The sequence below is a fragment of the Rhizobium sp. BK289 genome (genome assembly GCF_014193575.1).
Classification (GTDB): domain Bacteria; phylum Pseudomonadota; class Alphaproteobacteria; order Rhizobiales; family Rhizobiaceae; genus Rhizobium; species Rhizobium tropici_C.
The window spans coordinates 1-55826 of sequence record NZ_JACHZO010000021.1 but is presented as its reverse complement, the minus strand read 5'-3'; the positions used below and the strand labels follow the sequence as shown (position 1 = coordinate 55826).

Here is a 55826-nt window from a genome sequence, read left to right as displayed (position 1 = left end):
AGAACAATTTCGGCGCGATAAACTATGTTTATTTTTCCGATTATGACGTCGCCTTCGAGGCGTTTCGCAGCGGCGTCATCGATTACTGGCAGGACAATTCGACAAGCCATTGGGTGACCGGATACGATTTTCCGGCCGCCAAGGATGGGCGCATCAAGCGTGAGGAATTGCCCAACACACTGCGCTCGGTCGGCGTCATGCAGGCGCTCGTTCCCAATATGCGCCGCGAACAGTTCAAGGACGAACGTGTGCGCGAGGCGCTGAACTACGCTTACGATTTCGAGGAACTGAATCGGACCCTTTCCTTTGGCAAGTTGACGCGCGTCGACAGCTTCTTTTTCGGTACGAAATTCGCTTCCTCTGGCCTGCCGCAAGGGGAGGAGCTCAATGTCCTGAATAGTGTCAAGGACAAGGTACCTGCCGAGGTCTTTACCACGCCTTATGCCAATCCGGTCGCCGGCGATCCGCAGAAGGCGCGCGATAATTTCCGTAAGGCGATTGCCCTGTTCAAGGAGGCCGGCTGGGTCCTCAAGGGCAATAAGATGGTGAACGCGCAGACCGGTCAGCCGTTTTCGCTGGAGCTCCTCTTGAACAATCCTTCACTGGAAAGGTCGGTGCTGCCGTATATTCAGAATCTGAAGCGCATCGGCATCGATGCCAGCATCAGGACTGTCGATCCCTCGCAGTACGTCAACCGCGTTCGCAGCTTCGATTACGATATGATCTGGGTCGTCTGGGCGGAGACGTTGAATCCCGGCAACGAGCAGCTTGATTTCTGGGGTTCGGCCGCCGCCGGCCGCCAGGGATCCCGCAACTATGCGGGTATTTCCGATCCGGGCGTCGACGCGCTTATTCAGAAGGTGATCTTCGCAAAGGACGTGGCGGAAAAGGAAGCGACGGTCAAAGCGCTCGATCGTGTACTGCTTGCCCATCATTATGTCCTGCCGACCTTCTACGGGACGACGACACGAATCGCTTACTGGGACAAGTTCGAGCATCTGCCCGAATTGCCCTATTATTCGATCGGCTTCCCCGAAGTCTGGTGGTCGAAAGGCGTCGGAAAGTGAGCTTCTCTTGCCATAAGGGGCCCGCTGGCTCCAAATGCTCAGGGCTGATTCGGATAGTTTCAAGATGATATGACTGCGCCGGTCTCGATCCGGCGGAAGGGAATGTGATTTGATCGACAGTTGGATTGAGGCAAGGCGGAGCATACCCCTCTTTGAGGGAGCGGCGGGCTGATGGGCGCCTATATCCTGCGACGCCTCCTGCTGATGATCCCGACCATCGTCGGCATCATGGCCATTTCCTTCACCATCGTGCAGTTTGCGCCCGGCGGTCCGGTCGAACAGGTCATCGCGCAGCTGACCGGGCAGGGCGACAATGCCACCGGCCGCCTGTCCGGCGGCACCGATATGCTGGCTCAGCAATCCCTAGATGACAGCAACTCGAAATATCGCGGCGCGCAGGGTCTTGATCCGGAACTGATCGCCAAGCTCGACAAGCAGTTCGGCTTCGACAAGCCGCCGCTCGAGCGCTTCGGCCAGATGATGTGGAATTATATCCGCTTCGACTTCGGCGAGAGCTTCTTCCGCAACACCACGGTCATCGATCTTATCGGCCAGAAGCTGCCGGTATCGATCTCGCTCGGCATCTGGATCCTGATCTTCTCCTACGCCATCTCCATCCCGCTCGGCATTCGCAAGGCGGTGCAGGACGGCTCGACCTTCGATGTCTGGACGTCGGGCATCATCATCATCGGCTATGCGGTCCCGAGCTTCCTGTTCGGCATCATGCTGATCGTGCTGTTTGCCGGCGGATCCTTCTTCGACTGGTTCCCCCTGCGCGGCCTCGTTTCGGATAATTTCGCCGACCTCAGCTGGTGGCAGAAGATCCTCGACTATCTCTGGCATCTGGTGCTGCCGCTGATTTCGCTCTCGCTCGCCGCCTTTGCCACCACGACGCTGCTCACCAAGAATTCCTTCATTGAAGAGATCAAGAAGCAATATGTCATCACCGCCCGCGCCAAGGGTCTTTCCGAGCGGCGCGTGCTCTATGGCCATGTCTTCCGCAACGCCATGCTCATCGTCATTGCCGGCTTCCCCGGCGCTTTCATCTCCGCCTTCTTCACCGGCTCGCTTTTGATCGAGAATATCTTCTCGCTCGATGGCTTGGGGCGCCTGAGCTATCTCTCCGTTGTCCAGCGCGACTATCCGGTGGTGTTTGCCACGCTCTTCATCTTTTCGCTGCTTGGCCTCGTCGTCAGCCTTATCTCCGACCTGATCTACACCTGGATCGATCCGCGCATCGACTTCGAGCGGAGGGAGGTGTGATGGACGCGACCAATCAGCAGACGCTATCGACTACGGTGAAGCCGCCACGCAAGGGACTGTTCTCGCCGACCAACCTGCGCCGCTGGGAGAATTTCAAGGCCAACCGCCGCGGCTACTGGTCGCTCTGGATCTTCCTCGTTCTGTTCGTCCTCAGCCTTGGAGCCGAGTTCATCACGAATGACCGGCCGATCCTCGTCTCCTACAAGGGCGAGATCCTGACGCCGGTCTTTGTCGATTATCCGGAAGAAAAATTCGGCGGCTTCCTGGCGCAGACGGATTACCGCGCCCAGGATATCCAGGACGAGATCAATGCCAATGGCTGGATGATCTGGCCACCGATCCACTATTCCTATCAGACCGCCAATTCCAACCTGCCGAAGGGATTGTCGGCGCCGACGCCGCCATTCTGGGCGATGAGCAAGGAGACGCGCTGTTCGGGCTATCCCGGCGGTGTTGCCGACCCGAACTGCAACTGGAGCAATTTCAACTGGCTCGGCACCGATGACCAGGCGCGTGATGTGCTCGCCCGCCTGATCTACGGCTTCCGCATCTCGGTGCTGTTTGGACTCGCCCTCACCATCTGCTCGGCCGTCGTCGGCGTCTGCGCCGGCGCGATACAGGGCTATTTCGGCGGCTGGACCGATCTTCTGATGCAGCGTTTCATCGAAATCTGGTCGTCCATGCCAGTGCTCTATATCCTGCTGATCATCGCTTCGGTGCTGCCGCCGGGCTTCTTCATCCTGCTCGGGATTTTGCTCTTGTTTTCCTGGGTGGGGCTCGTCGGCGTCGTGCGCGCCGAATTCCTCAGAGCGCGCAATTTCGAATATGTGCGCGCCGCCCGCGCGCTCGGCGTCAACAACCGCACCATCATGTATCGCCACCTGCTGCCGAACGCGATGGTCGCGACCCTGACCTTCGTTCCCTTCATCCTGTCGGGCTCGATCACCACCCTGACCTCGCTGGATTTCTTAGGTTTCGGCATGCCGCCGGGCTCGCCGTCGCTCGGTGAGATGATCGCTCAGGGCAAATCCAATCTGCAGGCTCCCTGGCTGGGGCTCTCGGCCTTCTTCACCATGTCGATCATGCTGTCGCTGCTGATTTTCATCGGCGAGGCCGTGCGCGACGCCTTCGATCCGAGGAAAACGTTCCGATGAGCGAAAACTACACTCCGTTGCTGTCAGTCCGCAATCTCTCTGTCGCCTTTCATCAGGGCGGGCAGACATCGACCGCGGTCGATGGCGTTTCCTTCGATATCGCCAAGGGCGAAGTCTTGGCGCTGGTCGGCGAATCCGGCTCCGGCAAGTCGGTTTCGGCCAATTCGATCCTGAAGCTCTTGCCCTATCCGGCCGCAAGCCACCCTTCCGGCGAAATCCTGTTCAAGGGCAAGGACCTGCTGAAGGCATCCGACAACGAGCTGCGCGCCGTGCGCGGCAACGACATCACGATGATCTTCCAGGAGCCGATGACCTCGCTCAATCCGCTCCACTCGATCGAAAAGCAGATCAGCGAGATCCTGGCCTTACATCAGGGCATGACCGGCGAGGCTGCCCGCAACCGCACGCTGGAGCTTTTGAACCAGGTCGGCATCCGCGAACCGGAAAAGCGCCTAAAGGCCTATCCGCATGAACTATCGGGTGGTCAGCGTCAGCGCGTGATGATCGCCATGGCGCTTGCCAATCGTCCCGAACTGCTGATCGCCGACGAGCCGACGACGGCGCTCGACGTGACCGTGCAGGCGCAGATCCTCGAACTGCTGCGCGACCTCAAGGGCACGCACGGCATGTCGATGCTGTTCATCACCCACGATCTCGGCATCGTCCGCAAGTTCGCCGACCGTGTCTGCGTGATGACCAAGGGGCGTATCGTCGAGACCGGCACGGTGGAGGAGGTTTTCACCAATCCGCAGCATGACTATACCCGCCATCTGCTGGCCGCCGAGCCGCGCGGCGAGCCGCCGGCGAGCGATGCGAACAAGCCTGTCGTCATGGAAGGCAGCGATATCCGTGTGTGGTTCCCGATCAAGGCGGGCTTCATGCGCAAGGTCGTCGATCATGTGAAGGCGGTCGACGGCATCGATCTGAAGCTCAGGGCCGGCCAGACGCTCGGCGTCGTCGGCGAATCTGGCTCGGGCAAGACGACGCTCGGTCTGGCGCTCGCCCGGCTTATTTCCTCCAAAGGACGCATCGCCTTCGTCGGCAAGGATATAGCCGGCTATTCGTTCCGGGAAATGCGGCCGCTGCGCAACCAGCTGCAGGTGGTTTTTCAGGATCCTTATGGATCGTTGAGCCCGCGCATGTCGGTCGGCGAGATCATCGCCGAGGGGTTGAAGGTGCATGAGCGATCGCTTTCGGCCGATGAGCGCGACAAGCGCGTCTGCTGGGCGCTGGAGGAAGTAGGCCTCGACCCTTCCACCCGCTGGCGTTTCCCGCATGAATTTTCCGGCGGCCAGCGCCAGCGCATTGCAATCGCTCGCGCCATGGTGCTGAAGCCGCGTTTCGTCATGCTGGACGAGCCAACCTCGGCGCTCGATATGAGCGTGCAGGCACAGGTCGTGGATTTGCTGCGCGACCTGCAGAAGAAGCATGATCTTGCCTATCTCTTCATCAGCCACGACCTGAAGGTGGTGAAGGCGCTCGCCAACGAACTGATCGTCATGCGCTTCGGTAAGGTCGTCGAGCAGGGCGCATCCACCGATATTTTCCGGGCGCCGAAAGAGGACTACACCAGGGCGCTGCTTGCCGCTGCCTTCAATATCGAAGCGGTGCCGACCGCCGCCATCCAGCAATAGAGACCACCATCATGCCGGCCAAAAGCCCCGTTCTCGTCGACCTCAAATTCGATCCGGCAACCGTCGCCAGGGCACTCGAAACCGCTTTTGCCGATCGCGGCAGCATCAATCTCGCCGACCCCGCCAGCAAGGGGCTGGATCTGAGGCATGTCGACTATGCGCTGCTGTGGAAGCCGGATGCCGATCTTTTTGAGCGCGCGCCCAATCTCAAGGTGATCTTCTCGGGCGGCGCCGGCGTCGATTCGATGATGTCCATTGCCGGCCTGCCCGATATTCCGATCGTCCGCTTCGTCGATCGCAGCCTGACGGTGCGCATGAGCGAATGGGTCGTGATGCAGTGCCTGATGCATCTGCGCGATGTGCAGGGGCATATGCGCAATCAGCGACAGCATGTATGGGCGCCGCAGCATGGCCCCGAGGCGGCGGATGTTACCATCGGCGTCATGGGACTCGGCGTTCTCGGTTGCGATGCCGCCGCCAAGCTGAAGGTGATGGGTTTCAACGTCATCGGCTGGTCGCGTGGGAAGAAAGAAATCGACGGCATGGAAACCTTCGATGCCGGCGGGCTCGATACGTTTCTGGCGCGTACCGACATTCTTGTCGGCCTCCTGCCGCTGACACCGGAAACGACCGGGATTTACAACATCTCGCTTTTCTCCAGGCTGCACCGCAACGGCCCGCTCGGCAAGCCGGTCTTCATCAATGCCGGCCGTGGCAAGAGCCAGGTTGCGGCCGATATCGCCTCGGCCGTTCGCACTGGCATTCTCGGCGGCGCCTCGCTCGATGTTTTTGCCGTCGAACCGCTCTCGGCTGATGATCCGCTCTGGGACCTGGAAAATGTCATCATTACGCCGCATGATTCCGCCGTGTCTGACGAAAAGGCGTTGATGCGCCATGTCGAGGAGCAGATCGCCCGTTTTGAACGCGGCGAGCCGCTGCAGCATCTGGTGGATCGCGACCGGGGTTACTAAATCCGGTAGGATGCGGAAGTTACGGCGCTTCGCTTTCGCGGGTTGAATGCGGCGCGTTTGCCCTGACATCAATTTTCTTTCAGTGACTGGACTTTCGCTCCACATTTTTTGATAACAAGGCGCGACAATCGCATGCCCGCAGGATAGTTGGCGGCGAGCATGACGTCCGTAGGGCAGGAGACGGGGCAGGAACGACATGACCAAGACGGATATCGCCACCCGTGTCTATAACCACACCTGGAAGCTTGATCCGATCATCCGCAGCCTGATCGATACGGATTTCTATAAGCTTCTCATGCTGCAGATGATCTGGAAACTCTATCCGGAGGTCGACGCCACCTTCTCGCTCATCAACCGCACCAAAAGCGTTCGCCTTGCCGAGGTGATCGACGAAAAGGAATTGCGCGAGCAGCTCGATCACGCCCGCACGCTCCGCCTCTCCAAGAAGGAGATGATCTGGCTCGCGGGTAATACCTTCTATGGCCGCGCGCAGATCTTCGAGCCGGAATTCCTCGCCTGGCTGTCGAATTTCCAACTGCCCGAATATGAGCTTTCGAAGCGCGACGGCCAGTATATTCTCGATTTCCACGGCTCGTGGAAGGAAACGACGATGTGGGAGATCCCCGCACTCGCCATCATCAACGAGCTTCGTTCGCGCACGGCGCTGAAGGCGCTCGGTCCCTTCACGCTCGATGTGCTCTACGCCCGCGCCAAGGCCAAGATGTGGGAGAAGGTGGAGCGTCTGAGGGAACTGCCGGGCCTGCGCATTTCCGATTTCGGCACCCGCCGCCGCCACAGCTTCCTCTGGCAGCGCTGGTGCGTCGAGGCGCTGAAGGAAGGCGTGCCGCACGCTTTCACCGGCACGAGCAACGTGCTGCTCGCCATGGATTCCGATCTCGAAGCCGTTGGCACCAATGCGCATGAACTGCCGATGGTCGCCGCGGCACTTGCGAAAAACGACGAAGAACTCGGCAAGGCGCCTTACAAGGTGCTGCGCGACTGGAACCGCCTCTATGGCGGCAATCTGCTCGTCGTGCTGCCCGATGCCTTCGGAACGGCTTCCTTCCTGCGCAACGCGCCGGAATGGGTGGCCGACTGGACCGGCTTCCGCCCCGACAGCGCGCCTCCCATCGAAGGCGGCGAGAAGATCATCAACTGGTGGAAGAAGATGGGCCGCGATCCGCGCCAGAAGCTGCTGATCTTCTCTGACGGCCTCGATGTCGATGCCATCATCGACACCTACAAGCATTTCGACGGTCGCGTCCGCATGAGCTTCGGCTGGGGCACCAATCTGACCAATGATTTCGCCGGCTGCGCGCCCACCGAACTCAAGGGGCTCAGCCCGATTTCGATCGTCTGCAAGGTGATCGAGGCAAATGGCCGCCCGGCCGTCAAGCTTTCGGACAATCCGCAGAAGGCAACCGGCGAGCCGGCAGAGGTCGAGCGCTATCTGAAATTCTTCGGCGCGGAAGATCGCATCGATCAGGACGTACTTGTCTGATGCTGCTATAGACAAGCCCCGCATGGGGGTTAATGACGGATCGCCGCCTCCATCCGCGCGACGCGGCGAAATAGCGTCCAGCGGCCGTTTTCCCAGCGATATTGATCCGGCGAAATGACGTAGGGCACGTCGCTGAGATCGGCGCTGATCAGCTCCAGCAGCTGCAGGCCCTGGGTATCGTTTTCATGCGTGAAGAACACCTTGTCGCGCGACAGGAAGGCGGCGATCGGCGCGGCGCCGCCGGATTGCTCCTGCACCTGCGCCCAGAAATTCGGCAGGAAGGCGATGCTGGATTCGAACTGGCCGTCCACCTCGACATATTGGAACCGGCTGCGTTTGGCGATCTGAACGCCCGTCTTGGCGAGGAATTTTTGCAGGTTGGCCTGCGCCGTCTCGGCAAGCTCCCGGGCGTCGATGCCCCAATCGTCCAGCGCGGTGGACATGACGTAGCTGACGGTGGTCTCGCCATTGACGACGAAAAGCTTGATCAGGTTTTCCGCTTCGTCGAGATAGACGAATTGCGGCGGGCTGGGTTCATCCCTGACAGCCTGCATCATCTGCTGGCGGGCAACCTCGACGAAATCGCGCGTTTTCAGCACCGGCAGGACCTTGGAGAGCTCGCTATCGTCCTCCATGGCTTCTGTCATGTTGAGATAGTTGAGCAGCGCTTGGGCGCGCGCCGGCCCTTTCTTTTCGCGCAATGCCAGCAGGGCATTGCTGAGGAATTTCGTCATCCGATCGCCGTTGCGGCTATGCAGCGTCAGGCTTCCGGCCGCGGGATCGTAATCGACGCGGATCAGGTCGCCGAAGAATGGCAGGCGCTCCTGCAGATAGGCCGCAAAGGTTGCCTCGTTCCGCAAGGCGTCATCCGGAATGTTCAGATCGAGCGTCTTGACGGCCGTCGTGGCTTCGGGTTCGGGCAGTCTCGGCCCGCTGCGCGTGTCGGACCGACTGCCCTTACCGAAGAGCCTTTTCAGGAAATTGAACACGCGCGTCCCCGAATACCGACCGGCATGTGTCAGAACCTAGCGCGGCCACCGCTCCGGGGCAATGCCGGGCAGGCGATGGATTTGTCCCGTTAAGCGCCTGCTTGCCCGGACGAAAAACGCGTATAGTCTGCGGGAACGGACCGGATGGTCCGATTGCAGGAAGGGCATCGCATATGAGAAACTTCGGGGGTGGCAGGCTGTGGATCGGGACCCTGCTATTATGTCTTCTTGCTTTGGCCGCGCCTGTCACGTCGCTCGCGCAGAATGCAGCGGCACCCCAGCCGGCGGCACCGCCGCCCGACAAGGTCCGTGAACTGATCCAGTTGATGAATGAGCCCGACGTCAAGCAATGGCTTGCCGCGCAGCTCAACAATCAGCCTCAGCCCAGCTCCATTCCAACCTCCACTGCCGGCGATCCGGAAGCGTCGGGAAGTGACCAGATGTCGGTTTTGTCCGGCCTGCTTGGTCATACGCGGCGCCACCTAGAAGTCGTATCAGGCGCGGCGATGACGCTGCCCTCCGAAGTCATGACGGCATCGGAAAAGCTCGAGGGCGAGGGCAAGGCGGTAGGTCTGCTGCGCATCACCATCCAGATTGTGATCCTTTTCTTCCTTGGGCTCGTGGCCGAGCTCGCGGCCGCGCGCTTCATCAATACCAAGCATATGCAGCGCACCGAACGGGCAGCCGGCGTCGAGACCGAGCTGCAGGCGGCACGATTCCAGTTCCTGGGCGGCGTCATGCCCGCCATCATTCACGGTCTGGTGACGCTCGTTCCGCTTCTCGCTTTCGACTGGCCGCCGGCCATCGAAAATTTCGCCATTGCCTGCGTTATCGCGATCGTGTCCATCCGATTGGCCATTTCCATCGGCAGGCTTTTGACGGAACTGATCTCCATGCGCCGGACGGATGACGTTCTGGACGAGGATGGCGGTGCTGCCCGCATTGCGGAACGGCGGCTTGTCGCAAAATACTGGTATCGGCGATGCACGCTGTTCACTATCTATTTTGCTTGCGGCTGGGCCGTCATACAGGCTGTCGCGTCGCTCGGCTTTTCCGCCGGCGCGCGAGACCTGATCGGGTACGCGCTCGGCATCGGCCTGTTTGTGATCGCGGTGGAAGCTGTATGGTCGAGGCCCGCCGTGCCGGGAAAGCGTGGAAGGCGGGCAGTCTCCTGGCTGCTGACGATCTACTTCGCAGCGCTTTGGGGCCTGTGGGTGGCGGGCTTCAATGGCCTGCTTTGGGTGGGCATCTATGCGATATTGCTGCCGCGTGTCCTGTCGGTTTCCACCCGCGCAATCGAGGCGCTGCATGAGGCGGCCGAGGGCATTTTCGGTGCCGGAAAATTGGCGACCGTCCTTCTCGATCGCGGCGTCCGTGCGCTGATCATCACGTTCGCAGCCCTCTGGCTCGGCCGGATGCTGGGGGTCGAAGCGCACGCGATGATGAGCGGCAGTGAATCGAATATTGGCCGTATCGCGCGCGGCATTCTCGGCGGCATCGTCATCCTTCTGGTTGCGGATCTCGTCTGGCAGCTGGCGAAAACCTATATCGACGCCAAGCTGATGCAATCCCTGCCTGCGGTCAGCGATTCCGAGGAGATGAGAGCGAGCCGCGCCCGGCTGCAGACGCTGCTGCCGATCTTCCGCAATATCCTGGCCGTCATCATCGGCATCATCGCCGTGATGATGGTGCTGTCCGGCCTCGGCGTTCAGATCGGACCATTGATCGCCGGTGCCGGCGTTGTCGGCGTCGCCGTCGGCTTCGGTGCGCAGACGATCGTCAAGGATGTCATCAGCGGCATCTTCTATCTCTGGGACGATGCGTTCCGCATCGGCGAATATATCGAAAGCGGCAGCCACAAAGGCGTGGTGGAATCCTTCAGCCTGCGCTCAGTGAAGCTGCGACACCAGCGCGGTCCGCTGGCGACGATACCCTTCGGCTCCCTCGGCGCGGTCAACAACATGAACCGCGACTGGGCGATCGACAAGATCATTGTCAAGGTCACCTATGATACTGACCTCGTGAAGCTGAAGCGCATCGTCAAGGATATCGGCCAGCGCCTGCTTGAAGACGAGGAGCTGAAACCGAGCATCATCCAGACGCTGAAGATGAAGGGTGTCGAGCAGTTCGGCGATTTTGCGATCGAGATCAGGCTGGCAATCACCGCCAAGCCCGACGAGCTCTCTGTCATCCGCCGCAGTGCGCTGGCCCTGATCAAGCAGTCCTTCGACGAGAACGGCATCCAGTTCGCCTTCCCCACCGTACAGGTAGCGAGCGACAAGGATGCCGCTGCCGCCGCTGCCCGGCAGCTCATCGAGATGCGGGCTGCAAACGTGGATGGCGCACAGCAGGCGGGCTAGAGCAATTCCAGCAAAAGTGCGAAGCGGTTTTGCGTCCGGAATTGCGTGAAAACAAAGAGATAGAGCGGTTAAGAGACTCCGTTAAAAGCTAAGCCGCTCTAGATCCGATCATGATTTTGGAGCCGCTGTGCTGCCGCGCACGATCAGCGTGACGCCGATCATCTCGCGTTCAGCCGGTACGGCATCGTGGAGGACGGCCTGCACCGCGCGTTCCGCGATCTCGGCAAAGGGCTGGGCCATCGTCGTCAGGCCGGGCTCCACCATGCCGCCTTCCGGCACGCCATCGAAGCCGATGACGGAAACGTCTTGCGGCACTGAGAGACCTCGCGCCCGCAGCCAGTTGATCGCCAGAAGCGCGATATTGTCGGACATGGCAAGGATCGCTGTCGGCGGCTCGGGTGCGGAGAACAGGTAGTCGAGCCCGGCTTCGACACTTGGCTTGTCGTTGAGCGTCTCATAGATCGGCACGTCCTCGCGCCGAATGCCGAACGCTTCAAGGGCCCGCCAATAACCGAACGCACGATTGCGCGAGGTGGAATAGATCGCTCGTTCGATCTCTGCGATGCCGACCGGCCCGACATGGTCGTCCGAGAGTTCTGTCGCGAGCACGCCGAAACGCCTGTGGCCGAGTTCCGCCAGATGCCGGGCCGCAACGGCCGCACCTCCGACATTATCGACGCTGATCGAGGGGATGGCGGGATCCTCGTCATTCAAAGCGAGAGCGATGAAGGGCAATTGCCGCTCGCGCGTCAACTGCACCAGTTTCTCGCCGCCTTCCACGCAGAGCAGGATGAAGCCGTCCACCAATGCGCTCTTGATGTTCCAATCCACCGTCTGCCGGTCCTTGGCCGAAACCAGCGCGAGGCCCGTGCCGCTGGCATCGCAGACCCTGGAAACGGCGGCCAGCAGAGCCCTGGCCCACGGATCGTTGAAGAAATAGGCAATCGGCTCGACCGCGGCGACGCCGATGGCATTGACCTTTCCCGCCCGCAGCAGACGGCCCGTCAGGCTCGGCCCGGCATAGCCGAGCCGCTTGGCCGTCTCGAGCACATGCTCGCGCACCTCTTCACGCACCACTTCGGGTCGGCTGAAAACATTGGAGGCGGTTCCTTGTGATACGCCGGCCGCCTTGGCGACATCCGCGAGCCTGATGGTGCCCTTGGCCAATGAAATCCTCCTTATGTTTCTGGCGGATACTAGCAATGAAGTTGTATCGGTTCAATTCTTCTTGACAGCAGAATTTTGAGGCGTACGATTGAACCGATTCAAGAATGTGCTGCGTGTTCAAGTTGAATCGATTCAAAATGAAAGGCAAGCTAGTGCTGACCAATTATCTCTTCAAGGATCTTTATGATGAACGATGGGGTGATCCCTGCAATCCGAATGCCGTCGACCCGCGTTTAGAACATAAGGGTGAGGCTGATAAACAGAGCGTGCTGAGCCGGCTAGCGCAGTTTTTTCGCCGCCGGAAACGGCCGTCTGCATGGTCCTTCACCATTCCGAGCGAGATATCAGACGCGGAGAGTGATGCCGAGATCCGGCATCGCCCCTGTGATGAAGATCCGAAATTCCTCGCGATCGCCAAGGCCCTGTCGCGGAATTGCTAGTGCAATGCCGGCTGATACTCGATCACCCTTTCGATGGGCCTCAAAAGTTTTCCTTGTAGGGACGCAGATCGAGCTCCTGCGTCCAGGCCGAAGGATGCTGGCGATGAATGTGCCAGTAGCTCTCGGCAATGGCGTCGATATTCAACAGCCCATCGGCATCCACATCCGGCCGGCGCGAGCGCAGCCGCTCGCCGTCTATGCCGCCATCGATGATGGTGTGGGCGACATGCAGGCCAAGTGGTCCGAATTCCCGCGCCATGCTCTGGCTGATCATTCGAAGGCCCGCCTTGGCAGCGGCGAACTGCGCAAAGCGGGCCTTGCCGCGCAGGCTGGCGGAGGCCCCGGTGAAAATCACCGTACCGCGGCCGAGCGGCGCCAGATGCCGCGCGGCCTCGCGGCCAACGAGGAAGCCGCCAAAACAGCAGATGCGCCAGAACTCCTCGAACTGAGCGGCTGTTAGATTACGAAAGCCGATCTGGCGGTTGATGCCGGCGTTGAAGACGACGAAGTCAGGCGCGGCAATATCGTCTCGAGCGGTAAAGGCATGATCGAACAGCCGGACGACGGCGGCTTCATCCGTCGCGTCCGTTTCGATCGCCTCGGCACTGCCGCCAGACGCCTGGATGGTAGCGGCCACCTGATCGATCTTCGCCGCCGTCCGGCCAGCGATGATGACGTGGTAGCCCTTGTCTGCAAGAAGCCGGCAGAGTGCCGCACCCAAACCCTGCTCGGCACCTACGCCGACAATAATTGCGCTTGGCGTGCTCATTCGGCGGCCTCCCTGGCATCGAGCGTCGGATAGTCGGTATAGCCCTCAGCGCCGCCGCCGTAGAAGGTGGGGCGGTGATAGGGGTTGAGGGGTGCACCGCGCCGGATGCGCTCCGGCAGATCGGGATTGGCGATGAACAGCCGACCGAAGGCGATGGCATCGGCATGGCCGGCGGCGAGCATGGCTTCGGCCGTGTCGGGCCGAAAATTGCCCGCGGCGATCAGCGTGCCTGACCATGCCGGCCTGAACAATTCCGCGGCCGACGGTACGTTCTTGTGGTCGACCTCGGCCTGTCCCGCACCGCTGGCGCGCGGCTCGATCAGATGCAGATAGGCAAGGTTCAGCCGGTCCAGCTCACGAATGACATGGCCGTAGAGACGCAAGGGATCATCCTCGCCGCTGTCATTGGCAATGCCGAAGGGCGAGAGGCGGACCCCGACACGATCCGAACCCCAAACTTCGGAAACTGCCTCGACCACTTCGAGCAGCAGCCGCGTACGATTCTCGATCGAGCCGCCATATTGGTCAGAGCGCCGGTTCGTGCGGGCCTGCAGGAACTGTTCGATCAGATAGCCGTTGGCGCCATGGATTTCGACGCCGTCGAAGCCGGCCCGCTTGGCATTGGCGGCGGCCTCGGCATAGACGTCGATCAGGAGCGGCATCAGGTCGATATCGATCGCCTGTGGCGTCTCGAAGGGCACGCGCTGGAAGGAGGCCGTGAAGGCCTCGCCCTTGGCGGCGATGGCGGAAGGAGCAATCGGTGGAGCTCCATCAGGCTGGTGAGAAGAATGGGAGATGCGACCGACATGCCAGAGCTGCAGGAAGATCTTGCCGCCCTTGCCATGAACGGCGTCGGTCACCGCCTTCCAGCCGGAGACCTGCTCGGCCGTGTGGATGCCCGGGGTTGCTGGCATGCCCTGTGCGGCGCGGGAAATCTGCGAGCCCTCGGAAATGATGAGACCGCCCTCGCTGGCGCGCTGGGCATAATATTCTGCATTCAAAGCCGAGGGTACATTGCCCGGCTGGCTCGCTCGCATGCGGGTCAGCGGCGCCATGACGACCCGATGTGCAAATTCATAAGGGCCAATGGAAAGCGGCGAAAACAAAGTGGCTGTCATAAAATTCTCCTGCCTGGAGCCAAATTGCTCCCCGGGGCGGAAGGGCCTGTCAGCGGCGATTCGGTCTCGGGAGTTCAAATAAGATGATGATCATCATTTATTCGAACAATCGGACGTGCGCAACTGAATCTGCTGTCAGGCCGGAAGTTTGGAAAGAAAGCCGAGCAGGGCGGCATTGAACTGCGCCGGCCGCTGCACTGGCGCGAAATGGCTGACGCCGGGCAGAAGGATCAACTCTGCGCCGGGAATGTGCCGCACGAGATAATCGGCATGTTCGCGCTTGATGAACTCGTCATGCTCACTCTGGACGATGGCGACAGGCACATCGATCTCGGCGAGATCTTTGACCGTGTAGTTCGGCTCGGTCCGCTGCATCAGGCCGACCGCTTCGATGAAAGCATCGAACTTGTCCGGCGTGGCGGAAAGGGCTGCGTAATCCTTCGTGTGGCGTGAGAAGCAGCGCTCGATGATCGGCGTCGCCACGAATTCCTTGGTGCCGCTCGGATCCATATTGCAGGCAAAGAAGAAGACGCCGGACACACGTTCCGGATGGGTTTTTCCAAGCACCATGCCGATGCAGGCGCCGTCGCTCCAGCCGGCCATGGCCGCCTTGTCGATCTTCAGCCTGTCCATGACGGCGAGAACGTCGGAGGCCATGAGTTCGTAGGTGTATGGCCGCTCGTCGCGCGTGCTGCGGCCATGGCCGCGGCTGTCGATGACGATAACCTGATGGCCGGCGTCGATGAGCGCGGGCACTTGATAGCCCCAATTGCCGCTGTTTCCGAGCCCGCCATGGAGGAGGATTACCGGAGCTCCGCTGCCGTAAGAGGCATACCAGATATGCGCGCCATCATGATCGACATGCCCTTTCACCTCGGTATGCGGCAGGGGTGCGGCCCCTTCTGCTTCGAAGCGATAAAGCTCGTCGTCGCGAAATTCCATACCCATCTCCCATTGCGCCGTCTCTCCCCGACAGCCACGTGGCGAGACTAGTCGATCCCAATGCGTCTTTTCAACAGGCCACGGTCATATCGTTGCCAGATGCTCGAAAAGATCGCGGGCCGGCGACGGAAGCTCTTCGAGGGAGCGAGCGCAGATCGAAAGCCGGCGCGTCGCCCACCGGTCCGTGAGAAGGAGGGTTGCAATTTTCGCGGATCGGCTGCAGCGCCTTGCCGCCTTTTCGGGCACGATGCCGAGACCGATACCCTGGCCTGCCATATCGCAGATGGCCTCAAATGTCCGCATCCGCACGCGCATTTTCAACCGGGTGCCGAGCCGGGCGGCCTGTGCGTCGATATGATCCTGCAGCGCTCCGCCTGTGAGCCCGACGAAATGCGCGTGAAGGATTTCTGCAAAAGCGATCCGCTTTGTCGCCGCCAGCGCATGATCGCTAGATATCACCACCACCAGCCGGTCGATCGCGAAGGGCCGCATTATCAGGCCGGAGGTATCGGCCGCGTCCGACAGGATGCCGATCTCGGCCAGCCCTGCCGAAACAGCCCGCACGATCTCGATGCTCTGGCGCTCCTTGAGGTCGATATCCGTCCGTGGGTGTTTTGCCATCCATCCGGCAAGGCGCGGCGGCAGGTATTCGACAATCGCGGCAGTGTTGGCGAGAAGCCGGACTGTCGCGCGCAGGCCGCTTGCGTGCTCGCCAAGCTCGCCGCGCATCTGCATGAGCTGCCGCTGGATCAGCCGGGCATGATGCGCCAGTGCTTCGCCGGCAGGCGTCGGGCTCACGCCGCGCCGCCCACGCTCCAGAAGCTGTACGCCGCCACTTACCTCCATGTCGCGCAGCCGCTCGCTGGCGGCCGGCAGCGAAAGACCGACATCGGTGGCCCCATGCGTGATGCTGCCGGCATCGACGACGGCGAGGAAAAGGCGAAGGTCGGTCAGATCGAAGCGCATGGAGTGGAGATTACCGCATATCCAGCCTTCGGAATAGCCGAAGGCTGGCCTCGCATCATCCGTATTGTGCCCGGCCTCGCGTCTGTTAGTGAAAGGGTATGATGGATCATTCGATATGGCTCGTCGCGGCGATCTTCGCGACTTTCTTTATGGCCGGCATGGTCAAGGGCGTCACAGGCATGGGGCTGCCGACCGTGGCGATGGGCGTCTTGGGTACGTTGATCTCGCCGATGATGGCAGCGAGCCTGCTGATCGTGCCCTCTTTCGTCACCAATGTCTGGCAGCTGCTGGCAGGCCCGAGTTTTGGCGCGCTTGCCCGTCGTTTCCTTCTCTTGGTTCTTGCCATAATCATCGGAACCTTCGCCGGCTCATATCTGCTGGCCGCCGGCGATACCCGCAGGACCGCGGCAGCGCTAGGCATCGCCCTCATCCTCTATGCCGGCCATGCTTTGCTCGCCCGTCAACTGCATGTGCCCGCAAGGTTCGAGCCGTTGCTATCGCCGTTCGTCGGCGCCGTCACTGGCCTGCTCACTGGGGCAACTGGCGTCTTCGTCGTGCCGGCGGTGCCCTATCTGCAGGCGCTTGACCTGGAGAAGGAAGAGCTGGTTCAGGCGCTCGGCCTTTCCTTCACCGTCTCCACGGTGGCGCTTGCCGGCGCACTCGCCTGGCATGGCGCATTCCGCATCGACAATATCGCGCTATCTGCCCTTGCGATCATCCCGGCGCTCGCCGGCATGTGGCTCGGCCAGATCATCCGCAATCGCGTCAGCCCGGCCACGTTCCGCCGCTGGTTCCTGATCTGTCTCCTCGCGCTCGGCGCCGAGATGCTCGTCAAAGCCTCTTTCTGAGGCAGTCTTGCTCGCCTGCGGCTTTGGCCTCGCGGGCAACGGAATGGTCGCTCGGCGACGAGATCGGGATCTGCGCCTCTGCGCAGGAGGTTCGTTTCAAAGAGAGGGCTTGGCCGCGGCCCTGCCTCGTCTATTCCCCTTCCGGCACCTTCAAGATAATTGTTTCGTCCGGGCCGATGGATCTGCCGTCCTGCGCCCGGATATCGAGCTGCACCGGCTGTCCGGTGGCGCGATCCACCAGCAGCGAATGTTCCTCGGCCGGCGCAAAGAGATGGCGCTCGCCGAACTTCCGTAACGCCACCATGACCGGGAAGAGATCCTTTCCCATCGCTGTCAGGTGATATTCCATGCGTGTGCCGCCTTCGCTTGTTGGTACAAGCTCCAGTATGCCGCTTGCGACGAGCGTTCGCAGGCGTTCGGTTAAAATGTTCTTGGCGATGCCGAGACTCTTCTGAAATTCGCCGAAGCGCGTCAGTCCGTCGAAGGCGTCGCGTACGATCAGGAGCGACCACCAGTCGCCGATCACGTCGAGCGACCGCGCACTCGGGCAGTAATTGCCTTTAAAACTTTTTCGCGCGACCATCGGCTTAGCCTTCTCGGTTTTTTACTTGCAAGAATGGTTGCATTATTAAACCAAACAATGTTACTCGATATTTGGTTTCATTATTAAACCGAAGAATCGGGAGTTTTGCAATGACGATCGATCATGACGCGCCGCCGGCGGGCAGCACGAAGGACGTTGCGCGCCGTCGTTTCCCGCGAGATTATTTAACGGAGGGTACCGAATATTCCGGAAAAACCAATTCGCAGCTAACACGAGCGACAATTTTCCTCTTTGCTGTCGCGAGCGGCCTTGCTGTGGCTAACGCTTATTTCGCCCATCCGCTTCTCGATGTCATGGCCGATGATCTCAAGCTGTCGCGCACGGCTGCCGGCCTGATCGTCGGCGCCACGCAGCTCGGTTATGGCCTCGGCCTCATCCTGCTGGTGCCGCTCGGCGATCTCGTCGACCGGTGCAAGCTCATCATCGTGCAATCGCTGCTGAGCGTTGCGGCGCTCCTCTGCGTCGGCTTCTCCTCTAGTGCCGCAATGCTGCTCGCTTCCATGGCTGCGGTCGGCTTTCTGGCCGTGGTCACACAGGTGCTCGTTGCCTATGCGGCGAGCCTGGCGCATCCCGCCGAGCGCGGCCATATCGTCGGCATGGTCACGAGCGGCATCGTGCTCGGCATCCTGCTGGCGCGCAGCGTCGCGGGAACGCTGACTGATCTCTCCGGTTGGCGGACCGTCTACATCGTCTCGGCCGTGCTGACGACGGTGATAGCGCTTCTTCTTTGGCGCGCGCTGCCGCGACAGGACAAGCCGAGAAGCGGACTCTCCTATGTCGGCCTCATCCGCTCGCTGGGCGCTCTACTGATTGAAGAACCGGTCCTGCGTATCCGCGCCGTGATCGCCATGCTGATCTTCGCCAATATCACCACGTTGCTCGCTCCTCTGGTGCTGCCGCTGACCGCTCCGCCTTATTCGCTGTCCCACACCGAAGTCGGCCTGTTCGGTCTTGCCGGCGCGGCAGGCGCACTCGGCGCCATAAGGGCAGGGCGCTGGGCCGACCGTGGCCATGGCCAGCGCACGACGGGCATCGCACTGGTAGTCATGTTTCTTGCCTGGTTGCCGATTTCGATGCTGGACCGTTCGATCCTCTGGCTGATTCTCGGTGTCCTCGTCATCGATTTCGGCTTGCAGGCGGTGCACGTCACCAATCAGGGCATGATCTATCGCGTCAGGCCCGATGCCCAGAACAGGCTGACCGCCGCCTATATGATCTTCTACTCCATCGGCAGCGCTGCGGGATCATCAACATCGACGATCATCTACGCTCATGCCCGCTGGCCGGGCGTCTGCCTCTCCGGCGCAGCGATAAGCCTCGCAACGCTGCTCTTCTGGGCGCTGACCTTGCGGGCAACGCCAAAAGTGGCGACCCAGAGCGTCAGGTAGCTTTCCAACGCTCAGGCTTGCTTGATCAGAATCCTCGGCAACTGTTCTTCCAGCAGGGAGAGAACCGCTCGAATCCGCGGCGGAAAGGGCCTTGTCGCCGGATAGAGCGCGTTGAGATCGAAGCCCGGCACGATAAAGCCGGGCAGCAGACGGATCAGCCTGCCATCGGCGAGATCCTCTGCACAAACCGGCTCCTGCAGGACACCGATGCCGGCTCCATCCAGCAGCAGGCGGTGCAGCGGCCGCCAATGGCTGGTGCTCAAGGCGATATCGACGGTGGCAAGTTCGGTCTGTCCGTTCGGATAGATCAACGGAATCCGGCCGTTGTTGAACAGGCCGGAGACCCGCAGGAAGGGGTGGTCGGCAAGTTCGTCGGGTATCGCCGGTGTCCCATGCTCATTGAGATAGGCAGGCGATGCCACCAGGACGCGGCCGACATGGCCGAGCTTGCGGGCAATGAAGCTGCCCCCGCCGAGATCCCCCAGGCGCAGCGAAATGTCGACGCCTTCCGTCACCGGATCGACGATCCTGTCGTTGAGGATCAGCTCGATCTTGAGCAACGTATGGCGCTTGCGCATCTGCAGTAGGATCGACGGCAAAATGACCTCGCCGACTCCGTGCGGTGCTGCGATCCTCAGCATGCCGCGGAGCGACTGATCGCCATCCACGACGGTCAGCGCATCGTCGGCACTTTCGAGCACCTGCTTGCTGCGCTCATAAAAGGCGGCACCTACATCGGTGACGGAAAGCTTGCGGGTGTTTCTGAGCAATAGCCGCGCACCGAGATATTGCTCCAGCCGATCAATCCGCTCGCTGACGGCAGGCTGCCCCATGCCAAGATCGCGGGCAGCGGCCGACATGCTGCCCCTTTCCACGACTCTGACATAGACACGCATCGCCACCAACAGATCCATGAAGGTCAATATATCGGCACAGCCGATAAATGAAAGCGGATGATGCCGTCTACCCGACGTGCCTCTGATCGCCGAAAACTGCACGCAATCGAAAATCAGAGGTCAGGCTCATGGGCAATATCAGGCTTTACATGTTTCAATCGGGCACGCAGCGCTGCAAGGCCCACGACATCAGGATGAATCTGGGTGGCGACGCCGATTACGAAATTCCGGTTCCCTGGTTTCTGCTGATGCATCCGAAGGGTAATGTCGTCATCGATGGCGGACTGGCGGCGGAAGGTCTGGCCGATCCGCGCGGCTATTGGGGCGATGCGGTCGACAGCTATCAGCCCTTCATGACCGAGGAACAGGGATGCGTTGCGCAGCTGGCGAAGCTCGGTCTATACGGCGAGGACATCCGTTTCGTTGCGCTGTCCCACTTGCATTCCGATCACAGCGGCGCTATCGGCCGTTTCCCGAACGCGACCCATATCGTCCAGCGTCGCGAATATGACTACGCCTTTGCGCCGGACTGGTTCGCCGCCGGTGCCTATATCCGCCGTGATTTCGATCGCCCCGGCTTGAAGTGGCACTTCCTGGACGGCGATGCGATTGACGGTTACGATCTCTACGGCGACGGCGTGCTGCGGATGGTCTTCACGCCGGGCCACAGTATCGGCCACCAATCCTTCCTGGTGCGGCTGCCGACCTCGGGCGCGATACTATTGACCATCGATGCCGCCTATACGCTCGATCACTGGAACGAAGAGGCGCTCCCCGGCTTCATGGCGTCCGCCGTCGACACGGTGCGATCCGTCGGCAAGCTGCGCGCGCTTGCCGAACAGACCAAGGCCATGGTGGTCACCGGGCATGATCCCGAGGCATGGCCTCGGTTCAAGCAGGCTCCGAACTATTACGATTGAAGGCGCAGTCGGCTTCGCCGTGAAGGGCAGCGATGTTGGATGGCGTCAGGCATCCGTGGAATAACAAGCGTGCGCATGCTTGCAACAAACATCTTCGCGCTAGAGTTTGGGCAGCAGCGATCTGATCCGCTCGGCATCGTCAGGCGTTGCCGGATTGTAGACGATCATGCTGAGATCCGTCCGGCCGTCGACCGAAAAGGCCGAATACTCGAATGCCAGCGGGCCGAGGATGGGATGGCGTATATGTTTGACGGCTTCGGTATGGGTGCCAGGAACGTCATTTTCGCGCCACATGGCCCTGAATTCAGGGCTGATGCGGCAAAGTTCTGCCACGAAAGGCTCTATCTCACTCGATGCGCCCGCGCGCGCCGCATCGACACGGAATGCGCCCAGGGCGAAACGGGCGACGCTTTCCCAATCATATTGCACGGCGCGCGCACGCGGATCGAGAAAGATATAGCGCAGAATATTGCGTTCTTCCGGCGGCAGCGATCCGTAATCGATCAGCATCACTGGCGCTGCCCGGTTCCAGGCGATGACGTCCCAGGTGGCGGTCCGGATAATAGCGGGGCTCGGCTCCAGCGCATCGAGCACGCGCTGCAGCCGCGGCGTAACGCCATCATTTTTGCGGTAACGCGCTTCTGGCGGACGCCCAAGGCCAAGCAGGAATAGGTGCTCGCGCTCCACTTCCGTCAGCATCAGCGCGCGGGCGATCCGGTCGAGCACGTCGGCGGAAGGCGCACCGCCACGGCCCTGCTCTAGCCACGTGTACCAGGTCGGGCTGATATTGGCGCGCTGCGCCACTTCCTCGCGCCGAAGCCCGGGCGTGCGTCGCCGGTCGCCGGCAAATCCCAGGGCGGATGGGTCGAGTTTCGCGCGGCGGTCCCTCAGATAGGTCCCGAGCACATTTTCGGTTTCGATAAGATCGGTCATGCTGTTAGTGTCTTTACTATGATAAGGTCACTACTTTACCAGAATAAACGATGGGCACAGATTTGTCTCCGACGAAAAAAGGAGACAGTGCTTATGCGTGTATTCGTTACCGGCGCGACTGGAAATGTCGGCTCGAATGTCGTCAGGGAATTGATCGGTGCGGGCCATCAGGTGCTTGGCCTTTCACGTTCCCAGGAAAAGGCCGTAGCGCTTGCCGCCGCGGGCGCGGAAGTTCTTCACGGCACGATCGAGGATGCGGAAATCCTGAAACGCGGCGCCTCGCAATCGGATGGCGTCATCCATCTTGCCTTCAACCACGACTTCTCGAGATTCGCGCAGAATTGCGAAGATGACCGACGCGTCATCGCAACGCTTACCTCGGCGCTCACCGGCTCGGCTCGGCCGCTGGTCATTACATCAGGCACGCCGATCGCCAACACGGTGCCGGGCGAGCCCGCCAAGGAGGACAATCCGATCGTCCACTCCGACAGGCATCCGCGTGCCGCCACCGAGGAGGCGGGGATATTGGCCAGCGAAATCGGCGTCAATGTCTCATTCGTGCGGCTGCCGCAGGTGCATGATCCGGTCAGCCAGGGGCTCATTACTCCCCTGATCGAAATATTCAGGCAAAAGGGCGCCTGCGCCTATGTCGGAGACGGGCTCAATCGCTGGCCAGCGGCCCATTTTTCCGATGTCGCTCGCCTTTATCGCCTCGTCGTCGAACGCGCCGAACCGAATGCCAGATATCATGCGGTTGCCGAGGAAGGCGTGCCGATGCGCGATATCGCCGAGACGATCGGCCGGCGCCTGAAGCTGCCGGTCAAATCCATCGACAAGGCGGAGGCGCAGGACTATTTCGGCTGGCTCTCTATGTTCACCACGTACGACATGCCGGCCTCCAGCGCCAAGACCCGACAGAAACTGGGTTGGGAACCCAACGGCCCGACGCTGCTTCAGGATCTTGCCGAGCTGCAGGTTTCCGCGGCTTGATGTTGATGCTGTCTGCCACGATCTGAAGATGGCCGATGGCCTGACGGACCACGCATTCGAAAACCCGGCCGATCCTTCAGCCGGGTTTTCGTCGATTTCAGACTGCGACCGGAAATTTCCAGGGTCAGATATAGGGCGTCCCGACAAGCGCGGCGTTGATGCCGATAAAGCCGCGGTCGATGATGTCTAGCAGGGCGGCTTCGGGCTTTCCATTCTCGCGAAAGACACGCAGTGCCTCGCCATAGGCGGCCACCAGCGTCGCCATCAGCATTGCGCCCGCGAGATGTGCATCCGCATCGGAGCGCGGCCGTCCCACCGCATCGGATAGAATTCTCGAGAGATCGTCGGCAAGTGTCACCTGCAGCCCGCGCGCATGCGCCGTCAGCGTCGGGCTCTCTGCGACCATGCGCCAGAACTGGATGGGCCGTTCTGTAATCCTGAACAGGGGATGCTGTGCTTCCACCAGTTCCCGCATCAGCGCCTGGAAGGCGCGGACTGGTGGCACGCGGCCGCGATCGGCAATTGCCTTCTGCACCAGTTCCCGCACTTCGTCCTCGCGATCGAAGACGAGATCCTCCTTGCGGCGGAAGTAGTTGAACACAGTCTTCCTGGCGACTTCCGCTTCGTCAGCGATGTCGGTGACGGAAACCTTGTCGAAGCCACGTTCGACGAACAGGCGCGTTGCGACGTTGGAGATCGCCTGACGCGTCATCTCCTTCTTGCGGTCCCGGAGTTTGATTCGGTTTGACATAAAGATAATTATACCATAAGTAAACTTATACTGAGTGTAAAAATTTCACTACCATGACGAAATTCGTGAAATCGGCACGGGTTTTATCGCCGTTCTTGTGACCGGACCGTCACCTGCCCGAATGGGTGCGCATTTTCCAACAACTCGCGCCGGCTGAGACTGCCCAAAGCCGGAATGTCTGACGCCCTTGCAGCGCCGTTCGCTTGAGGAGTTCTGCCTTGATTTATGATGCTCTGATTGCCGGCGGTGGACCCGTCGGCTTATTTCTCGCCTGCGAGCTGCGTCTCGCCGGTCTCTCCGTATTGGTGCTGGAGCAGGCCGAGGATCCGCGCTCGCCCTTGAAGCGCCTTCCCTTCGGCATGCGCGGCCTTTCCTCCCCAACCATCGAAGCCTTCTATCGTCGCGGCCTGCTAGACGATGTCGCTGCGCCCAAACCCGCAAAGGACGGTTCGGGCGATCGTGCCTCGCCTGCTGCGCACTGGATGCACCAGCCGCGTCGGCCGGGCGGCCATTTCGCCGGCATCCAGTTCTTTTGCGATAAAATCGACGCCTCCAAGTGGCCCTATCGTCTGCCGAGCCCGGCTGGCACCAGCATGATGGTCGAGATGGAAGCCCTTGAAGCTGTCCTCGCCGCTCGCGCCGAGGCGATGGGGGTCGAAATCAAGCGCGGTTTCGGCGTCGAGGAGTTGGATCAGTTCGACGGGGACGTCACTGTTCGAGCCGGCGGCGAGACCTTTCGCGGATCCTGGCTCGTCGGCTGCGACGGCGGCCGCAGCACCGTCCGCAAGGCCGGCGGCTTCGAATTCGTCGGCACCGATCCCGAATTCACCGGCTATTCCGCCGAGATCGAGATGGCGGACCCTGACAAGCTTCGTCCCGGCCGCCATTACACCGCGATGGGCATGTACACCTATACGCCGCCCGGGACGATCACGATGGTCGACTTCGATGGCGGTGCCTTCCACCGGACCCAGCCGATTACGCTTGAGCATGTGCAGAAGGTGCTGCGCCGCATCTCCGTCACCGACGCCACTCTAACGGCGCTCAAGCTTGCCACCACGTGGACGGACCGCGCCTACCACGCGACGGCTTACCGTAAAGGGCGAGTCTTGCTCGCCGGCGATGCCGCACACATCCATTCCCCTCTGGGCGGTCAGGGCCTTAACCTCGGGCTCGGCGATGCGATGAATCTGGGATGGAAGCTTGCCGCGACCATCCGCGGCGAAGCGCCGGACGGCCTGCTCGATACCTATTCGAGCGAGCGGCATCCGATCGGAGCCCAGGTGCTCGACTGGTCGCGCGCGCAGGTCGGGCTCATGCGGCCAAGCCGGAGTTCACGCGCGCTTGAAGCCATCATCCGCGATCTGATCGATACGCGCGACGGCGCCACCTATTTCGCCGAACGCGTCTGGGGCATTTCCCTCCGCTACGAACTTGGCGGCAGCCACCCGCTCGTCGGCCGCAGCGCTCCTGATTTCGAATTGGCCGACGGCAGAAGGCTCGGCGATCTCCTGAGAGCGGGTAGGGGCCTGCTGCTGTATTTCGATGCCTGCGCACCGTTCGAGGCGCTGGCAAGCCGCTGGGCAGACCGGATCACCTATATCGCCAGCGACGCCAAGGATCGGCTCGGCTTGAGCGCCCTGCTCGTCCGGCCGGACGGTGTCGTCGCCTGGGCTGGCGAAACTGCTCCCAATCCAGAAGACGTCGCCCGGGCGGCATCGCAATGGTTCGGCGAACCCGGCAAGGAGCCTGCATCTGTCTGAGGAGAGCGGTGTCTGATTGAAGCATAAGACAAGGCTGTGCGGCGGCCAGAGGCTGCAGCCTCGCGTTTATGTCTTGGGGACAGACTGCGACCTATGTCTTCGGTATGGACACAAGGAAAATGGCGGACAGGGAGGGATTCGAACCCTCGGTACGCTTTCACGTACACACGCGTTCCAGGCGTGCGCCTTAAACCACTCGGCCACCTGTCCTTTGGCGTTTCGCACCCGGTCAGGAAGCAAATCGTCGGAACGGCCGCGATATATACCGATGAATTCCCGGCAATCAACCCGAATCTGACAGATTTTTGACTTGTCGGCGCAAAACTCTGCATCTCATCCCCATTGCGCTTATTTCGCGGTCAACTTATCTAAGAAAGAGACGAGGCGGCGTAAGACTGGCTGGCCTGAAAAGGCTGGGCGTAGTTGAGTATCCGGAGGAGGTTCATGCGTTTCCTGTTGCGTTTTGCCAGCCTTGTTGCGCTTGTGGTGGCGGTCATCGCCGGCACCATCGATTCCATTCAATCCGTTGCTGCTTCCACTGTCGTGCTGACCCCGATGGGCGACGCATGGAACGATGTCAGCCCTTCGTCGCTGGCAAGCGTTCGCTCGGCAATTGCCTATTACCTCCATCCCCGCTTCTACGATCTGGCGATGCAGTGGCTGCTGTTTCAGCCGGCTTTCGCCGTCTTCCTGGTCCTCTCGCTGCTGCTGTGGATGGTCGCCTACAAGCGCCGGCCGGCCGCCGGCCGCTTCAGCGCATGAGGGGATCGAGAGGCGGTCTTCGGCCTGTGCCATTCAGGGAATTCGGCATTGTCTGAGGGTGTTCGGCAACGGGCCGATAGCATCGTCGCAAGGGGCAAAGTTCGCGATTGCGCAGCGCCGGATTGCCATCCTTCTGATCAATAAAATTGCAGTTTCAGGCCGAAATTGTTTAAAAAACGGGTCGTTTGGATCGGATTTCACCAATTCCCACAAATCTTTACCAACTGAAAAATTTCTCGTGAATTTTTCGTGCAGCCATGCAAGGATGCGCGCCAGCTTGGCCTCGGGGGAGGCCGGCAGTTCCGCAGACATGCCCGGTCAACGGGCTTGCGGGAGGACCCAACAAGATAGAAACAATAGGGCTGCAACTCATGAAAAAATCCCTTTTGACCCTTTTCGCACTGGCTGCCATGTCGGCAACGGCGCTTGCGGCCGATATCAAGCCGGCAATCGTCTATGGAACCGGCGGCAAGTTCGACAAGTCCTTCAATGAGGCTGCCTATAACGGCGCCGAAAAGTTCAAGAAGGAAACCGGTATCGCTTATCGCGACTTCGAGCCGACGGGTGACACCCAGGGCGAACAGGCACTGCGCAACTTCGCCAGCAAGGGCTTCAATCCGGTCATCGCCGTCTCCTTCGCCTGGACCTCCGCGCTTCAGAAGGTTGCTGCCGAATATCCGAAGACCCAATTCGTCCTGATCGACGACAGCCTCGACCTGCCGAACGTCCGCTCGGTCAAGTTCAAGGAAAACGAAGGCTCCTATCTCGCTGGCGTCATGGCCGCCATGGCTTCGAAGACCGGCAAGGTCGGCTTTGTCGGCGGCATGGATATCCCGCTGATCCGCAAGTTCGAATGCGGCTATGAACTGGGTGCCCGCGCCACCAACGCGAAGATCGAAGTCTTCCAGAACATGACCGGTACCACGGGTGCGGCCTGGAATGACCCGGTTCGCGGCGGCGAACTCACCAAGAACCAGATCGACCAGGGCGCTGATGTCGTTTACGCTGCTGCCGGCGCTACCGGTCTCGGCGTGCTGCAGACGGCTGCCGACAACAAGAAGCTCTCAATCGGCGTCGACAGCAACCAGAACTACCTGCATCCGGGCTCCGTTCTGACCTCCGTCGTCAAGCGCGTCGATCTCGCAGTCTACAATGCCTTCAGCGATGCCAAGAACGGCAAGTTCACGCCCGGCACCCAGGAGCTTGGCCTGAAGGAAGATGGCGTGGGCGTTGCCATGGATGACAACAACAAGCCGCTCGTCACCCCGGAAATCAAGGCTGCCGTCGACAAGGCAAAGGCTGATATCGTTGCTGGTACCGTCAAGGTCCACGACTACACGACCGACAACGCCTGCCCGAAGAGCTGATATGAAACAAGGGCGTATGACGTAGCAAACCGTCATACGCCCTTTTCTTATCCGGAATCCGGTTTCTGGAGCCCCCTATAGTGAGCCAATCACCCGCCATCGAACTCGTGGGCATCGACAAAAAGTTCGGTGCCGTTCACGCAAACAAAGATATCAACCTGACCGTTGCCAAAGGCTCGATCCACGGGATCATCGGCGAAAACGGAGCAGGGAAATCGACACTAATGTCGATCATCTACGGTTTTTATCATGCCGACGCCGGCGAGATCCGCGTCAACGGCACGCCAATCTCGATCCGCGACAGCCAGACGGCGATATCGGCCGGCATCGGCATGGTGCACCAGCACTTCATGCTGGTCGATAATTTCACCGTCCTCGAAAACGTCATGCTGGGCGCCGAAGGCGGCGCATTGCTTGCCAAGGGCGTCGCCTCCGCGCGCGCCGAACTCAACCGGCTGGAGAAGGATTACGGCCTCGAGGTCGATCCGGACGCGCTCATCGAAGAGCTGCCCGTCGGCCAGCAGCAGCGCGTCGAGATCCTGAAGGCAATGTATCGGGGCGCCGAGATCCTCATCCTCGATGAACCCACCGGCGTTCTGACACCTGCCGAAGCCGACAATCTGTTTCGTATTCTCCGGGTCCTGCGCGACCAGGGCAAGACGATCATCCTGATCACCCATAAGCTGCGCGAAATCATGGCGATCACCGATACGGTGTCGGTCATGCGCCGCGGCGAGATGGTGGCGACCCGCAAGACGGCGGAAACCACCGTCGAGGAACTGGCCGAGCTGATGGTCGGCCGCCGCGTGTTGCTGCGCGTCGAAAAGGGCGCTCCCAATCCCGGCGAAATCCTGCTCTCGGTGCGCAATCTCACCGTCAAGGACGGCCGCGGCGTCACCATGGTCGACAATGTCTCCTTCGATGTCCGCGCCGGCGAGATCGTCGGCATTGCCGGCGTCGCCGGCAACGGCCAGTCCGAATTGCTGGAGGCGATCGCCGGTATCCGCAAGCCGGCCTCAGGCGAGATCCTTCTGCACGGCAAGCCGATCGGCAATGCCGATCCTGCTGCACTGCGCGACCTGGGCCTTGCCCATATTCCGGAAGATCGCCATCACATGGGCCTCGTCCTCAAGTTCGAGGAATATGAGAACTCGATGCTCGGCTACCACCGCGACAGCAAATACGGACGCGGTGGCATGCTCGATCTCGATGCCATGCGCAAGGATGCGATCGAAAAGATCGAGAAATACGATATCCGCCCGCCAAACGCCCGGCTGAAGACCGCTAATTTCTCCGGCGGTAACCAGCAGAAGATCGTCGTCGCCCGCGAGATCGAGCGCGATCCGAAGGCGCTGCTGATCGGCCAGCCGACGCGCGGCGTCGATATCGGCGCCATCGAATTCATCCATCGCCGCATCATCGAGATGCGCGATGCTGGCAAGGCGATCCTGCTGGTATCGGTGGAGCTGGATGAGATCCGCGCGCTTTCGGACCGTATCCTCGTCATGTTCGCCGGCCATATCGTCGGTGAGAAGTCGGCTGAAGCCGGTGAACAAACACTCGGCCTGATGATGGCCGGCATTGCCGCGTGAGGCGTATATGAGCACGGCTTCCGTTCCGCTCCCCAATTGGATTACCTACGGCCTGATCCCCCTTCTCAATCTGATCGTCGCTTTCCTGATCTCGGGCCTTGTCGTCTGGTTCATCGGCGAGAGCCCGCTCGATGCGCTTGTCCTGCTTCTGCAGGGTGCGCTCGGCAGCGGCGAGGGCATCGGCTTCACCCTCTATTATGCCACGAGCTTCATCTTCACCGGCCTTTCGGTCGCCGTTGCCATTCATGCCGGTCTGTTCAACATCGGCTCGGAAGGCCAGGCCTATGTCGGCGGTCTCGGCTGTGCTCTCGTGGCGCTGGCGCTCGACAACTATGTGCCCTGGTACGTGACGATGCCGTTTGCGGTCATCGGTGCGGCGATCTTCGGGGCTCTCTGGGCCTTCATCCCGGCCTGGCTGCAGGCCAAGCGCGGCAGCCACGTCGTCATCACGACAATCATGTTCAACTTCATCGCGTCGGCGATGATGAATTTCCTGCTGGTGCATGTGCTGATCGTGCCGGGCAAGATGGCGCCTGAAACCCGTACCTTCCTGGCGGGCGGTCAGTTGCCCAAGCTCGATTGGCTGATGGACGTTTTCGGCTCGACCATCGGTGCCGCTCCGCTCAACGTGTCCTTCCTGATCGCGCTGGTGATGTGCTTCCTCGTCTGGGTGCTCGTCTGGCGCACCAAGCTCGGCTATGAGATGCGCACGCTCGGCTTGAGCCCGACGGCCGCGGTTTATGCCGGCATTCCCTATGCCCGCACCGTCATCATCGCCATGCTGATTTCGGGCGGCCTCGCCGGCATGATGGCGCTCAATCCGGTCATGGGCGCGTCCGCGCGCTTGCAGGTGGAGTTCGTGCTCGGTGCTGGCTTCGTCGGCATCGCCGTATCGCTGATGGGACGCAACCATCCGCTCGGCATCATCCTGGCGGCAATCCTGTTCGGCATTCTCTATCAAGGTGGCGATGCGCTGTCCTTCGATATGCCGAACATCACGCGCGACATGATCGTGGTGATCCAGGGCCTCGTCATCCTGTTTGCCGGTGCACTTGAATATATGTTCCGGCCGGCACTCGTGCGCATCTACCAGACATTCGCCAGGGCGTGAGGATCAGACCATGGAATATTACGATCTTCTCATCAGCATTCTTGGCTCGACCATCCGCCTGTCGATCCCGCTGATCTTCACCGCGCTTGCCGGCCTCTTTTCCGAGCGCGCCGGCATCTTCGATATCGGCCTCGAGGGCAAGATGCTGGCTTCCGCCTTTGCGGCCGCCTGCGTCGCCTCGATCAGCGGCTCGCCCTGGGCCGGCCTCGGCGCCGGTATCGTCGTCTCGGTCATTCTCGGTCTGCTGCATGGCTTCGCATCGATCACCAATCGCGGCAACCAGATCGTCTCGGGTGTTGCGATCAACTTCCTGACGGCCGGCTTGACCATCGTTCTCGGTCAGGCCTGGTTCGGGCAGGGCGGCCGTACGCCGACCTTGCCCGGCACGGCTCGTTTTTCCGGCATTACCCTTCCCGGTGTCGATGCCATCCGCGATATTCCGTTCATCGGGCCGCTCTATGCCAATGTCATCTCCGGCAACAATATCCTGACCTATCTCGCCTTCCTTACCGTGCCGATTTCCTGGTGGATTCTCTATCGCACCCGCTTCGGTCTGCGGCTGCGTGCTGTCGGTGAAAATCCCGGCGCCGTCGATACCGCCGGCATATCGGTCGAATGGCTGCGCTATCGTTCGCTGATCGTGGCCGGCATTCTCTGCGGCTTCTCCGGTACCTATCTCGCCATCGCCCAGTCGGCCGCCTTCATCAACAACATGTCGGCGGGCAAGGGTTATATCGCTCTCGCGGCGCTGATCTTTGCCAAGTGGAAGCCGGTGCCGGTCATGTTCACCTGCTTGCTCTTCGGCTTCCTCGATGCCTTCGCCAATTTCATGCAGGGCAAGGCGGTTCCGGGCATCGGCGAGGTGCCGGTGCAGATTTTCCAGGCGCTGCCCTATATCCTCACCTGCATCCTGCTTGCAGGCTTTATCGGCGTCGCCAAGCCCCCGAAGGCCGGTGGCGTGCCCTATACCAAGGAGCGCTGAACCATGTCGCATGATCTGTTCGAGGCCGCACGCGGAGCGATGGCCTTTGCGCATGCTCCCTATTCCAAATTCCCCGTCGGCGCGGCAATCCGTGCTGAGGACGGCAAGATCTATACTGGCGCCAATATCGAGAACCTATCTTTCCCGCAGGGCTGGTGCGCCGAACCGACAGCGATCAGCCAGATGATCATGGGCGGCGCCAAGAAGATCGTCGAGATCGCCGTCATCGCCGAGAAGCTGCCGCTCTGCCCGCCCTGCGGCGGCTGCCGCCAGAAGATTGCCGAATTTGCCAGCAAGGAGACACGCATCTATCTTTGCGACGAAACCGGTGTGAAGAAGACCATGACCATGGACGAGATGCTCCCCTTCAGCTTTGAAACCGAGATACTCGGATGAGCGCGGCCGTCGAGATCCTCACCGAAAAGCTCGGCGATCTGAAGCCGCGCTACGGCATCATTCTCGGCTCCGGCCTGGGCGCTCTCGTCGATCAGGTCACTGACGCCCTGCGAATCCCCTATGCCGACCTACCCGGCTTTCCGGTCAGCGCCGTCTCCGGCCATGCCGGCACGCTGGTCGCGGGCAAGCTCGGTGATGTGCCTGTCGTCATGCTGTCCGGCCGGGTGCATTACTACGAAAAGGGCGATGCCAATGCCATGCGCGCGCCGATCGAGACCCTGAAGGCCCTCGGCGTCGACACGCTGATCCTGACGAATTCGGCCGGATCGCTGCGGGAAGAAATGCCGCCGGGGTCGGTGATGCAGATCACCGATCACATCAACTATTCCGGTATGAACCCGCTGATCGGCGAAGAGAGCGACAGGCGTTTCGTCGGCATGACGAGCGCCTATGATACAGACCTCATCATGCGCATGCGCAAGGCGGCGGAAAAGGCCGAGATCAAGCTGTCGCACGGCGTCTACATGTGGTTTTCCGGACCGAGCTTCGAAACGCCGGCAGAAATCCGCATGGCGCGCATCCTGGGTGCCGATGCCGTCGGTATGTCGACGGTGCCGGAAGTCATCCTGGCGCGTCTTTTCGGTTTGAGGGTTGCCGCTGCCTCCGTCATCACTAACTATGGTGCTGGCATGACCGGCGGAGAACTCTCGCATGAGGAGACGAAAGACATGGCTCCGGTCGGCGGCGCACGCCTTGCCGCCATTTTGAAAGAAATGATCGCTGACGAAGGAGATCCACAATGACGGGCCATTCCCTCAGAGAAACGGCAGCTGTTGCGCTTTCCCTTCTCGATCTCACCAATCTCAAGGATGACTGCACGCCGGCGCAGATCGAGGCACTCTGCGCCCGTGCGCAATCGCCTTATGGCAATACGGCCGCCATCTGCATCTGGCCGCGTTTTGTCGCGCAGGCGCGTGGCATTCTCGGAACCGATCATGTCGTGAAGATCGCGACCGTCGTGAATTTCCCCGGTGGCGATATGGAGGTGGCCGATGTTGCTGCCGAAGCGCGCGAAGCGATTGCCGATGGTGCCGACGAAATTGACCTGGTCATTCCCTATCACGCGTTTCTGGCGGGTAATGAGCGGGCCGTCACCGAGATGGTTGCCGCTGTGCGAGCCGAATGCAAGGGACCAATTCTCCTGAAGACCATTCTCGAAACCGGCGAAATCAAGGATAGCGCGCTGATCCGGCGTGCCTCCGAACTGGCGATCGAGGCTGGCTCCGATTTCATCAAGACCTCGACGGGCAAGGTTGCTGTCAATGCAACGCTTGAGGCTGCCGATATCATGCTGAGGGCAATCCGTGCCAGCGGCCGCAAGGTCGGCTTCAAGCCGGCGGGTGGCATCGGCTCCGTTGCCGACGCAGCGCTTTATTTGAGCCTTGCCGAAACCATCCTGACACCCGATTGGGCCATGCCCTCGACTTTCCGCTTCGGTGCATCGAGCCTCCTCGATGATATTCTGAACGTGCTGGCCGGCGGAGAGTCCAAGGTGGCTTCGTCGGGCTACTGATCCATGATCCCGCAGGAGATCATCCGGCAGAAGCGCAACGGCGCCACTCTTTCGCCCGCCGATATCGACGCATTTATCGGCGCGTTGGGCCGTGGCGAACTGGCCGAAAGCCAGATCGGCGCCTTCGCCATGGCCGTCTGGTTTCGCGGCATGACGCGGGAAGAAACGGTGGCGCTGACGCTCGCCATGGCCCGCTCCGGCGATACGCTCTCCTGGGACGGCATCGGCAGGCCGGTCGCCGACAAGCACTCGACGGGCGGCGTCGGTGACAATGTCTCGCTGATGCTCGCACCCATCGCCGCCGCCTGCGGCCTCGCCGTGCCGATGATCTCGGGCCGCGGTCTCGGCCACACCGGCGGCACGCTCGACAAGCTGGAATCCATTTCCGGCTATGGAATTACCCCGGATGCCGCCCGTTTTCGCAAGGTGGTCGAAGAAGTCGGCTGCGCCATCATCGGCCAGACCGGCGCGCTGGCGCCCGCCGACGGCAAGCTCTATGCGGTGCGCGATGTCACCGCGACCGTCGATTCCGTACCGTTGATTACCGCCTCCATCCTGTCGAAGAAACTGGCGGCCGGGCTGGAAACGCTGGTGCTCGACGTCAAGATCGGCAGCGGCGCCTTCATGACTTCGCAGGAAGAGGCCGAGACGCTGGCGCGCTCGCTGGTGGAGGTGGCGAATGGTGGTGGGGTGAAGACTTCGGCTCTGATTACCGACATGAACCAGCCTCTGGCCGATGCAGCCGGCAACGTGGTCGAGCTTCGCAACTGCCTGGATTTCCTGAAGGGCAATAAGGCGGGCACGCGGCTCGAAACGGTCGTGCTGGCCTTCGCATCCGAAATGCTGATGCAGGCCGGCATTGCTGCGAACGTTGCCGAGGCGGAGGGCAGGGCGCGCGAGGCTTTGGCATCCGGCAAGGCGGCGGACATCTTCGGCCGCATGGTGCACGCGCTAGGCGGCCCCGAGGATCTGCTTGAACATCCAGATCGCCATTTGGTGAGCGCGCCGGTACGGAAGCCGGTTCTCGCCGCTGCCGACGGCTGGCTTGGCGGCTGCGATGCGCGGGGGATCGGCGTGAGCGTAATCGACCTCGGCGGCGGCCGCCGTCGCCCGCAGGACAAGATCGATCATCGCGTCGGCTTCAGCGATATCCTGCCCCTCGGCACGAAAGTGAGCAAAGGCGACCGTATCGCGACTGTTCACGCGGCGGATGAGGCCAGCGCGGAGAAGGCTGTCGCCGATCTCTCAGCCAATTATCGCCTCGTCGACGAAGCACCGGCTGCGTCACCCATTATCATCGGCAGGATCTGACGACGACAGCGCCACGGGTGCAGTCGGCGGCTTTGCATGGACCTAGACCACTTACCGCTTCAACAGCAAATTGCCGTTCTGGACTCCATAGGAGTTCAGTTTCTTCATGAAGCTCATGCCGATCAGCGTCGTACCGAGCGCACCGTCCTTTGCCACCACGGCATCGACATCGCGGACCCGGATCGTGCCGATCTCCAGACGGTCAAGTTTGACATGGGCGACCTTAGAGGTGCCGTTCGCGGTTTGGATCGGGTAGCGATAATCGAGATCGGCGCTGCTGAAGCCAAGGCTGCGCGCAGTGCTTTCGTTCATCGCGACATAGGTTGCGCCGGTATCGATCATCCCGTGCACGGACCGGCCATTGATCGTGAAATCACCCTCATAGTGTCCGCCGGCATTGGCACGCAGCTGGACGCTGCCATAGGAAACAGGAATCTCGGCTTTCGGCGGCGCCAGCGAGACCGCTTCGACAGGCACAGGCCTTGCGGCGTGCTCGTTATAGCTATCCACCAGCATTGGCACCTGGGTTGCCGCAACAGCAATGATACCGGCAATGATAAGAACGCGAACGAGCATCGGCAAGGCCCCTCCTGCGGGCCATGCCATCTATAAGCCAAGTATGCTGAAAGGACGCTAAAGCAATCAATAAAAAGCCCGGCAGTTGAATAACGGCCGGGCCTTATAAGAGTATAGCAGCAGATTTACTTCGTGCCGTACATGCGGTCGCCGGCATCGCCGAGGCCGGGCACGATATAGCCCTTCTCGTTCAGATGGCTGTCGATCGCAGCGGTAAAGACCGGGACGTCCGGATGCGCCTTGCGGAAATTGGCGATGCCTTCGGGAGCCGCCAGCAGGCACAGGAAGCGGATATTGTGCGCGCCGCGCTCTTTCAGCTTTTCGATTGCGGCAATCGAGGAATTGCCTGTTGCCAGCATCGGATCGACGACGATAATCAAGCGCTCTGAGATATCCTCGGGCGCCTTGAAGTAATATTCGACCGGCTGGAGCGTTTCGTGATCGCGGTAGACGCCGATATGCGAGACGCGGGCCGAGGGAACGAGATCGAGCATGCCTTCGAGCAGGCCGTTGCCGGCGCGCAGGATCGAGGCGAAGACCAGCTTCTTGCCTTCGAGGATCGGCGCATCCATCGGCTGCAGCGGCGTTTCGATGGTCTCGATCGTCAGTTCGAGGTCGCGCGTCACCTCGTAACAGAGCAGCGTCGAAATCTCGCGCAGCAGCCGGCGGAAGCTTCCCGTTGACGTGTCCTTCTTGCGCATGATTGTGAGCTTGTGCTGCACAAGCGGGTGATCGATGACAGTGACGCCGTCCATGGTTTCAGCCTTCCAGTAATTCCGTGATATGAGATGGTTCTTTCACGGAAATCGCCTCTGGTGCAAGAAAATAGGCCGCTTTTGGAGATTTCATCCCCAATATGGGGCCTTAACTGCGCATTTAGAGCTTCGCAAGCAATGCCGTCCGCGTCGCTTCGTCCACGAAGGCCGCCTCGATCGCCGTGCGTGTCATCGCATCGATCTCGTCATCGCTAAAGCCGAAAGCTGACGACGCCATCTCGTATTCGCGCTTCAGCGACGTATGGAAGAAGGGCGGGTCGTCGGAGCTGATCGTGACCTTCACGCCGGCGTCGCGCAACTTACGCAGCGGATGCGACTGGAAATCCGGGAAGACGTTGAGTGCGACGTTGGAGCCGGGGCAGACTTCCAGCACGGTGCCAAGATCGGCAAGGCGCTTGACGAGATCCATATCCTCAATGGCGCGCACGCCATGGCCGATACGCTGCGGGCGCACCAGATCCACCGCGTCGGCGACGCTAAATGCGCCGCAGACCTCGCCGGCATGAATGGTGATGCCGAGGCCCGCCTCACGCGCGATATCGAAGGCGCGGGCGTAATCGGCGACGTAGCCCATGCGCTCTTCGCCGGCCATATTGAAGCCTGTTATCAGCGGATTGTCGCTCTTGGCGGCATATTCTGCCGCCTTCACGACGCGCTCAGGCCCAAAGTGGCGTTCGCCGGTTACGATCAGCCGAGCCTCGATGCCGGTCTTTGCCTTGGCGGCACGGATGCCGGCCGAAACGCCGGCCATATAGGCGTCGGCGCCGAGGCCGATGCGGTCGCCATGGTCGGGCGAGACGATGAGCTCGCTATAGATGGTGCCGATGCCTGCAAGTTCTTCCAGATAGGTTTCCGTCAGTAGCGCATAGTCTTCCTCGGTGCGATAGACTTCGGAAACCTTGTCATAGCAGACGAGGAATTCGGCAAAGTCCTTCCAGAGGTAAATACCGTCTTTGAGGAAGGCGCTGGTGTCGACTCCGTATTTTTCCGCTTGTGCGAGCGTCAATGCAGGTGGGGCGGCGCCCTCCAGATGGCAGTGCAGCTCCACTTTCTTCAAATGCGATGTCAAAGGAAACTCCTCCCATGCGGCCCTGCCGCAATGCCCAGATGTTGCGCAACCGTCTCGCCGATATCGGCATAGGTCTGGCGGATACCGATGGAACGGGATCGAATGCCCGGCCCATAAGCCATGACGGGCACGCGCTCGCGCGTGTGATCGGTGCCGCGCCAAGTCGGGTCGCAGCCATGATCAGCCGTCAGAATGACGAGATCGCCGGCCTTCAGCTTCTCGTGAACCTCAGGCAGCCGTGCATCGAAGGCTTCGAGTGCTGCGGCATAGCCCGGCACGTCGCGGCGATGGCCGTAGACCATGTCGAAATCGACGAAATTGGTGAAGACCAGATCGCCGTCCTCAGCTTCGTCCATGGCCTTCAGCGTCGCATCCATCAGCGCCATGTTGCCATTGGCCTTGATGATCCTGGAGACGCCCTGATGGGCAAAGATATCGCCGATCTTGCCTACGGCATGCACCGTGCGTTCGGCCTTGACTAGACGGTCGAGCAACGTCGGCTCCGGCGGCAGAACGGAAAAGTCGCGGCGGTTGCCGGTACGCTCGAACGTGGCTGCGGTCTCGCCGACAAAGGGGCGGGCGATGACACGGCCGATATTGTAGGAATCGAGCAGCGTGCGCACGATCTTGCAGAGGCCGATCAGCCGGTCGAGGCCGAAATGGTGCTCATGCGCGGCGATCTGAAAGACGGAATCGGACGAGGTGTAGCAGATGGGCTTGCCGCTGCGGATGTGTTCTTCACCGAGCTTTGCAATGATATCCGTGCCCGAGGCATGGCAGTTGCCGAGAATGCCCGGCAGGTCGGCCGCCTCGCAGATGGCTTTCACCAGCTCTGGCGGGAAGGCATCGCCCACTGCCGGAAAATACCCCCAATCGAACATGACGGGCGTTCCGGCGATCTCCCAATGGCCTGACGGCGTGTCCTTGCCGCGGGAGACTTCGCTGGCGCAGCCGTAGAGACCATAGAGCTTTTCCGGCAGCGGCATGCCAGCGGGGTAGCTGCCCGTTGCCGCCTTGGCGATCTCCATGAGGCCGAGGCCGGACATATTGGGCAATACCAGCGGTCCCTGGCGCAAACCTTCGCGGTCGGCAGCGCCCGCCGCGCAGAATTCGGCGATATGGCCGAGCGTATCCGCGCCTTCATCGCCGTAGCTTGCCGCATCCGGGCCGCCGCCGACGCCGAAAGAATCCAGAACGAAGAGAAAGGCGCGCGCCATACATCACCCGATAAGAATGTCGTCGCCCCGGAGGAGGTCTTCCGGGACATTGGACGTCACCCATATAACGGAGGCATCGAGTTGGCAATTTTCTGTTTGGAATGGTCCGCCGGGGCCTCGTCTCGATGAGAGGCGCTCAGCAATCGCTGCAGCTGATCGAATTGCCGACGCGCTGACGATAGTAATATTGCCGGCTGATGGTGATCTGGTTCGTGCCGCTCGGCAGGAAATTGGTACCGAAACTGATGAGCTGGTAGGGAAGGGAAAGCTCGCTGCGGACCAGAAAGGTGCTTGCCTGGTTCATGTTGGCCGGCACGGTGATGACCGTGCCGGAAGAATAGGGGGTCGTCCCGTCCTGTGCCCAGGACCATGCCACCGTTGCCTTGCCTGTCGCGTCGATCGCAATGCCGGTGATCTTCAACGTCATGCCGGTCGTGGCGTAGGGCGCGAAGATCGCACCAGCGACAGAGGGCATGGTGGCAAGCACCGATTTGGTAACGCTCGACTGCTGCGAGACGATATCGGCGATCGATCCCGCCGAGCGGCTCGCGCGCTTGGAGACATTGAGCCCGACGGTGAGCTCGAAGGCGCCGAGGTAAAGCATCAGTAAAACGGGAAAAAGGATGGCGAATTCGATCGCACCGACGCCGCGCTCATCGCGGGCAAAGCGCCGCAGAATGCCCGACGACATCGTATCCTTTTCGATCATGGTCGCAGGGCGGCTCACGGATAGTTCTCGTTCTGGAAGGCGGCGGTCGCGACGATGAGATAGACTGAGGCCGAGCCATCGGTTGGGCGGACATTTGTAAGATAGGGGCGCAGCAGATCCGTAATGACCTGCCAGCGGTAATAGGCGCGTACCATGTTGAGCGACTTGGCGCCGCCGGGCGCGAAAGTAAAACCCGAAGTATTGAGATCGGAATAGGGATCGGTCGACGACTTCCGAGGGATCGTCGTCGGCATGGATGCGAAGCTCGAATAGCTCTCCACATCGAGATAGAGGTTTGCCGGCGTCTGCAGTTCGGATGCGGAGCAGGTGATGAGCACGGCAATCTCGTTGCAGAATGCCTGACGGAACTGCTGTGACGTCGTATAGGAGGTCTTGTTGGGATCGGCTGTGATCTGCCCGGTTCTGATCTGACGCGCCAGGGTGTCGACGGCGTTTGAAACGACCTGTTCGGCGGTAAAGGCGACGAAGGTTTCGATAATGGCAAAGACGATCAGGAAATAGGGAATGGCAAGCATGGCGAATTCGATGGCCGCGGCGCCATCCCGAGAACGCAGCAATTCTCGCAAGCCGCTTCGGGCGCGTGGCCTGGCAGGGGCTATATTGGTAAGAAAAGCGTTATCTGGTGTCATGGGAAATCCGCGGCGAATTATATGCCGAGGACAGTAGAATTGCTTTCTTGATAATCCGTTTCTCTTCTCTATTCATATTTAGAGGAAGCCGGGATTATTACTTGTAACGCAATCCTTCGAAAGTACTTTCGAATATTTATGAAATCGAATGGAATTATTGTCCGGTTGCGGGGGCCGTCGTCGCCGTGTTGTTCTGCTGGGCATGCTGTTCGCAATTGGGCGTGCAGGATAATACGGCGCGATCCGTCTGCCGGAAAACGCGGACCGTATTGCCTTCATCGATCGACACCAGGATCTGCTCATCGACGATGGCATTGCCGTCGGTATCGAGCAGAATGATATTCGTCGTCCCGAAGCTGCGGCCGGTCAGCACGATGGTCTTCGGATCGGCAACTGTTGCGTCGGCGACCTGCGAATTGCCGACGATGACCTTGCTGACAGGGCGATCAAGCTTCAAGACGCGCGCGTGATCCATATAGACGCGCAACAGGCTTTCTCCAGCAGCGTTCGAAAGCTGTGGCATCAAGCCGGCCATGGCGACGATGCCGGCGAGGAATGCGGTTTTGCCGCCGAATGGCATGGCTTGGCCTCTTGGAAAGCGTATGGCGAAAGGTTTTGTTGGACAGAATGGGAAAGAATGGTGAATGAAGGATTAAGGACGGCGCTGGCTGTGTATTTATGATGCAGACGTTCCGAAAATGGCTTTGATCTTCGCCGTTCATGTCTCGTATGGTCTGCTTTGGTACAAATCGTATAAGCTGCTAATATTCATGCATCTAATAATTTTCTTTTAGCTGAAGAAGTTCTTTAAAAATGCATGGCAAGACATGAATTCGATATTTACTATTCTTTTTTCACTTCGTTATTCAAAGTTCATTAACCCAATTCCTTAAAGCGATGGAAACGGCGGACGACTACCGTGCAGTTCGTCCGATCAACGGCAACAGTTGACGGACGTGCTGTCAACAAAGTGGAGTTAAACTCATGTCCAAGCTTTTTTCGCGCTTCCTGAAGGATGAATCGGGTGCGACCGCAATCGAATACGGCCTGATCGCCGCCCTGATCTCCGTCGCCATCATTGCTGGTGCTACCACCCTGGGCGGTACGCTCAGCTCGACGTTCAACAACATTTCCAACCAGATGAACAAGTCTGGTGCAGGTATTGGCACCAAGTAATACATCTGTTCTTTAGATGTAATACTTCACGGAAACCGCTCAATAAAATGGGCGGTTTTCGAATTTCAAACTTCGGGGCGGAAATTTATTATGTTCGGAACTTTGGCGCTATGCATATTTCCCCTGTGCATGTCTCTAGCGGCGATATCCGATCTGCTGACGATGACAATTCCGAATAGAATAAGCTTAGCCCTAGCAATCGCGTTCCTCGTGCTGGCTCCGGCATTTGGCCTGCCATTTACACAAATCGGCATGCATCTGGCTGCTGCCAGTGTCGTCTTTGCAGTGTGTTTTGCATTGTTTGCGCTCAATATTATGGGCGGTGGAGATGCGAAATTATTAGCGGCTGCCGCTCTTTGGTTTGGCTTCAATCTTTCGCTCGTAATGTTTCTTATCTATGTCGCGTTTATTGGCGGCATAATTACACTTCTTATTGTTTGGCTCCGATCACAAGCAGGCATCATCTCGGCTATCGGTCTTCCGATGCCGAATTCCTTGACAGTCGCCAAGAAAATCCCATACGGCATTGCTATTGCGGTCGGCGGAATCCTCGCATTTTCTTCTTCGCCTATTTTGATTGCGATGACCGAGGGTGTCCTTTAATCTGCCTGCTGGTTGCTAAGATCCCAAGTTTGAATATATGTAAATACTAATATAAATGAAGTAATTATGGTTAAGTAATCATAAATGTAACAGACCATTAACCATAATTACACCAATTGCCGGTCATTCTACAGGGCGAAGAATCCTGTTCCTCAAGGAATGACCATGAAACCCGCTCGCATAATGATACTCGCAGTGGCAGCCGCCGCGGCCGGGATGGCCGGCCTGCTGGCGATGCGCCTGGCTGGTTCGCGCGATATCGTGCCCCAGCAGGTTGCGGCGATCGTGGAAAAGGAAGCAACCACCAATGTGCTGGTTGCGAGCGCCAATCTGCCCGTCGGCTCCCGTCTCAACGAAAAATCAGTTCAATGGATGGCATGGCCGGAAAACGGCGTCGTCAAAGGTTTCATTACCCAGAGCGAGCGGCCCGATGCCTTGAAGGATATAAATGGCGCGGTCGTTCGCCTGCCGATATTCGAGGGCGAACCGATCCGCGAGGAAAAGGTCGCGGATTCCAGTAGCCGCATCCTCTCTTCATTGCTGCCGGCCGGTAAACGAGCCGTCGCCACCGAGATTTCCGTTGCCACCGGTGCCGGCGGTTTCATCCTCCCGAATGATCGCGTCGATGTGATCATGGTCCGCAAGGGCTCGCAGCAGCAGCTCGTCACGGAAACGGTGCTGAGCAACGTGCGCGTCTTGGCTGTCGACCAGCAGATCGAGGAAAAGCAGGATGGAAGCAAGGCTGCGGTCGGTGCCACCGCGACGCTCGAACTGACGCCGGACCAGACGAAGGTTCTGGCCGTCGCGCACCAGATGGCCGACCGCCTGACGTTGGCATTGCGCTCCGTCGCCGATGCGCAGCAGTCCGATACGACAGCGGCCGATTATCTTCTGGCCGGCGACAATGGCGGCGGACTTGTCCAAGTCATCAAGTCGGGAGCGATCGTGACCGATGGCCCGGCCGGGCCGAAACCACAATGAGAAGGGGCGACATCATGTTCAGGACAAGCAACAAAGCCAGCCTTTCTCTCACTGCAATCCTCTCCTTCTCGGTCGCCTTTGCTGGTCTGCCTCTGGCGGATCTTCCGGCTTTTCTGCGCACGCCCGTAGCCTTTGCTGATGGCTCTGACAGTATCGTCACCATCGCTGGCCTTGGCACGAGGCGCACATTGAAGCTTGGCCTCAACAAGGCACTCGTCGTCGATCTGCCGGCCGACGCGCATGATATCCTTGTTTCCGATCCCAAGATGGCGGATGCGGTGACGCGCACCTCGCGCCGCATCTACCTTTTCGGCAAGACCGTCGGCCAGACCAACATCTTCGTCTTTGGCGCCGACGGCAAGGAGATCGTCAGCCTCGATCTGCAGATCGAGCGCGACATTGCCGGGCTGCAGGCCAATCTCAAACGCTTCATCCCGGACTCCGACATCAATGTTGAGATCGTTTCCGACAATATCGTGATGACCGGCACGGTGCGCACACCGCAGGATGCCACGCGGGCCGAGCAGCTCGCCCAGGCCTTTCTGAAGGGGGGTGAAGCGACCACTCGAAACCAGACTGCCTCGGGCAGCGGCGACAACAACGCGGTCGCCATTTTCGCCGAAGTGCGGCAGACCTCGCAGATCGTCAATATGTTGCAGATCGAAGGCGAGGATCAGGTGACGCTCAAGGTGACCGTCGCCGAAATCAAACGCAGCGTGCTGAAGCAGATCGGCTTCGACAATCTTGTCAGGAATTCATCCGGCCTGACGGTAGCCCAGCTTGGCAGTCCTGTCTCCGACGGCACTGCGGCAGCCGGCGGCGGCGGTCTGGCCAGCTTGTTCAAAACCGCCATCGGCAAATACGATATCAGCACCTATCTCAATGCTCTTGAGCAGGCTGGCGCCGTCCGTACGCTGGCTGAGCCGACGTTGACGGCGATCTCCGGCCAGGCGGCGACTTTCAATTCGGGCGGTCAGACGCTGTACGCCGTCACGAACAAGGATGGGACCGTCACGGTCACACCCTTCACCTATGGCATCAGTTTGGCCTTCACGCCTGTTGTGCTGTCTGCCGGAAGAATCGCCCTGCATGTGCAGACCCAGGTTTCCAATCCGGTTGGTACGGCCAACGCCGGCACGGCAACCTATAACCAGCGCGCCGCTGATACTTCGGTGGAGTTGCCGTCTGGCGGTTCGATCGCTTTGGCCGGTCTCTTGAGTGATACCATTCAGCAGACCACCAACGGCACGCCGGGCGCCTCGAAGATTCCAATCCTTGGCGCGCTGTTCCGTCAAAAAAGCTTTCAGCGTGACGAAACCGAGCTGGTCATCATCGCGACACCCTATCTGGTGCGCCCCGTGGCCCGCGGTCAGCTTGCTCGTCCCGACGACAATTTCTCGCCGAGCAACGATGTGAGCGGCTTTTTCATGAACCGTGTCAATAAGATCTACGGCCGCAGGGACGGGCCGCCGGTCGCCGATGCCGATTTCCACGGCACTGTCGGCTTCATCTACAAGTGAGGGATCAGGATGCGCGCCTTTTCGACCGGTTCAATCGCACATCAAACAACGGGTGGCCTTGCCCGTAACGCGCCTCGCTCGCTCCGTCCCAGCTTCTCGGCCCTGGCATTGATCGCGCCGGCCTTGATCGTCACAGCTGTCCTTGGCGGTTGTGCCGGCTCCCCGGACGGCATGAGTACAAGCGCTATCAAGGACGATTATCGCCAGCGCCACCCGATCGTGCTGACGGAGAAGGAACACGATATCGACATACCGGTGGCAACCAGTGACCGGCAATTGACCGTAGGCATGCGCGATACCGTCCGCGGCTTTGTGCAGGACTATCGTGCGCATTCAACTGGTACGGTCGAAATCCTGTCGCCGCGTGGGTCCATGAATTCGCAGGCTGCATCAAGCTTGCGTCAACAGATTCGGAGAGAATTTGTCGCGAACGGCATTCGCTCCAATCGTATCGTCGAAAGCTATTATGCTGCCGGCGATATAGGTGACGCTGCTCCGATCCGCCTTCGCTTCACCGCTACGACCGCAGCCACCAACACCTGTGGTCAATGGCCTGACGATCTCGCCGACAATGCCATCGACAATCAGAATTACTACAATTTCGGCTGTGCGACCCAGCATAATCTGGCGGCGCAGGTCGCCAATCCAACGGATCTAATCGCACCGCGTGCGGTGTCGCCGATCGATACCGATCAGCGCAGCAAGATAATCGACAATTACCGCAACGGCTCGGTCCCGATCAGCACCGCTACCCTTGGCGGCTTCAGCGGAGCTAGCCAATGAGCAAGACGATTGTCCGCCGGCGGAATGGGATAACATCATGAACGCCATCGAATACGATATCGGCTCGACCGCCGCGGACGCCGAAGACGTCTCGCGCCCGGGCAATCTCGACAATCTGCGGCCGTTGCCGCGTATTTCGGTGCATGCCTTCTGCGAAAGCGAGCAGCTGCAGCGGGTGATGGACCAATGCGCCAACGATCGGCGCATGTCCAAGGTCAGCTTCCGGATCACCAGCGGCAGCGCCGCGGCAGCGGCAAACATGTTCGCTTCGGCGCCGACCCCCAATCTGATCATTCTCGAGACACGCGCCAATGCGCGCAGTCTGCTGGCCGAGCTCGAGCCGCTCGCCGCGGTCTGCGATCCGAGCACCAAGGTCATCATCGTTGGCTATCATAACGACATCGGCCTCTACCGCGAGCTGATCCGCAACGGCATCTCGGAATATATCGTGCAACCCACCGATATGGTCGATCTGATGACGGCGATGGCGGCGATCTTCATCGATCCCGATGCCGAACCCGTCGGCCGCAGCATTGCCTTTATCGGTGCCAAGGGCGGGGTGGGTGCATCCACCATCGCGCATAATTGCGCCTTCGGTATCTCCAGCCTTTTCTCCACCGAAACCATCCTTGCCGATCTCGATCTGCCCTATGGCACGGCCAATATCGACTTCGATCAGGATCCGGCGCAGGGGATTGCCGAGGCCGTCTATGCACCGGAGCGCCTGGATGAGGTCTTTCTCGATCGGTTGCTGACGAAATGCTCTCAGCACCTGTCGCTGCTGGCTGCGCCCTCCATGCTGGATCGTGCCTATGATTTCGATGGTCAGGCCTTCCTGCCGGTGCTCGACGTTCTCCAGCGCAGCGCCCCGGTGGCGGTCCTAGACGTGCCCCATCTCTGGACGGAATGGACGCGCTCGGTGCTTGCCGCCGTCGATGAGGTCGTCATTTGCGCGGCCCCGGATCTTGCCAATCTGCGCAACGCCAAGAACCTGATCGACGCTCTGCGCAAGCTGCGGCCCAACGACAAGGGACCGCACCTCATTCTCAATCAAGTAGGCATGCCGAAGCGCCCGGAAATCAACCCTTCGGAGTTCTGCGCTCCGCTAGAGGCGGATCCGATCGCCGTCATCCCCTTCGACATCAATCTGTTCGGCAATGCCGCCAATAGCGGCCGGATGATTTCGGAGACGGATCCCAAATCGCCGATCGCCGAGACCTTTTCGCAGATATCACACATCGTCACGGGTCGCGTCGCTTTGAAGAAGGCGAGAAAGGGCGGTCTGCTTGGCCTCCTGAAACGGAAGTAGTCGTTTGATTTCGCATGAATTTCCCGAGAGCGAGCCTTCGTGAAAGTCATGCTGCAGTAGAATTGGATCGAAAGCATGTTTGGCAAGCGCGGAAATGAAGGTCCTGCAAAAGGCGGCGGCACGATGCCTCCGCCGGCGCCGGCACGTGCGCCGGCCGCAGCTGCGCCGGCGGCACCAGCCGTGCTGATAGAACCGTCGCGCGATTCTTCACAGCAGCGCCAGCAGGTCGTCCCCCCGCCGATGCAGACGCCCAGCCGTCGCAGGCCGGCCCGCACCGAAGAATATTACGATACGAAGTCGCAGGTCTTCTCCGCCCTCATCGACACGATCGACCTCTCGCAGCTTTCCAAGCTCGGGCCGGAAGCGGCGCGCGAGGAAATCCGCGATATCGTCAACGACATCATCACGATCAAGAATTTCGCGATGTCGATCTCCGAGCAGGAGGAACTGCTCGAGGATATCTGCAACGACGTACTCGGCTATGGTCCGCTGGAGCCGCTTTTGGCCCGCGACGACATCGCCGATATCATGGTTAACGGCGCCGGCCAGACGTTCATCGAAGTTGGGGGCAAGACCGTCGAATCGGAAATCCGCTTCCGCGACAATGCGCAGCTTCTTTCCATCTGCCAGCGCATCGTCAGCCAGGTCGGCCGCCGCGTCGATGAATCGAGCCCCATCTGCGATGCGCGCCTGCCCGACGGTTCGCGTGTCAACGTCATCGCACCGCCGCTCGCGATCGACGGGCCTGCACTGACCATTCGTAAATTCAAGAAGGACAAGCTGACGCTCGATCAGCTCGTCCGCTTCGGCGCCATCACGCCGGAAGGCGCAACGCTGCTGCAGATCATCGGCCGCGTGCGCTGCAACGTCGTCATTTCAGGCGGTACGGGCTCGGGCAAGACGACGCTGCTTAACTGCCTGACCAACTATATCGACCGCGACGAGCGCGTCATCACCTGCGAAGACACCGCCGAACTGCAGCTGCAGCAGCCGCATGTCGTGCGCCTCGAAACCCGGCCGCCGAACATCGAAGGCGAGGGTGAGATCACCATGCGTGATCTCGTCAAGAACTGCCTGCGCATGCGTCCCGAGCGCATCATCGTCGGCGAAGTGCGCGGACCCGAGGTCTTTGATCTGCTGCAGGCGATGAACACGGGCCATGACGGTTCCATGGGAACCATCCACGCCAATACGCCGCGCGAATGCCTGAGCCGTATCGAATCGATGATCGCCATGGGCGGCTTCAGCCTGCCGGCCAAGACCGTGCGCGAGATCGTCTCCACCTCCATCGACGTCATCATCCAGGCTGCGCGCCTGCGTGACGGTTCGCGCCGTATCACACAGATCACCGAAGTCATCGGCATGGAAGGCGATGTCATCATCACGCAGGATCTGATGCGCTACGAGATCGAGGGCGAAGACGCAAACGGCCGCATCATCGGCCGGCATGTGTCCACCGGCATCGGCAAGCCGCATCTCTGGGATCGCGCCCGCTACTACAATGAGGAGCGGCGCCTGGCAGCCGCGCTCGACGAGATGGAACAGAAGGCGCAATAGGACTAACGATGTTCGGTGTCGATCCAATGGTGCTGTTGATTGTCCTGCTGACGGCGGTGTCGGCTGCTGCCGTCTGCTACGGCATTCTCTATTCGCGGATCGAGGCTCAGAAGAAGGCCGCAAGCCGCGTCAATCGGGTCAAGCAGGCCGAAACCGATCGTGTGAAGGTCAAGGCGGCGCGCGACCGCGTTCAGGAGATGTCCAAGCGGCGCAAGTCCGTCCAGGATTCGCTTAAGGATCTGGAGCGTCGCCAGTCCGAAAACACCAAGAAAAAGCAGTCGCTGAAAGCGCGCCTGTCGCAGGCCGGTTTGTCGCTGACGCCATCGCGCTTCTACGTTTTCAGCGTGCTGTTCGGCCTGTTTGCGGTGCTGGTCTTTTTCATTGTCGGCGCTCCGCCCCTGGTCATCCTTGGACTGTTCTTTGCCGTCGCTTTCGGTCTGCCGCGCTGGGTTCTCGGCTTCCTCATCAAGCGCCGGCAAAACAAATTTCTCGAAGAATTTCCGAACGCGCTCGATCTTATCACCCGTTCCCTTCGCTCGGGCCTGCCGCTCAACGATGCGGTGCGACTGGTGGCCGCCGAGGCGCGCGATCCGGTCAAGTCGGAATTTCGCCGGGTGGTCGAAGCGCAGCAGGTCGGTCTGAGCATGTCGGATGCCTGCGCGCGCATGACAAACCACATGCCGCTGCAGGAAGTGAATTTCTTCTCGATCGTCATTACCATTCAGGCCCAGGCCGGCGGCAATCTGTCGGAAGCCCTAGGCAACCTCTCGAAGGTGCTGCGCGACCGCAAGAAAATGAAGGCGAAGGTCAAGGCGCTGTCGATGGAGGCAAAGGCATCCGCCGTCATCATCGGCGCGCTGCCTTTCATCGTCATGCTGCTCGTCTATCTGACCTCGCCGCAATACATGATGATCCTGTTCACCGATCCGCGCGGCCATCTGATCTTGCTCGCAGCCGGTATCTGGATGTCCGTCGGAATCTTCATCATGCGCAACATGGTCAATTTCGAGATCTGAGCGGAAGGAGCCGCGTAGCCCATGTCCGATCTGGCCGCCAAACTGACCGATCCCGGCACCCTCCTCGCTGTCGTCGTTGCCATTGCCGTCTTTGCCACCTTCTATACGATCGCCATACCGCTGCTCGAGCGCGGCGATCTCAATAAGCGCATGAAGGCCGTATCGACGGAGCGCGAGCAGATCCGCGCACGCGAACGGGCTCGGCTTAGCGCCGATGGCGGCAAGGCATCGCTGCGCAGCCATAACAATCGAAACGCCAGACAGATCGTCGAGCGCTTCAACCTGCGAAATGCGCTGGTTGATGCCAATACCATGAATCGCCTGCGGGCCGCTGGCCTGCGCTCCGAAAACGCGTTGAACATATTTCTGGTGGCGCGGTTCTTTCTGCCGTTCCTGTTCCTGGCGGCTGCGATCGTGCTGGTTTTCGTTCTCGGCTGGTTTGCCTCAAAACCATTGCCGATCCGTCTGCTCGGCGTCATCGGCACCGCCTATCTCGGTTTCTATGCGCCGAATATCTATGTTTCCAACCGGATGACCAAGCGCCAGAAGTCGATCAAGCGCGCCTGGCCGGATGCTCTCGACCTGATGCTGATCTGCGTGGAGTCGGGCATATCGATCGAAGCCGGCATGCATCGCGTGTCCGAGGAAATGGCCGAGCAATCCCCGCCGCTCGCCGAGGAAATGGTGCTGACCACAGCCGAACTTTCCTTCCTACAGGATCGCCGCACGGCCTTCGACAATCTTGCCGCCCGCACCCAGATCGAGCTCGTCAAATCGGTGACGCAGGCGCTCATTCAGGCCGAGCGCTATGGCACGCCGCTCTCACAGGCGCTGCGCGTCATGGCGCAGGAAGGCCGCGACGAGCGCATGAACGAGGCGGAGAAGAAGGCGGCCGCCCTGCCGCCGAAGCTGACCGTGCCGATGATCATCTTCTTCCTGCCGGTCTTGATGGCCGTCATTCTCGGCCCGGCAATCCTCCAGGCCATGGACAAGTTCTGATCCGCCGGCTTGCTTCCGCGTGCGGGCATGGTTAATCTTCGATCCGACGTTGTGGACGGCCGGAAGCGAAATCCCCGGCGCGCCCTGGAGGCTGCCGTCCACCAGCGAATAGATGTCCAGCCGTATCGGGAGGTGTCGCATGTCGTCCATGGCAGTGTTTCTTAGCGTTATCGCTGCGGTCTTCATCGGGGCCGCCAGTCCCGGTCCGAGCTTCGTGCTTGTCTCCCGAATTGCCGTTTCCCGCTCGCGAAAAGCGGGTCTTGCCGCCGCTCTCGGCATGGGGACGGGCAGCGTCATATTCGCGACCTTGGCCCTGTTCGGCTTGAGTGCCCTGCTGATGAAGGTCGAATGGCTGTATCTGGCGCTGAAGGTCGCAGGCGGTCTCTATCTGATCTATGTCGGCGTCCGCATCTGGCGCGGCGCGGCGGATGACCTTCCGATCGATTCACCTGCGACGCCGAAGGCATCGGGCGCAGCGCGCAATTTTCTCTTTGCGCTCGGGACCCAGCTCAGCAATCCGAAGACCGCCATCTTTTATGGCAGTATCTTTGCAGCCCTCCTGCCGGCGGCTCCTGCGCCCTGGCTGCTGGCCGCCGTTCCGCTGGCGGTCTTTCTGGTCGAGACCGGATGGTACACGGTGGTGACGATCGCCTTCTCGTCGAACCGCCCGCGCGCAATTTATCTCGGTGCCAAGCTCTGGATCGACCGCGTGGCCGGCGTCGTGATGGGCGCGCTCGGAGCGCGGCTGGTGGCCGAGGGCCTGCCACGTCATCTCTGGCGTTAGGGGTCGAGGTGGCCGAGCGTTTCTTCGGCCGTATTATTCGACGGTTTTCCTGGCGTCGCCGCTGGCCGCAAGCTTCTGCCAGGAATTCCGCTGCGCCAGCATGCCCCTGAGATAGGCGACATTGGCGTTGGCCTGCTGCGGCGTCAGCTCCTGGCGCGCGATCTGTTCCGCCTCGGCAAAACGGCCCTGCAGGCCGACGACCAGCGCCAGGTTCTGGCGCACGCGGCTATCGGAGCCCGGCTGCGAGACGGCCGAGCGAAGATAGTTTTCGGCGTTCTTGAGGTCTCCGGTTAGCACGTAGGACATGCCGAGATTGGAAAGAATTGTCGGCTCGTTGGGTGCCAGCACCAGCGCATCGCGATATTTGGCGCGCGCATCTGTGGAGCGTCCAAGCTGGTCGAGGATGGCACCTTGCGCGGAAACCAGGCGCCAGTCCGGCCGGTCCGGCAGCTGTGCGCGGTCGATGGTCGCCAGCGCTTCGTCGAGCTGGCCCGCCGCCGCCTGTGCCTTGCCATAGGCGGCCAACACACCGCGATCGGTCGGATTGGCGATTGCCACCTGCTGCATGACGGCGAGCGCCTGGTCGTTGCGGCCGCTCATGCGCAAGGCATTGGCGTAGTTCACGCCGGCATCACGATCCTTGGGATTGGCATCATAAGCCTTGCCATACGTCGCGGTCGCCTGAGCGAGTTCGGTACTGTTCATCGTGTCGAGAGATTTCGATGTCTTGGGGACCGAGCCCGTCGTCATCCTGTCCTGTCCGGTCGTTGAGCAGCTTGCGAGCGAAAGCGCCAGAAGTGCGGCGGAAGCTCCCCGCAAAAGAAAGGTTCTGAATGAAAACGCAGCTGAAACGGCGGGCATTTCGATTATCCCTGAATTCCTTAAATCTTGCGCGAGGCCTAGAATCGGAACAGGGAAAGGTTCGACGCAATGTTCGCTCCAGCAATAATCTGTTAACCCTAACAGACGGTTAACTCTCGATTCTCTGAAGTCTCCAATTCCCTGAAGTTATCGGTCAAAGGATAGTCATGGCCCCCTACCAATACATCGAGCGTGCGACGCCCTTCAATTCGAAGGGTGGTGCGACGCTGCCGATCTTTGCCGTCACCCCGGCACATATCGAGACCGGCACCATCGATCCCATCGCGCTCGATTGGGCCCGCAGGGCCGGCTACAAGGCGGAAAGCGGCTCGCTGCTGTTGATTCCGACGGCCGACGGACATCTGGGCGGAGCCTTGTTCGGGCTCGGCTCCAATCCCTCCGAACAACCTTTCCTGACGGGAAGGCTTGCGCGCAGCCTGCCGGCAGGCGATTGGCATATCGAGACGGCGCCGCTGACGGCGAACCGGCTTTCGCTCGGCTTCGGTCTCGGCAGCTATCGTTTCGAGCGCTACAAGTCCGAGAAGGCGACGGCGCCGACGCTGATGATCCCGCGCGATGCCGATGCCGCCGATATCAAACGTCAGCTGGCCGGCGTGTTTCTGGCGCGCGATCTCATCAATACCCCGACCAACGACATGGGACCGGAGCAACTCGAAGCCGCTTTCCGGGCGCTGGCCGAACACTACAAGGCTGATATGTCCGTCATCATCGGCGATGACCTCCTGAAGGAGAATTTCCCGCTCGTGCATACTGTGGGACGCGCCAGCGCCGATGCGCCGCGCCTGCTGGAACTGCGCTGGGGCAAGAAGGGGCATCGCCGCATCACGCTGGTTGGTAAGGGCGTCTGCTTCGACACCGGCGGCCTCGATATCAAGCCGGCATCCTCGATGCTGCTGATGAAGAAGGACATGGGCGGTGCCGCGAACGTCATGGGCCTGGCGCTGATGATCATGGACGCGAAGCTCAAGGTCGACCTGCGCGTCATCATTCCCGTCGTCGAGAACTCGATTTCCTCCAACGCCTTCCGCCCTGGCGACATCTATACGAGCCGCAAGGGCCTCACCGTGCAGATCGACAATACCGATGCCGAGGGACGGCTGATCCTGGCCGATGCGCTGGCCTATGCCGATGAGGACGCGCCGGACCTGATGATCGACATGGCGACGCTGACGGGTGCTGCCCGCGTCGCGCTCGGCCCCGACCTGCCGCCCTTCTTCACCGACGACGACGACCTTGCCCGCGACCTGACCGAAGCGAGCCTGGAGACGGACGATCCGCTGTGGCGCATGCCGCTCTACATGGGCTACGACAAGGATATCCGTACGAAATTCGCCGATATCACCAATGCTCCATCGGGCGGCATGGCCGGCTCCATCACGGCCGCCCTATTCCTCAAGCGGTTTGTCACGAAGACGCCGAGCTGGGTTCATTTCGATATCTACGGCTGGGCGCAGAGCGAACGGCCGCATTCGCCCGGCGGCGGCGAGGCGCAGGCGATCCGGGCGCTGTATCATCACATAAGGCAGAGTGTGCGGTAGGTCGTCGTTGCAGGTAGGCGAGCTTCTCTATCTATCGCCCACCTGACACCCCCCTCTGTCGCTGCCGCGACATCTCCCCCCTTGTGGGGGAGATGTCGCGAAGTGACAGAGGAGGGCACTCTCAACGAACTCTGTGGTCACTGCTCCGAAGAGTAACCAATCAAAACTCCCTTGAAACCGCCATGATCTTGGCCGAAACTGGAACGGCAGCGTAACGAATCCCGGGATTTGCCCCTTGCCGCTTGAACTCACCGCCTCGCAGGCTCTCGGCCTCTGGCATGGCGTGACGCTCGCTCAGGTGCGCCGCGAGGATCATGATTTGACCTTGCGGCAGATGGCGATCCTGCTTCAGATCTATCTCGTGCCGCCGCCGCATACCGTGCGTGGTCTTGCCGCGACACTCGGCGTCACCAAGCCGGTCATCACCCGGGCGCTTGACACCATGGGCGTCATGGGATTGGTCGACCGCGTGCGCGACGAGCGTGATCGCCGCAACGTCATCATCAAACGGACGGTCACCGGCGCGCTCTATCTGGAAAAACTCGGCGATCTCGTCATCGAGCACGGCCGCAAACTGTAACCTCAGGAAATTTCGTCATGACGCTCGACCGCCGCCTCAATGCCTTCAGGGCCGATCTCGCCGAGGCTTCTCTGAGAGGTAAAGTCGAGGCCGAGCGCTTCGTCGAGGGGATTAGCGCACGCGTTGCCGTCCCCGTCATTGCGCTGCGGCCGAAGCCGGATCTCGCCTCGGGCATCGATACCGAGCTCTTGATGGGTGAAGAGGTGACGATATTCGAACGCCGCGATGGCTGGTGCTGGGTGAAGGCACTGTCCGATGGTTATGTCGGCTACCTTCCGGAAACGTCGATCAAGGAAGGCGCGGCTGTGCCAACCCATGTCGTCATTCCACAGCGCACTTTCCTCTATCCCGAGCCGGAGCTGCGCAAGCCGCATGCGGCAATCCTCTCCATGGGCAGTCTCGTGCATGTGACCGGCACGGCAGAGGCGCGGGGCAATCACTATGTCGTCTTGGAGGATGGCACCGCCATCTTCGCCAAGCATGTCCAGCCGATCGGCGACAACCGGGGCGGCGATTTTGTCGACGTCGCCTTGCGCTTTATCGAAACGCCCTATCTCTGGGGCGGCCGCTCGGGTCTCGGCATCGATTGCTCGGGCCTCGTGCAGCTGGCGCTGTCGATGACAGGCCGCGCGGCACCGCGCGATACCGACATGCAGGCGGCCGCCCTCGGCCAGCCGATCACTCGCGACGAACTGAAGCGCGGCGATTTCGTTTTCTGGAAAGGGCATGTGGCCATCATGGAAGATCCGGAAACCATCGTTCATGCCAACGGCCATACCATGACTGTCGCCCGGGAGAATTTTGCTGCCGCCGTCGAACGCATCGGCTGGCTCTACGAGCGGCCGACCGGCTATCGCCGTTTCGTCGACTGACGGCGCACCGCAACCCTATAGCCGCAGCGCCGCCGGCCTCTTATGGCGTATGCGGGCGCGCGATCCAGATCCCGGCGACAATGACGATGCCGCCGAGGGCCTGTATCAGCGTGACGTTTTCGCCGAACAGAAACCAGGCGAAAAGCGCGGCTGCGATCGATTCCAGGAAAATGACGAGTGAGGAGAAAACGGTTGGCAGCCGCCCGAGCGCCACCGAAAGCAGGCCTTGCCCGCCGGCATGGCTGATGAGGCCGAGCGCCAGAAGCACGCACCATCCCGAAATCGACTGCGGCACTATCCGCGGCTCGAAGAAGAAGGCGACGAGGAACAGGATCGCCGAGGTTATGACGCTGAGTTCGAAGGTGACGCGCGCCGCATTCGTCCTTGGTCGCGCCGCACCGACTGCCAGGAAATAGAGACCGAAGAAGGCGCCGGTGATGATGGCGAGCGCGTCTCCGACAGCGCGGCTCGGATTGAATGCAAGGCTTTGCGCCACCAGCGCCGTGCCACCGGCAAGGCAGACGAGAAGCCCGATCAGCGTGGTGCGATCGACCCTCTGCCGCAGGAGAAGCCAGCCGAAGATAACGACCCAGAGCGGCGCCATGGTCGCAAAGAACGTGGCATTGGCGATCGTCGTCCGCATGATGGCGAGGTGCCAAAAGAACAGGTCACCCGTAAAGGCGATACCGGCGAGAATGGTCGGCAGCGTAAAGCTGGCACGAGGTGCTCTAACCTCCGAAGCCTCCGCATATCGCATCCAGATCCACAGGATAGGCAGAGCCAGGAAGACGCGCCAGAACGCGCTGGCGAAAGGCCCGACATCGGCGAGACGCACGAGGCTTGGGGAGATGCTCATGGCCAATGCCGCAAGGAGCATCGCCACGACCCCGAAAAGGAACTCTTTCGAGCCGTCGGACCCTGCCTTGCCGGCAGCCGGGCGGTTTGCATTCGTCCGCTCGCCAAGGTCTGCTGCGCGCATATCGTATTCAGTGTCCGGTTGTGACATTCTCGTGCCTTTGCAAGTCAGGTGATGTGTGGCGCAAAGCTAGTACAGGCGGAAAGAGTATTTGGCTCCATTTTGACGGTTTCCATGCAATTTTGTTTCCTCTTTGCGGTAAGGATGTTTTGAAATGCGCAAATCCGCCGATCTCGATGAATTCGACCTGGCAATTCTCGACCTTCTTCAGAAGGACAGCACCGTTCCGCAACGCAAGATCGGTGAATTGGTCAATCTCTCCGCGCCCGCCGTGCAGCGGCGCATCAAGCGCTTGCAGGAGAGCGGCGTCATTCAGGCGAATATCGCCGTCATCGATCCGGCAGCGATGGGCTTGCCGATCACCATCATCGTCGAGGTCCATATCGCAAACGAGCGTTACGACCTCATCAATGCGATAAAGCGCAGCTTCCTGGAGGCGCCGGAAGTTCAGCAATGCTACCAGGTCACCGGTGAAGCGGATTTCGTGCTTGTCGTCGTCGTGGCCAGCATGTCCGCCTATGAGGCGCTGACGCGGCGTCTGTTCTACGACAATCCGAATGTCACGAAATTCAAATCGCTCGTTGCCATGGATCGGGTGAAGATCGGCCTTTCCCTGCCATTGAGGCGAGATTAGAGCGTTTCCCATTCATGCTGGATCATATCCACATGAGTTGAAGTAATTCTGAGCCTCTTGCGGTTCGACCAGATCAATCAGCTTGCCGATG

Annotated in this window: 56 protein-coding genes and 1 tRNA gene (1 of these 57 running past the window's edge); 36 read left to right on the top strand and 21 right to left on the bottom strand. The window is 60.5% G+C overall.

Features of this window, described 5'->3' with window-relative positions:
- The 6 genes from FHT84_RS28735 to pncB all read left to right on the top strand — a co-directional run.
- A protein-coding gene (locus FHT84_RS28735) for an extracellular solute-binding protein (RefSeq protein ID WP_183765479.1) crosses the window boundary here: on the top strand, positions 1 to 1067 show its 3' portion. 772 nt of this gene lie to the left of the window's left edge; only the last 1067 of its 1839 coding nucleotides appear in the window; its start codon lies off the left edge, out of view; the stop codon is at positions 1065 to 1067.
- A gap of 171 nt (positions 1068 to 1238) precedes the next feature.
- Positions 1239 to 2330: a microcin C ABC transporter permease YejB gene (locus FHT84_RS28730; protein ID WP_112341839.1), complete on the top strand. Its 1092-nt coding sequence runs from the start codon at positions 1239 to 1241 to the stop codon at positions 2328 to 2330.
- Positions 2330 to 3484 (top strand): ABC transporter permease, encoded by a 1155-nt coding sequence (locus FHT84_RS28725; protein WP_112341840.1) that lies wholly within the window; start codon positions 2330 to 2332, stop codon positions 3482 to 3484. Before FHT84_RS28730 ends, FHT84_RS28725 begins: the two co-directional genes overlap by 1 nt.
- The gene (locus tag FHT84_RS28720; RefSeq protein ID WP_113250901.1) at positions 3481 to 5118 is read left to right on the top strand and encodes an ABC transporter ATP-binding protein; all 1638 of its coding nucleotides are present in this window, start codon (positions 3481 to 3483) and stop codon (positions 5116 to 5118) included. Before FHT84_RS28725 ends, FHT84_RS28720 begins: the two co-directional genes overlap by 4 nt.
- 11 nt (positions 5119 to 5129) lie before the next feature.
- The gene (locus tag FHT84_RS28715; RefSeq protein ID WP_183765476.1) at positions 5130 to 6089 is read left to right on the top strand and encodes a glyoxylate/hydroxypyruvate reductase A; all 960 of its coding nucleotides are present in this window, start codon (positions 5130 to 5132) and stop codon (positions 6087 to 6089) included.
- 196 nt (positions 6090 to 6285) lie between these two features.
- A complete protein-coding gene (gene pncB, locus FHT84_RS28710) occupies positions 6286 to 7590 on the top strand; it encodes a nicotinate phosphoribosyltransferase (protein ID WP_183765473.1) in 1305 nt (434 codons plus the stop codon).
- 29 nt (positions 7591 to 7619) lie between these two features.
- Here the strand turns inward: pncB and FHT84_RS28705 are convergent, their stop codons facing one another.
- Positions 7620 to 8579 carry a hypothetical protein gene (locus tag FHT84_RS28705; RefSeq protein WP_183765470.1) on the bottom strand — a complete coding sequence of 320 codons (960 nt, stop codon included), beginning with the start codon at positions 8577 to 8579 and terminating at the stop codon, positions 7620 to 7622.
- A 173-nt stretch (positions 8580 to 8752) separates the two neighbouring features.
- On the opposite strand from FHT84_RS28705, the gene FHT84_RS28700 reads away from it, so the two are divergent.
- Entirely contained in the window at positions 8753 to 10939 is a 2187-nt protein-coding gene (locus FHT84_RS28700; RefSeq protein WP_183765468.1) for a mechanosensitive ion channel family protein, read from the top strand.
- A gap of 108 nt (positions 10940 to 11047) precedes the next feature.
- Here FHT84_RS28700 and FHT84_RS28695 read toward each other — a convergent pair whose 3' ends face one another.
- Positions 11048 to 12106 carry a LacI family DNA-binding transcriptional regulator gene (locus FHT84_RS28695; protein WP_183765466.1) on the bottom strand — a complete coding sequence of 353 codons (1059 nt, stop codon included), beginning with the start codon at positions 12104 to 12106 and terminating at the stop codon, positions 11048 to 11050.
- A gap of 137 nt (positions 12107 to 12243) precedes the next feature.
- Between FHT84_RS28695 and FHT84_RS28690 the strand changes: the two genes are divergently transcribed.
- Complete coding sequence (locus FHT84_RS28690) at positions 12244 to 12546, top strand: hypothetical protein (protein WP_210278983.1); 303 nt, start codon at positions 12244 to 12246, stop codon at positions 12544 to 12546.
- A gap of 40 nt (positions 12547 to 12586) precedes the next feature.
- Here FHT84_RS28690 and FHT84_RS28685 read toward each other — a convergent pair whose 3' ends face one another.
- The 4 genes from FHT84_RS28685 to FHT84_RS28670 form a co-directional block, all read right to left on the bottom strand.
- Positions 12587 to 13315, bottom strand: coding sequence for an SDR family NAD(P)-dependent oxidoreductase (locus tag FHT84_RS28685; protein ID WP_183765464.1), 729 nt, complete (start codon positions 13313 to 13315; stop codon positions 12587 to 12589).
- A complete protein-coding gene (locus tag FHT84_RS28680; protein WP_183765462.1) occupies positions 13312 to 14433 on the bottom strand; it encodes an alkene reductase in 1122 nt (373 codons plus the stop codon). The genes FHT84_RS28685 and FHT84_RS28680 overlap by 4 nt, the downstream gene beginning before the upstream one ends.
- A gap of 135 nt (positions 14434 to 14568) precedes the next feature.
- Entirely contained in the window at positions 14569 to 15375 is an 807-nt protein-coding gene (locus FHT84_RS28675; RefSeq protein WP_183765460.1) for an alpha/beta hydrolase, read from the bottom strand.
- 84 nt (positions 15376 to 15459) lie between these two features.
- Positions 15460 to 16341: a LysR family transcriptional regulator gene (locus FHT84_RS28670; RefSeq protein ID WP_183765458.1), complete on the bottom strand. Its 882-nt coding sequence runs from the start codon at positions 16339 to 16341 to the stop codon at positions 15460 to 15462.
- Positions 16342 to 16439: 98 nt separating this feature from the next.
- Between FHT84_RS28670 and FHT84_RS28665 the strand changes: the two genes are divergently transcribed.
- On the top strand, positions 16440 to 17189 hold the full coding sequence (locus tag FHT84_RS28665) for a sulfite exporter TauE/SafE family protein (protein WP_183765455.1): 750 nt from the start codon (positions 16440 to 16442) through the stop codon (positions 17187 to 17189).
- A gap of 130 nt (positions 17190 to 17319) precedes the next feature.
- Here the strand turns inward: FHT84_RS28665 and FHT84_RS28660 are convergent, their stop codons facing one another.
- The gene (locus tag FHT84_RS28660) at positions 17320 to 17772 is read right to left on the bottom strand and encodes a helix-turn-helix domain-containing protein (RefSeq protein WP_113250911.1); all 453 of its coding nucleotides are present in this window, start codon (positions 17770 to 17772) and stop codon (positions 17320 to 17322) included.
- A gap of 110 nt (positions 17773 to 17882) precedes the next feature.
- Between FHT84_RS28660 and FHT84_RS28655 the strand changes: the two genes are divergently transcribed.
- Positions 17883 to 19181 (top strand): MFS transporter, encoded by a 1299-nt coding sequence (locus tag FHT84_RS28655; protein ID WP_183765452.1) that lies wholly within the window; start codon positions 17883 to 17885, stop codon positions 19179 to 19181.
- Between the two features lie 11 nt (positions 19182 to 19192).
- On the opposite strand, the gene FHT84_RS28650 is transcribed toward FHT84_RS28655, so the two are convergent.
- Positions 19193 to 20077, bottom strand: coding sequence for a LysR family transcriptional regulator (locus tag FHT84_RS28650; RefSeq protein WP_281411515.1), 885 nt, complete (start codon positions 20075 to 20077; stop codon positions 19193 to 19195).
- A gap of 128 nt (positions 20078 to 20205) precedes the next feature.
- Between FHT84_RS28650 and attM the strand changes: the two genes are divergently transcribed.
- The gene (attM, locus tag FHT84_RS28645; RefSeq protein WP_183765449.1) at positions 20206 to 20997 is read left to right on the top strand and encodes an N-acyl homoserine lactonase AttM; all 792 of its coding nucleotides are present in this window, start codon (positions 20206 to 20208) and stop codon (positions 20995 to 20997) included.
- Positions 20998 to 21096: 99 nt separating this feature from the next.
- Here attM and FHT84_RS28640 read toward each other — a convergent pair whose 3' ends face one another.
- Entirely contained in the window at positions 21097 to 21930 is an 834-nt protein-coding gene (locus FHT84_RS28640; RefSeq protein WP_113250915.1) for a helix-turn-helix transcriptional regulator, read from the bottom strand.
- Between the two features lie 93 nt (positions 21931 to 22023).
- Here FHT84_RS28640 and FHT84_RS28635 point away from each other — a divergent pair, with 93 nt between their 5' ends.
- The gene (locus FHT84_RS28635) at positions 22024 to 22920 is read left to right on the top strand and encodes an SDR family oxidoreductase (protein WP_113250916.1); all 897 of its coding nucleotides are present in this window, start codon (positions 22024 to 22026) and stop codon (positions 22918 to 22920) included.
- Between the two features lie 124 nt (positions 22921 to 23044).
- Here FHT84_RS28635 and FHT84_RS28630 read toward each other — a convergent pair whose 3' ends face one another.
- Positions 23045 to 23671: a TetR/AcrR family transcriptional regulator gene (locus tag FHT84_RS28630; protein ID WP_183765446.1), complete on the bottom strand. Its 627-nt coding sequence runs from the start codon at positions 23669 to 23671 to the stop codon at positions 23045 to 23047.
- A 218-nt stretch (positions 23672 to 23889) separates the two neighbouring features.
- Between FHT84_RS28630 and FHT84_RS28625 the strand changes: the two genes are divergently transcribed.
- Positions 23890 to 25434, top strand: a complete 1545-nt coding sequence (locus FHT84_RS28625; RefSeq protein WP_183765442.1) for an FAD-dependent monooxygenase — start codon at positions 23890 to 23892, stop codon at positions 25432 to 25434.
- Between the two features lie 120 nt (positions 25435 to 25554).
- Here the strand turns inward: FHT84_RS28625 and FHT84_RS28620 are convergent.
- Positions 25555 to 25644 (bottom strand) — tRNA-Ser (locus FHT84_RS28620).
- Between the two features lie 234 nt (positions 25645 to 25878).
- Here FHT84_RS28620 and FHT84_RS28615 point away from each other — a divergent pair.
- Entirely contained in the window at positions 25879 to 26196 is a 318-nt protein-coding gene (locus tag FHT84_RS28615; RefSeq protein WP_183765439.1) for a hypothetical protein, read from the top strand.
- A 33-nt stretch (positions 26197 to 26229) separates the two neighbouring features.
- Here the strand turns inward: FHT84_RS28615 and FHT84_RS28610 are convergent, their stop codons facing one another.
- The gene (locus FHT84_RS28610) at positions 26230 to 26508 is read right to left on the bottom strand and encodes a hypothetical protein (RefSeq protein ID WP_183765436.1); all 279 of its coding nucleotides are present in this window, start codon (positions 26506 to 26508) and stop codon (positions 26230 to 26232) included.
- 59 nt (positions 26509 to 26567) lie between these two features.
- Between FHT84_RS28610 and FHT84_RS28605 the strand changes: the two genes are divergently transcribed.
- The 8 genes from FHT84_RS28605 (at position 26568) to deoA (ending at position 34528) form a co-directional block, all read left to right on the top strand.
- On the top strand, positions 26568 to 27563 hold the full coding sequence (locus FHT84_RS28605) for a BMP family ABC transporter substrate-binding protein (protein WP_112341859.1): 996 nt from the start codon (positions 26568 to 26570) through the stop codon (positions 27561 to 27563).
- Between the two features lie 80 nt (positions 27564 to 27643).
- Positions 27644 to 29155: an ABC transporter ATP-binding protein gene (locus FHT84_RS28600; RefSeq protein WP_112341860.1), complete on the top strand. Its 1512-nt coding sequence runs from the start codon at positions 27644 to 27646 to the stop codon at positions 29153 to 29155.
- A gap of 7 nt (positions 29156 to 29162) precedes the next feature.
- Positions 29163 to 30266, top strand: coding sequence for an ABC transporter permease (locus FHT84_RS28595; RefSeq protein WP_112341861.1), 1104 nt, complete (start codon positions 29163 to 29165; stop codon positions 30264 to 30266).
- 10 nt (positions 30267 to 30276) lie between these two features.
- Positions 30277 to 31248, top strand: coding sequence for an ABC transporter permease (locus FHT84_RS28590; RefSeq protein ID WP_113250935.1), 972 nt, complete (start codon positions 30277 to 30279; stop codon positions 31246 to 31248).
- 3 nt (positions 31249 to 31251) lie between these two features.
- Positions 31252 to 31644, top strand: a complete 393-nt coding sequence (locus FHT84_RS28585; protein ID WP_183765433.1) for a cytidine deaminase — start codon at positions 31252 to 31254, stop codon at positions 31642 to 31644.
- Positions 31641 to 32447 (top strand): purine-nucleoside phosphorylase, encoded by an 807-nt coding sequence (locus FHT84_RS28580; protein WP_113250936.1) that lies wholly within the window; start codon positions 31641 to 31643, stop codon positions 32445 to 32447. The genes FHT84_RS28585 and FHT84_RS28580 overlap by 4 nt, the downstream gene beginning before the upstream one ends.
- Positions 32444 to 33217, top strand: a complete 774-nt coding sequence (gene deoC / locus FHT84_RS28575; protein WP_183765430.1) for a deoxyribose-phosphate aldolase — start codon at positions 32444 to 32446, stop codon at positions 33215 to 33217. The genes FHT84_RS28580 and deoC overlap by 4 nt, the downstream gene beginning before the upstream one ends.
- A 3-nt stretch (positions 33218 to 33220) precedes the next feature.
- Complete coding sequence (deoA, locus tag FHT84_RS28570; protein WP_183765427.1) at positions 33221 to 34528, top strand: thymidine phosphorylase; 1308 nt, start codon at positions 33221 to 33223, stop codon at positions 34526 to 34528.
- Positions 34529 to 34579: 51 nt separating this feature from the next.
- Here deoA and FHT84_RS28565 read toward each other — a convergent pair whose 3' ends face one another.
- The 7 genes from FHT84_RS28565 to FHT84_RS28535 form a co-directional block, all read right to left on the bottom strand.
- Positions 34580 to 35104 carry a TIGR02281 family clan AA aspartic protease gene (locus tag FHT84_RS28565; protein ID WP_183765425.1) on the bottom strand — a complete coding sequence of 175 codons (525 nt, stop codon included), beginning with the start codon at positions 35102 to 35104 and terminating at the stop codon, positions 34580 to 34582.
- A gap of 125 nt (positions 35105 to 35229) precedes the next feature.
- Positions 35230 to 35859 carry a uracil phosphoribosyltransferase gene (upp, locus tag FHT84_RS28560; RefSeq protein ID WP_015338410.1) on the bottom strand — a complete coding sequence of 210 codons (630 nt, stop codon included), beginning with the start codon at positions 35857 to 35859 and terminating at the stop codon, positions 35230 to 35232.
- Positions 35860 to 35980: 121 nt separating this feature from the next.
- The gene (locus FHT84_RS28555) at positions 35981 to 36949 is read right to left on the bottom strand and encodes an adenosine deaminase (protein WP_113250940.1); all 969 of its coding nucleotides are present in this window, start codon (positions 36947 to 36949) and stop codon (positions 35981 to 35983) included.
- Positions 36946 to 38166, bottom strand: coding sequence for a phosphopentomutase (locus tag FHT84_RS28550; protein WP_183765422.1), 1221 nt, complete (start codon positions 38164 to 38166; stop codon positions 36946 to 36948). The genes FHT84_RS28555 and FHT84_RS28550 overlap by 4 nt, the downstream gene beginning before the upstream one ends.
- A 136-nt stretch (positions 38167 to 38302) precedes the next feature.
- Positions 38303 to 38875: a TadE/TadG family type IV pilus assembly protein gene (locus FHT84_RS28545; RefSeq protein ID WP_183765529.1), complete on the bottom strand. Its 573-nt coding sequence runs from the start codon at positions 38873 to 38875 to the stop codon at positions 38303 to 38305.
- A 14-nt stretch (positions 38876 to 38889) separates the two neighbouring features.
- On the bottom strand, positions 38890 to 39525 hold the full coding sequence (locus FHT84_RS28540) for a TadE/TadG family type IV pilus assembly protein (protein WP_145644350.1): 636 nt from the start codon (positions 39523 to 39525) through the stop codon (positions 38890 to 38892).
- A gap of 154 nt (positions 39526 to 39679) precedes the next feature.
- Positions 39680 to 40105 carry a pilus assembly protein N-terminal domain-containing protein gene (locus tag FHT84_RS28535; RefSeq protein WP_112341872.1) on the bottom strand — a complete coding sequence of 142 codons (426 nt, stop codon included), beginning with the start codon at positions 40103 to 40105 and terminating at the stop codon, positions 39680 to 39682.
- A gap of 404 nt (positions 40106 to 40509) precedes the next feature.
- Between FHT84_RS28535 and FHT84_RS28530 the strand changes: the two genes are divergently transcribed.
- The 10 genes from FHT84_RS28530 to FHT84_RS28485 all read left to right on the top strand — a co-directional run bounded on the left by FHT84_RS28530 (position 40510) and on the right by FHT84_RS28485 (position 50253).
- Entirely contained in the window at positions 40510 to 40701 is a 192-nt protein-coding gene (locus FHT84_RS28530; protein ID WP_112338437.1) for a Flp family type IVb pilin, read from the top strand.
- A 90-nt stretch (positions 40702 to 40791) separates the two neighbouring features.
- Complete coding sequence (locus FHT84_RS28525; RefSeq protein WP_112341874.1) at positions 40792 to 41304, top strand: prepilin peptidase; 513 nt, start codon at positions 40792 to 40794, stop codon at positions 41302 to 41304.
- A 165-nt stretch (positions 41305 to 41469) separates the two neighbouring features.
- Positions 41470 to 42285 (top strand): Flp pilus assembly protein CpaB, encoded by an 816-nt coding sequence (gene cpaB, locus FHT84_RS28520; protein WP_113250945.1) that lies wholly within the window; start codon positions 41470 to 41472, stop codon positions 42283 to 42285.
- A gap of 14 nt (positions 42286 to 42299) precedes the next feature.
- Complete coding sequence (locus FHT84_RS28515; protein ID WP_113250965.1) at positions 42300 to 43805, top strand: type II and III secretion system protein family protein; 1506 nt, start codon at positions 42300 to 42302, stop codon at positions 43803 to 43805.
- Between the two features lie 9 nt (positions 43806 to 43814).
- Positions 43815 to 44588, top strand: a complete 774-nt coding sequence (locus FHT84_RS28510) for a CpaD family pilus assembly lipoprotein (RefSeq protein ID WP_113250946.1) — start codon at positions 43815 to 43817, stop codon at positions 44586 to 44588.
- A 37-nt stretch (positions 44589 to 44625) separates the two neighbouring features.
- On the top strand, positions 44626 to 45897 hold the full coding sequence (locus FHT84_RS28505; RefSeq protein WP_113250947.1) for a CpaE family protein: 1272 nt from the start codon (positions 44626 to 44628) through the stop codon (positions 45895 to 45897).
- Between the two features lie 75 nt (positions 45898 to 45972).
- Positions 45973 to 47454 (top strand): CpaF family protein, encoded by a 1482-nt coding sequence (locus FHT84_RS28500; protein ID WP_183765419.1) that lies wholly within the window; start codon positions 45973 to 45975, stop codon positions 47452 to 47454.
- 8 nt (positions 47455 to 47462) lie between these two features.
- Positions 47463 to 48470 carry a type II secretion system F family protein gene (locus FHT84_RS28495; RefSeq protein WP_183765416.1) on the top strand — a complete coding sequence of 336 codons (1008 nt, stop codon included), beginning with the start codon at positions 47463 to 47465 and terminating at the stop codon, positions 48468 to 48470.
- Between the two features lie 21 nt (positions 48471 to 48491).
- Positions 48492 to 49469: a type II secretion system F family protein gene (locus FHT84_RS28490; RefSeq protein WP_112341881.1), complete on the top strand. Its 978-nt coding sequence runs from the start codon at positions 48492 to 48494 to the stop codon at positions 49467 to 49469.
- A gap of 139 nt (positions 49470 to 49608) precedes the next feature.
- Positions 49609 to 50253 carry a LysE family translocator gene (locus FHT84_RS28485; RefSeq protein WP_113250950.1) on the top strand — a complete coding sequence of 215 codons (645 nt, stop codon included), beginning with the start codon at positions 49609 to 49611 and terminating at the stop codon, positions 50251 to 50253.
- Between the two features lie 33 nt (positions 50254 to 50286).
- Here FHT84_RS28485 and FHT84_RS28480 read toward each other — a convergent pair whose 3' ends face one another.
- Complete coding sequence (locus tag FHT84_RS28480; RefSeq protein WP_112341883.1) at positions 50287 to 51114, bottom strand: tetratricopeptide repeat protein; 828 nt, start codon at positions 51112 to 51114, stop codon at positions 50287 to 50289.
- Positions 51115 to 51281: 167 nt separating this feature from the next.
- Between FHT84_RS28480 and FHT84_RS28475 the strand changes: the two genes are divergently transcribed.
- The 3 genes from FHT84_RS28475 (at position 51282) to FHT84_RS28465 (ending at position 54125) form a co-directional block, all read left to right on the top strand.
- Positions 51282 to 52673 (top strand): M17 family metallopeptidase, encoded by a 1392-nt coding sequence (locus FHT84_RS28475; RefSeq protein WP_113250951.1) that lies wholly within the window; start codon positions 51282 to 51284, stop codon positions 52671 to 52673.
- A 235-nt stretch (positions 52674 to 52908) separates the two neighbouring features.
- Positions 52909 to 53253: a MarR family winged helix-turn-helix transcriptional regulator gene (locus tag FHT84_RS28470; protein ID WP_113250952.1), complete on the top strand. Its 345-nt coding sequence runs from the start codon at positions 52909 to 52911 to the stop codon at positions 53251 to 53253.
- Between the two features lie 17 nt (positions 53254 to 53270).
- On the top strand, positions 53271 to 54125 hold the full coding sequence (locus tag FHT84_RS28465) for an NlpC/P60 family protein (protein WP_113250953.1): 855 nt from the start codon (positions 53271 to 53273) through the stop codon (positions 54123 to 54125).
- A gap of 40 nt (positions 54126 to 54165) precedes the next feature.
- Here FHT84_RS28465 and FHT84_RS28460 read toward each other — a convergent pair whose 3' ends face one another.
- Complete coding sequence (locus tag FHT84_RS28460) at positions 54166 to 55104, bottom strand: DMT family transporter (RefSeq protein ID WP_246698659.1); 939 nt, start codon at positions 55102 to 55104, stop codon at positions 54166 to 54168.
- A gap of 151 nt (positions 55105 to 55255) precedes the next feature.
- Between FHT84_RS28460 and FHT84_RS28455 the strand changes: the two genes are divergently transcribed.
- Positions 55256 to 55735, top strand: coding sequence for an Lrp/AsnC family transcriptional regulator (locus tag FHT84_RS28455; RefSeq protein ID WP_113250955.1), 480 nt, complete (start codon positions 55256 to 55258; stop codon positions 55733 to 55735).
- Positions 55736 to 55826 lie beyond the last annotated feature (91 nt).

Excerpts from the sequence above, each read along its gene's own strand:
- FHT84_RS28655 (WP_183765452.1), top strand. The coding sequence starts at position 17,883 with ATGACGATCGATCATGACGCGCCGCCGGCGGGCAGCACGAAGGACGTT.
- FHT84_RS28605 (WP_112341859.1), top strand. The coding sequence starts at position 26,568 with ATGAAAAAATCCCTTTTGACCCTTTTCGCACTGGCTGCCATGTCGGCA.
- FHT84_RS28510 (WP_113250946.1), top strand. The coding sequence starts at position 43,815 with ATGCGCGCCTTTTCGACCGGTTCAATCGCACATCAAACAACGGGTGGC.
- FHT84_RS28650 (WP_281411515.1), bottom strand. The coding sequence starts at position 20,077 with ATGCGTGTCTATGTCAGAGTCGTGGAAAGGGGCAGCATGTCGGCCGCT.
- FHT84_RS28515 (WP_113250965.1), top strand. The coding sequence starts at position 42,300 with ATGTTCAGGACAAGCAACAAAGCCAGCCTTTCTCTCACTGCAATCCTC.
- FHT84_RS28630 (WP_183765446.1), bottom strand. The coding sequence starts at position 23,671 with ATGTCAAACCGAATCAAACTCCGGGACCGCAAGAAGGAGATGACGCGT.
- FHT84_RS28580 (WP_113250936.1), top strand. The coding sequence starts at position 31,641 with ATGAGCGCGGCCGTCGAGATCCTCACCGAAAAGCTCGGCGATCTGAAG.
- cpaB (WP_113250945.1), top strand. The coding sequence starts at position 41,470 with ATGAAACCCGCTCGCATAATGATACTCGCAGTGGCAGCCGCCGCGGCC.
- FHT84_RS28545 (WP_183765529.1), bottom strand. The coding sequence starts at position 38,875 with ATGATCGAAAAGGATACGATGTCGTCGGGCATTCTGCGGCGCTTTGCC.
- FHT84_RS28585 (WP_183765433.1), top strand. The coding sequence starts at position 31,252 with ATGTCGCATGATCTGTTCGAGGCCGCACGCGGAGCGATGGCCTTTGCG.
- FHT84_RS28725 (WP_112341840.1), top strand. The coding sequence starts at position 2,330 with ATGGACGCGACCAATCAGCAGACGCTATCGACTACGGTGAAGCCGCCA.
- FHT84_RS28685 (WP_183765464.1), bottom strand. The coding sequence starts at position 13,315 with ATGAGCACGCCAAGCGCAATTATTGTCGGCGTAGGTGCCGAGCAGGGT.
- FHT84_RS28635 (WP_113250916.1), top strand. The coding sequence starts at position 22,024 with ATGCGTGTATTCGTTACCGGCGCGACTGGAAATGTCGGCTCGAATGTC.
- FHT84_RS28540 (WP_145644350.1), bottom strand. The coding sequence starts at position 39,525 with ATGACACCAGATAACGCTTTTCTTACCAATATAGCCCCTGCCAGGCCA.
- FHT84_RS28640 (WP_113250915.1), bottom strand. The coding sequence starts at position 21,930 with ATGACCGATCTTATCGAAACCGAAAATGTGCTCGGGACCTATCTGAGG.
- FHT84_RS28500 (WP_183765419.1), top strand. The coding sequence starts at position 45,973 with ATGTTTGGCAAGCGCGGAAATGAAGGTCCTGCAAAAGGCGGCGGCACG.
- FHT84_RS28660 (WP_113250911.1), bottom strand. The coding sequence starts at position 17,772 with ATGGTCGCGCGAAAAAGTTTTAAAGGCAATTACTGCCCGAGTGCGCGG.
- FHT84_RS28455 (WP_113250955.1), top strand. The coding sequence starts at position 55,256 with ATGCGCAAATCCGCCGATCTCGATGAATTCGACCTGGCAATTCTCGAC.
- FHT84_RS28670 (WP_183765458.1), bottom strand. The coding sequence starts at position 16,341 with ATGCGCTTCGATCTGACCGACCTTCGCCTTTTCCTCGCCGTCGTCGAT.
- upp (WP_015338410.1), bottom strand. The coding sequence starts at position 35,859 with ATGGACGGCGTCACTGTCATCGATCACCCGCTTGTGCAGCACAAGCTC.
- FHT84_RS28480 (WP_112341883.1), bottom strand. The coding sequence starts at position 51,114 with ATGCCCGCCGTTTCAGCTGCGTTTTCATTCAGAACCTTTCTTTTGCGG.
- deoC (WP_183765430.1), top strand. The coding sequence starts at position 32,444 with ATGACGGGCCATTCCCTCAGAGAAACGGCAGCTGTTGCGCTTTCCCTT.
- FHT84_RS28690 (WP_210278983.1), top strand. The coding sequence starts at position 12,244 with ATGAAAGGCAAGCTAGTGCTGACCAATTATCTCTTCAAGGATCTTTAT.
- FHT84_RS28490 (WP_112341881.1), top strand. The coding sequence starts at position 48,492 with ATGTCCGATCTGGCCGCCAAACTGACCGATCCCGGCACCCTCCTCGCT.
- deoA (WP_183765427.1), top strand. The coding sequence starts at position 33,221 with ATGATCCCGCAGGAGATCATCCGGCAGAAGCGCAACGGCGCCACTCTT.
- FHT84_RS28730 (WP_112341839.1), top strand. The coding sequence starts at position 1,239 with ATGGGCGCCTATATCCTGCGACGCCTCCTGCTGATGATCCCGACCATC.
- FHT84_RS28720 (WP_113250901.1), top strand. The coding sequence starts at position 3,481 with ATGAGCGAAAACTACACTCCGTTGCTGTCAGTCCGCAATCTCTCTGTC.
- FHT84_RS28615 (WP_183765439.1), top strand. The coding sequence starts at position 25,879 with ATGCGTTTCCTGTTGCGTTTTGCCAGCCTTGTTGCGCTTGTGGTGGCG.
- FHT84_RS28505 (WP_113250947.1), top strand. The coding sequence starts at position 44,626 with ATGAACGCCATCGAATACGATATCGGCTCGACCGCCGCGGACGCCGAA.
- FHT84_RS28460 (WP_246698659.1), bottom strand. The coding sequence starts at position 55,104 with ATGCGCGCAGCAGACCTTGGCGAGCGGACGAATGCAAACCGCCCGGCT.
- pncB (WP_183765473.1), top strand. The coding sequence starts at position 6,286 with ATGACCAAGACGGATATCGCCACCCGTGTCTATAACCACACCTGGAAG.
- FHT84_RS28715 (WP_183765476.1), top strand. The coding sequence starts at position 5,130 with ATGCCGGCCAAAAGCCCCGTTCTCGTCGACCTCAAATTCGATCCGGCA.
- FHT84_RS28700 (WP_183765468.1), top strand. The coding sequence starts at position 8,753 with ATGAGAAACTTCGGGGGTGGCAGGCTGTGGATCGGGACCCTGCTATTA.
- FHT84_RS28475 (WP_113250951.1), top strand. The coding sequence starts at position 51,282 with ATGGCCCCCTACCAATACATCGAGCGTGCGACGCCCTTCAATTCGAAG.
- FHT84_RS28680 (WP_183765462.1), bottom strand. The coding sequence starts at position 14,433 with ATGACAGCCACTTTGTTTTCGCCGCTTTCCATTGGCCCTTATGAATTT.
- FHT84_RS28565 (WP_183765425.1), bottom strand. The coding sequence starts at position 35,104 with ATGCTCGTTCGCGTTCTTATCATTGCCGGTATCATTGCTGTTGCGGCA.
- FHT84_RS28595 (WP_112341861.1), top strand. The coding sequence starts at position 29,163 with ATGAGCACGGCTTCCGTTCCGCTCCCCAATTGGATTACCTACGGCCTG.
- FHT84_RS28550 (WP_183765422.1), bottom strand. The coding sequence starts at position 38,166 with ATGGCGCGCGCCTTTCTCTTCGTTCTGGATTCTTTCGGCGTCGGCGGC.
- FHT84_RS28590 (WP_113250935.1), top strand. The coding sequence starts at position 30,277 with ATGGAATATTACGATCTTCTCATCAGCATTCTTGGCTCGACCATCCGC.
- FHT84_RS28535 (WP_112341872.1), bottom strand. The coding sequence starts at position 40,105 with ATGCCATTCGGCGGCAAAACCGCATTCCTCGCCGGCATCGTCGCCATG.
- attM (WP_183765449.1), top strand. The coding sequence starts at position 20,206 with ATGGGCAATATCAGGCTTTACATGTTTCAATCGGGCACGCAGCGCTGC.
- FHT84_RS28485 (WP_113250950.1), top strand. The coding sequence starts at position 49,609 with ATGTCGTCCATGGCAGTGTTTCTTAGCGTTATCGCTGCGGTCTTCATC.
- FHT84_RS28665 (WP_183765455.1), top strand. The coding sequence starts at position 16,440 with ATGATGGATCATTCGATATGGCTCGTCGCGGCGATCTTCGCGACTTTC.
- FHT84_RS28465 (WP_113250953.1), top strand. The coding sequence starts at position 53,271 with ATGACGCTCGACCGCCGCCTCAATGCCTTCAGGGCCGATCTCGCCGAG.
- FHT84_RS28525 (WP_112341874.1), top strand. The coding sequence starts at position 40,792 with ATGTTCGGAACTTTGGCGCTATGCATATTTCCCCTGTGCATGTCTCTA.
- FHT84_RS28495 (WP_183765416.1), top strand. The coding sequence starts at position 47,463 with ATGTTCGGTGTCGATCCAATGGTGCTGTTGATTGTCCTGCTGACGGCG.
- FHT84_RS28610 (WP_183765436.1), bottom strand. The coding sequence starts at position 26,508 with ATGTCTGCGGAACTGCCGGCCTCCCCCGAGGCCAAGCTGGCGCGCATC.
- FHT84_RS28530 (WP_112338437.1), top strand. The coding sequence starts at position 40,510 with ATGTCCAAGCTTTTTTCGCGCTTCCTGAAGGATGAATCGGGTGCGACC.
- FHT84_RS28675 (WP_183765460.1), bottom strand. The coding sequence starts at position 15,375 with ATGGAATTTCGCGACGACGAGCTTTATCGCTTCGAAGCAGAAGGGGCC.